Consider the following 57671-nt stretch of genomic DNA (forward strand, 5'->3'; position numbering starts at 1 on the left):
AATTACAGATGCCAGGGTTGGCGACGGGTTTTTGAAAACGGAATCAACCATTAGTCGTATTGATTTCAAAAAGATAGTTATTGGTCCTAACGCTGGGGTGGTTATTGAAATCAAACCTTTTAAGTAAAATATATAATATGATATCCAAACTGCGTTTTCTTTTTGTTTTACTTTTCGCATTTTCTTCAGAGGGTTACGCGCAGCTAAATGCACAATCGCTTTCGGGTGGATGGTCTTTTGCGCTCGATCCCTTAAAGATTGGTGTAAGTGAGGGTTGGACTGATTCAGCTTTTCCGGACAGTAAGTTAGATAAGGTTATCGTGCCACATTCTTTTTCTGTTGATAAAAGGTATTTCTTTTATACTGGCACAGCATGGTATTTTAAAAAGTTTGACACCAAGCCAGTCCGATCTGGTAATAAAGCCTTTATAAAGTTTGATGCTGTGTTTTACAAATGTGAGGTATGGCTAAATGGCAAGAAAGTAGGTTCGCACGAAGGCGGTTATACTCCTTTTGAGCTGGATGTTACTTCTGTGCTAAAAGAAAAGAATGTATTGTCTGTGATGGTCGACAATTCCTGGGACAGGACAACTATTCCCGGAGCAAGGGCTGTCGATTCAAATTATAACGCGAGTGCTGCCCAGGTTTATCCCTGGATGAATTACGGTGGGATCACTAAGCCTGTTGAACTGAAGATCCGGCCTGAGGTTTACCTGAGTCATGTTAAAATTCATACCGATCCGGATTTGAAAAAAGGTACCGCTAATATTGGCGTTACTGGGTTTATTAAAAACACATCTGCTTCTGCGACTACAGTAACATTGACTATTCATGTTCAGGATGAATCTGGTAAATTTTTATCATTATTTAAGCCGTTTAAAATTAGCATTCGCGCAAATGCTTCAAAAGAAGTAGTTGTTAATGGTAATATGAATGCGGGGCAGGTAAAGCTTTGGAACCAGGATCATCCATACTTGTATACCTTGAAGGCGTTTACTGGTAAGGATACGTTAAGCCATAATTTTGGGATCAGGAAGATTGAAATAAAAAACGCGAAGTTTCTTCTGAACGGAGAGCCTATAAGGATGGCAGGTGGAAACAGGCCTGCGGATTATCCCGGTTATGGTTCTATAGATCCCGACAGCATACTAAAGAAAGATCTTGTACTGATGAAATCGGCAGGAATGGAACTTTCCAGAATTGGTCATCATGCGGTATCTAACGACTTGCTTGATTGGGCGGATAAACATGGAATGCTCATCATCACTGAAGCGGGGAACTGGCAACTGGCGTCTTCACAAATGGCTGATACGATGATGCGAAGGAAATTTCAGTCGCAAATGAGAGAGATGGTGGAGCGGGATTGGAACCACCCATCGGTAATTGCTTATTCTTTAGGAAATGAGTTTTACTCACACAAACCAGAGGGACAAGCATGGGTAAGGGACATGAGTAAATTTACAAAGGAGCTTGATGCTACCAGGTTGATTACATTCGCTACCAATATTGTTTTCAGGGATTATATAAAGAAGTCGGAAGACGAGGCGTCACAATATGTTGATTTTATAAGTGCCAATGTTTATGCGAACCATGATAAATGGGTGTCGCGGATTCATGAGCTATATCCGTCAAAACCAGTTTACATTAGTGAATTCGGGATGATGAGCACACCAAATAAGACGGAAAAAGACCGCATTGATCATCTGAAGAAGGCTATAGCAGCATTTAGAAATAAAGATTATGTGGTTGGGGCATCCATTTGGGCCTTCAATGACTATCTGAGCCGTTTCCCTTTGTCAAACGCCGATGGCTACAGGTCGTGGGGAGTTGTTACACCAGAACGTGAGCCACGAGACAGTTACAGGTTCTTACAAGAAGAATTTTCGCCTGCATTGATAACTGTGTTAAGCGCTAAAGCTGGAAAACTAACCATAAATATAAAAGCCCGGGCAGATTTCCCTTCTTACATCTTAAAAGGCTACCAGGTAAAAGCGGGAGATGAAAGTGTGCAGCTTAAAACTTTAAAACCTGGTGAATCACAGGAACTGAGTCTGGACATTTCATCCCTTGATAAAGTTAGACAGATAGAATTGATAAAACCAGGTGGTTTTGTAGTCCTAAGGCAAGCATTTTAATTAAAGAACAACATAGATATGATTTTGAAGTATACCAGGGTCTTCGCATTGCTAATCACATTTGTTTGTGTAGCATCCTTCTCAAAAGGGGGCGGAATTGTGAGGTTATCGAACTTGTTTAGTGAGAACATGGTTCTGCAAAGGAATAAACCAATTAAGTTTTTTGGTACAGCCAATAAAAAAACATCTTTTGAGCTAGAGTTTGCCGGAAAAAAACAAAAGGTCAATACCAATGATGACGGTAAATGGGAAATTTCATTCGCGGCTATGGAGGCGGGCGGCCCATATAAACTAAAAGTAGTGTCTGATAGTTTATTTACTTGGAAGAATATTCTGATAGGTGACGTTTGGATTTGTTCAGGCCAATCTAATATGGAATGGGTATTACGACGTACGCTCAATGCGCCGTATGAATTGCGCAAAGCCAATCATGAGGGAATTCGATTCTTCACTGTCCCTAAGCATGCAAGTTCTTTTCCTTTAGAAGAAACAAAAAATGCAAGCTGGAAAACCTGTAGCACAGAGAATGCCTGGGAGTTTTCGGCAGTAGCCTATTTCTTCGCAAGATCATTGAATGAACGTTATCAGGTGCCTATAGGTATCATTCATACATCCTGGGGCGGTACACCTGCTGAATCCTGGATCAGTAATGCCGCGCTAGTTACGCATCCTGATTTTAAAGTCAAAGCAGACAGCCTGTTGCTGAGCTATAAAAATGGAGCTACCATAGACGTGATCCAAAAACAGATGTACATGAACAGCAGTTTCCCATATGCGAAAAAACTGTTGGAAAAGGACAAGGGTTTTATCGAGAAATGGAACAAGAATGAATACAGTGATGCAAATTGGAAAACATTCGTTGTGCCAGGAACGCTTGATGAGCAGGGGCCTGTTAACTATAAAGGAAGTATATGGCTACGTAAGCACATTACTGTTCCTCCATCAATGAACGGTCAGGATCTTACGTTGATCATGGAAAAACTGAATGAACGTGACATTACCTATTTTAACGGCACAGAAGTAGGTAGAGTTGCTGGGTTTGGCGGCAAAAGGGTATACCGTATTCCAAAAGAAATGCTGCTTAAAGGTGAAAATATCATCACCATCAGGTTAGAAACATTTGACAGACCTGCGGGATTTGAAGCTAAAGACGCAGCTGTTATTAGGTTAGAGCAAATGGTTGAGTCAGCTTCACCAACGACTATACCACTAGCAGGGGAATGGAAATATGCCTTGGGTTTACCTGCGACAGCATATCCAGAACAGCCAAAGGGGCTGATCAATGTAGCTTCGTTGCCTTCGGTATTATACAATGGTATGATCGCTCCACTTGAAAAATTGCCGGTAAAAGGCTTCTTGTGGTATCAGGGAGAGAATAATGCAGGTAAGGCTTTTCAATATAAAACACTTTTTCCGCTCCTGATCAACGACTGGAGGAAGCAATTTAATCAAGGAGATCTACCTTTTATTTTTACCCAGCTGTCAGGTTATGGCCCAATTACAAGCGAGCCAGTCGATCATTTCTGGGCGGAACTAAGGGAGGCGCAGACGGAAGCCATTTCATTGAACAATACAGGCATGGCCGTTACCATTGATGTTGGTGATCCATACGATATCCATCCGCTTAATAAGCAGGTGGTTGGTAAACGATTGGCGATTCAGGCCATGAAAACAGTGTATGGCGAAAATAAACTCAATACTTCTCCATTGTACCAATCGATGAAATTAAGCGGTGACAGCATTCGCATCAAATTCAGTAATTCAACAAAAGGATTGATTACTAAAGATGGTACGGTTCCCAAAGGCTTCGCAATTGCGGGTGCCGATAAAAAATTTGTATGGGCAAACGCAAAGATTGATGGAGATGAAATTGTTGTCTGGCTCTGGAAAATAAAACCGGTCGCTGTCAGATATGCCTGGACAGGTAGTCCTGTAGAAAGTAACGGTGCTAATGTCTTTAATCAGGAGGGCTTGCCATTGTCGCCATTTAGAACAGACACTTGGAAGGGTATTACAGAAGGTAAGAAATAATACAAAATATAGTTTATGATAATTAGTCAAGGAGGCGAAAAGCGGGTTTTACAATCGGCCGGATTGCAGGTGGATCTTGCGGTAATTGGTGGAGGTGTTTCTGGAACATGTGCTGCGATTACTGCTGCGAGAGAAGGATTAAAAGTTGTTTTGGTCCAGGACCGACCAGTGCTTGGCGGAAACGCAAGTAGTGAAGTACGCTTATGGATGTTGGGTGCAACATCTCACATGGGAAATAACAATCGTTGGGCAAGAGAGGGAGGGGTGGTAGATGAGCTCATGGTTGAGAATGTGTACAGAAATCCAGAAGGCAACCCTTTGATATTTGATATGGTTTTGTTAGATAAAGTCGTTGCTGAGCCTAATATTACCCTGCTTTTAAATACTGCTGTCTATGATGTTGAAAAATCATCAGCGGATGAAATAAGCAGTGTAAAGGCATTTTGCAGTCAGAACTCTACGGAATATATCATCACAGCGCCACTGTTTTGCGATGCCTCCGGCGATGGTATCGTCGCTTTTTTGGCAGGGGCGGCATTTAGAATGGGGGCCGAAAGCAAGGAGGAATTTGGAGAACTGTTTGCACCGACAAAGGAATATGGTGAGCTACTCGGGCATAGTCTATATTTTTATAGCAAAGACACTGGTAAGCCAGTGAAATTTGTAGCACCATCGTATGCGCTGGATGACATTACAAAAGTGCCCAGGTTTAGAAATTTTAACGCTAAAGAATACGGTTGTAAACTTTGGTGGCTTGAATATGGCGGCAGATTGGATACTGTGCACGATACGGAGAAAATTAAGTGGGAACTGTGGAAGGTGGCCTATGGGGCATGGAATTATATAAAAAACTCAGGCAATTTTCCTGAAGCCGAGAATTTAACATTGGAATGGATCGGTACCATCCCGGGGAAAAGAGAAAGCCGCCGTTTTGAAGGTGAATATATCATTAAACAACAAGATGTTGTTCAACAGCACTTGCACGATGATGCCGTAGCTTTTGGTGGCTGGAGCATTGATCTGCATCCTGCTGATGGGGTGTTTAGTGAAAAACCTGGTTGTAACCAATGGCATGGCAAAGGCATTTATCAGATTCCTTATCGTTCGTTGTACAGCCGTAATATTAAAAACCTTTTCCTTGCGGGCAGAATCATTAGTGCAACACATGTCGCATTTGGTTCTACGAGGGTTATGGCCACTGCCGCACATGCTGCGCAGGCGGTAGCTATGGCGGCAAAAATTTGTAAGGATAGGAAGATTCTACCTGCTGATGTCTACCATCAGGGTTTTATTACTGAATTACAGATCGCCTTGCTTCGTACCGGGCATCACATTCCTAATGTAGTGTTGGACGATCCTGAGGACCTTGTTGGTACTGCTGTAGTTACGGCCTCATCAGAGCTGCTGTTGGATGAACTCCCGGAAGCCGGACTGCTAAGGCCATTGGAATTTTCTATCGCGCAAATGATACCACTAAAGAAGGGGAAATGTGGAACATTCAGCTTTCATGCGGAAAGTGAGGAGGCAACAGAACTGGAAGTACAGTTTAGGGTAAGTGAGAAAAGTACCAATCATACCCCTGAAATAATATTGGATAAAATCATTCTGCCTGTGAACGCAGGACGCAACGAATTACGCTTGCAGTTTGATGTAGAGATGAAAGATGAAGCATATGCGTTTGTCACTTTCATGAAAAACCCGAAAATCAAATTGCATTTTTCTAATAAAAGAGTGACAGGAATTTTGTCGGTATTCAATTCGATCAATAAGGCTGTATCTAATTTTGGAAAACAAACACCACCTGCGGATATAGGTGTGGATGAGTTTGAATTCTGGTGTCCTAAGCGCAGACCTGAGGGGCAGAATGTTGCTTTTAAATATGAGCCTGGTATTGATGCTTTTCAAGCTTCAAATATTACAAATGGGATTGATAGGCCTGCCGCGGCTACGAATGCATGGGTAGCAGATTGGAACGATGAAAATCCAACAATAACCATTGACTGGAAGGAAACCAAAACGATAAAAAGAATAGAGATTTTGTTCGATACAGATTATGATCATCCAATGGAGTCTGTATTAATGGGACATCCGGAGCATGTAATGCCATTTTGTGTAAGAGATTATGTGATTAAGGATGGAGAGGGGAAAGTTATTTTCAGCAAAACTGATAATTATCAAACAAGGAATATAATTGAACTGGACCAGCCGGTAAATACTAAAAGCCTTGCGATATCTCTGGTACATCCATCGGCAGATGTCCCAGCGGCCTTATTCTCAGTACGCTGTTATTAAAATAATTAACTCTACAAAACTAAATGGGACAATTAGACTTCGTTGTAATGGCAGTTTTTGCCTTACTTATATTTTGCATAGGGCTAACCTTTACTAGGGTCGGCAGTAAAAGTGGACAAGCATTTTTTGAGGCCGGAGGGGAAACTCCCTGGTGGATAAACGGATTGTCTTTGTTTATCAGTTACTTTTCTGCCGGGACCTTTGTGGTTTGGGGATCTATAGCCTATAAACATGGTTTGGTTGCCAATGCCATACAGTTAACGATGGCTATTAGTGGGTTAATTGTAACCTTTTTTATTGCCGCAAAGTGGAAAAAAACAGGGGTGGCAACCGCTGCTGAATACATTGGTAAGCGTTTTGGAGCTGGCGAAAAGCAGTTCTATACCTATATGACATTGCTGCTAAGTCTTTTTACAACTGCGGCAGTATTATATCCGGTGGGAAAAATGGTACATGTGGCCACACCTTATTCTCTGGAAACCTGTATCATTGTGATCGGCTTAATCATTGTCGTTTATACAGCTGCAGGTGGTTTGTGGGCTGTTTTAGTTACAGATGTAGTGCAGTTCGTGATTTTAACAGCTGCGGTACTTATCGTAATTCCAATCGCCTTTGCTCAAATTGGTGGTCCCGCAAATCTGATTGTTAAAGCTCCGCCACATTTCTTTGAGCCCTTTAACGAGGACTATACTTTCGGCTTTATGTTGGCTTTTGTGGTTTATCAAACCTTTTATATCGGCGGAAACTGGTCCTATGTACAACGTTATACCAGTGTCTCCAGTCAAAAAGAATCTAAAAAAGTAGCCGGTATTTTTACAATACTCTACTTTATCAGCCCTTTTATCTGGATGATTCCACCTATGATTTATCGGGTGATCAATCCTAATCTTCAGGGTTTGGAAACAGAAGATGCTTATATGATGCTCATCCAGCGGGTAATGCCGGCGGGATTAATCGGGCTTGTACTCGCAGGTATGGTTTCAGCAACTTCAAGTAAGGCCAATACCACAATTAACATGGCCGCTACAGTTTTTGCGCAGGATATTTATAAAAACTTATTGCGGCCAAATGCTTCAGAAGTGGAAGTGATCTGGATGGCCAGGTTTTTTACCTTACTTTTTGGTGCATTAACCATCGTAGTGGCGATTTGGATCCCAAGTGCAGGAGGAATTGTTGAGGTTGTTTTAAGCACAGCATCTATCGCAGGTGGGGCATTATTCGCTCCTATCATCTGGACACTTTTTTCGAGGCGGCAAAGGGGATTGTCAGTAGTTACAGCAACAGTTTTATCCTTGCTGATCAACCTGTTTTTCAAGGTGATCGCCCCAGGGATTTGGGGATTAAAACTTGACCGTACCATGGAAACATGCATGGGAATGGGGATTCCTATAGCTATTCTTTTATGCTTCGAAATATATTATGCCGCCAAATGCATGGTTTCTGCAAAAGCGGTAGAGATGGAAAAGGAAAAGCTTGTTACAGCGGTAAAGCCAATAGATCCGATTGTGCATGCGGATGCAGCAAAGCAAAATAAGTTCGGAATAAAAGTTATAGCACTTTCTATGGGAGTGGTTGGTGTGGGCATTGGTATCCTCGGTTATGTTGCGAAGGATTTTTCGGCAACAGTGATGACCGTCGGGGGACTAATTATTATATCGGCTATATTCCTTTGGCGGATCGCTGTTAAAAAAGTATAAAAATAATTGTAAATCCAGTTTGAAGAGTCATTTTATTGATTACATTTGGTTCACCAATAATTGGTTTACCAATTATTGGTGAACCAAATGTAATCACTGACCAAATAAAAAGTATGAGGTTTAACCACCCCGTATTTTAAAACCAAACTGTATGAATAGACTAGCATTATGCCTTTGCATAATACTGGGGCTAGTTGTAGTTGATAAAACTAAAGCCCAGGTAGCATTGCAAACTTCGTTTGAAACCATAGATGGGTATGTTTCAGGAAACCTAAATGATCAGAACAATTGGAAAGTAAAGGCTGGAAATGCGGTCGTCTCGGCAACTAGTACCGTTAAAGCCGGCTCTCAATCTGTGAGTTTGAATGCAGGTAACGCTGCTTTGTTGGTGGATTTTATTCCTTACTCGGGCATTGTGGCAGGCTTAACGGGTGATATTTATGCAGATGTTTGGTTAAATCCGGTTTCATTTGCAACAAAAGGAATCGCTATCAATGCCTATGATCTGTTTGGGAACAGTGCTAAACGGATATTTGTAATTGAGTTTGGTACTGACAATAAAATAAAAGCCTATAACGGTTCCGCCGCAGTTAATATTGGGGTATGGACCAGCAAAGACTGGGTTAGGATCAGCGTTAAAGTTGATTTAGCTACAGAAAAATATAAGGTGGCCATCAACGGGGTGCTTGTTGATGCTGAATTTAACATCAGGGAAAGTTATACGCCTACCGCCAGCGGCGCGCGTGTTGCAAGTGTTAAGCAATTTCACTCATTGCGCTTTAATCATACTTCGGATACTCAGGTTGCCAGCTCTGAATTTTTTATAGATCAAATGTACATTGGGACAAATCCAATACATGACGTCTCCTTTGGCGCCTCTGCCACTTCAAGAACCATTACGCTTAGTCAGCCCGATTATGGAACGATCACATTAAATCCTGCAGCTGCATCCTATGAGCTTGGTCAGCAGGTTACAGCAACGCTTACGCTGCCACAAGGATATAAGAATAGTGGTTGGACAGGGGATCTTAGCGGTACAGAACTTGTGAAAAGTTTTGCAGTAACCGGAAATATGACCATTGGTGCAATTACTGGGGTTGATCTCGGGAATCCACCACCACAATATGTGATCAGTATAAATCAACCTGTAAATGGGCAAATCACCTTGTCGCCTGTAGCAACGGACAACAAGTATTATAAAGAGACAAAGCTAACCGCTACCATCGTTTATGATGCCTGTTCTCAGTTCAACGGATGGACAGGTGGACTTACAGGAAATGAATTATCGAAATCAATCACAGTGAGCGGAAACTTAACGATTGGCGCTAATATCAGCGAAATTACGACCCCCGCAATTAAAAGACTTGTAACCACTGTTGCCGAATTTAAAACTGCTTTGAGTGCTATGAATCCGGGGGATGTCATTGAAGTGGAAGATGGGAGTTACAACCTTAGTGCTTTAACGATAACACGTTCTGGTTGTCCGGCTAAACCTATCATGATTATAGCAAAAAATCCGGGTAAGGCTATTTTTAATGGCAATACGGCATTAACTCTTGAGAGTTTAAAGTATGTGACCATTAAAGGCTTTTCTTTTCAAAGTGCTTCAATAGGTACAGGGATTAAAATACAGAACTGCAGTAGGGTACGGATCACCGGAAATACTTTTGAAATTAAAGAAACCAGCTCATGTAACTGGATCTATATAGGTGATACTTTTGCCAGTCCGCTGCCGTTGCGCTCTGGTCACAATCTGATTGATCATAACAGCTTTGATGGTAAAACGCAATCCGGTAAGTATATCGTGCTGGATGGAAATTATAATCAACAGTCACAGCATGATACCATTAGTTATAATGTGTTTAAAAATAATGGCCCAAGGGCTGCCAATGAGAAAGAAAGCATTAGAGTGGGCGTAAGCCCATTGTCTAAAAGCAGTGGATTTACAGTGATAGAATACAATCTTTTTCAGGATTGTGATGGAGATCCTGAAATCGTATCGATAAAATCATGCGATAATACGGTAAGGTTCAATACTTTTCAGCGCTGCCTTGGGACGCTATGTCTGCGCCAGGGGACTGGTACTATTGCCGAAGGAAATTATTTCTTTGGTGAGGGTAAGACTGCAGTGTATACCGATCCTGAATCTGGGGCCAGCAATACCATTGGCTGTGGTGGGGTTAGGGCTTATGGGAAAGGCCATAAAATTCTTAATAACTATTTTCAGGGACTTACGGGCTCAAAGTGGGATGCAGCAATTACCTTAACGAATGGGGATGTGACAAATAGTTCCAGTAGTCTTTCAGATCATTACTTGCCAGAGGATATTACTGTAGCCTTTAACACATTTGTTAACAATAAATCGAATATTGAGATTGGGTTTGATAACAATGGTAAGTATCCTAAATATCCGATAAACTGCTCCATTTCAAATAACATTGTTGTCGATAATACAGCTCCTATTGTAAAATCATTTAGTACCGCTGCGCTTGCAGGGCTAAGTTTTACCAACAATATTATGTATCCAACAGGTTTGTCCTCGATTGGAATCAGTGCTACCCCAGATCAGATCAGGAACATCGATCCTAAGTTGGTACAGCCCAAATGCAAAGACTTAAATGGGGCTTGCGCAGATCATTTGGCCTACAAGGTTTTAAGACTCGATCAGTGGAGTCCGGCTATAGACGCTGCAAAGGGAGATTTTAATGAGGTTTCCGTTGATTTTGAAAGACAACCGAGGACAGGGGCCAAAGATATTGGCGCAGATGAATACAAAGGCAATAGCCCGATTTTTATCAGTGCGCTCGAGCCGAAATTTGTAGGGCCTTCGGCTGTACCATTTGCATATGAAGTTGTATACGACGAAAAACCAAAACCTGAGGAGCCAAAGCCTGAGCAGCCTGTTGAAAAACTTTACCCTATGGACGCCGCAAATCTGCTCACTCCAGATGGAGATGGGGTAAACGACAGATGGATCATACAAAATATTAAAATGTATCCGAATAATGAGGTCAGCGTATTTGATAAGGCCGGGAGATTGGTTTATGCTAAAAAGGGCTACGATAATGAATGGGATGGAATGTGGAATGGAAATCTCCTGAATGAAGGCACCTACTATTATATGTTAAGTACAGGTACGTCGGAAACGAAGATTAAAGGCTTCATTACTATCATCAGAAATAAATAGATTTTAAATTCAAGCGAATTAATATGAAAAAAAAGAGCTCATTCATCGTTCTGTTCTCATTTGTATTTATGCTTCATGCAAATGCTCAACTCAAGCCGCTGGCTGCAACTTTTTATCAGAATCAGTATTTAATTAATCCCGCTATGGCTGGCTTAGAAGGAGGGCTAGCTCTTGATTTAAGTTATCGTAAACAACTCAATTCTGTACCCGGTGCGTTGACAGAGCAGGCTTTAACCGGGACATATGGATTTGACAAAGCAGCGATTGGGCTTAATGTATATAATGAAAAGGCTGGCCTGTTAAGACGGACAAGGGTCTTGGGGAGTTACGCCTATCACTTAAAGCTGAATGAGAAAGATAAGTTGCATTTCGGACTTTCTGTTGGGGTATTGAACGAAAAAGCTGATGAGAGTTTAATAAAAGGTGATGCTACTGATGTAAATCTAGGTCGTTTTAATGAGCGTGGTGCTGTTGTGGATGGCGATTTTGGTGCCGCTTATACCGGTCATGGCATAACTGCTCAGGGAGCAATTCTTAACCTTAATAACTTTATGAATAAGGATAAAGGGAATCAGGTCAATTACGCTACTTTTTTTACAGCCCTCAGTTATAAGTTCAATATGGGTAAAGAATATGGGGATATTGGTCTGGAGCCTAAGGTTGGTTATCGTGGAATTAAAGAAGCCGATGGTGTTGTGGATGCGGGGATGAATGTCACTTTTGCTCAGGATAGGTTTAATGTCTTTGGCCTGTACCACAGTTCTGAAAATGCCACATTCGGTTTCGGGATAAAATATAAGACCTTAAGTCTATCTGGTATCTACTCTTCTGTGCCTAATGCTTTTAGCGGGTATACGAATGGTGATTTTGAATTGGGGCTTGGCATAAGGTTGTAGCTTTAAAGCAATCACAAATCTTACATTTCTCTGTTTATACTATTTTGTATAAACAAGCAAAAGGGGGTATCTTTGGGGTATAGTCTAACGTTTCAAAAAATATTTGAATATGAAAGAGAACCAAGATCCCCTGGAGCAAGCCGTATCAAATGATTATAAATACGGATTTGTAACAGACATAGATACCGACACGATTGCCAAAGGCCTTAATGAGGATGTCATCCGGCTAATTTCCCATAAAAAGAATGAACCGGAATGGATGCTCGAGTGGCGACTAAAAGCCTATGCCTATTGGCTGACAATGGTAGAGCCTGAATGGGCAAATATTAAATATCCAACTATTGATTATCAGGATATCATTTATTACGCAGCTCCAAAGCCGAAAAAGCAATTAAACAGTTTGGATGAAGTAGATCCAGAGTTGTTGAGCACTTTTGAAAAGCTGGGTATTTCTTTAAGCGAGCAAAAGCGTTTAAGTGGTGTTGCTGTAGATGTGGTGATGGATAGTGTTTCTATCGCTACTTCTTTTAAGGAGCAACTGGCGGAGATAGGTGTTATCTTTTGTTCTATTAGCGAGGCGATACAGTTGCATCCGGAATTGGTGAAAAAGCACCTGGGTTCGATCGTACCTATGACTGATAATTATTTTGCAGCTTTAAACTCAGCAGTATTCACCGATGGGTCTTTTTGCTATATTCCTAAGGGGGTACGCTGTCCAATGGAACTATCCACCTACTTCCGTATCAATACAGAAAATGCAGGTCAGTTTGAGCGTACGCTAATCGTAGCCGAAGATGAAAGCTATGTGAGTTACCTTGAAGGCTGTACTGCGCCAATGCGCGATGAAAATCAGTTGCACGCAGCGGTGGTGGAATTGATTGCTATGGAGAAGGCTGAAATTAAATACTCAACGGTTCAGAACTGGTACCCGGGCGACAAAGAGGGGAAAGGTGGTATTTACAATTTCGTTACTAAAAGGGGGATATGTAAGGGCGACCATTCAAAAATCTCCTGGACCCAGGTCGAAACTGGATCGGCTATCACCTGGAAATACCCTAGCGTAATTTTAAAAGGCGATTATTCTATTGGGGAGTTTTATTCTGTAGCTTTTACTAACAACCACCAACAGGCTGATACGGGTACTAAAATGACGCATCTTGGAAAAAATACCAGGAGTAGGATTGTAGCTAAAGGTATTTCTGCAGGTCATAGTCAGAATAGTTATCGTGGCTTGGTAAGGGCTAGTAAGCAGGCAATCAATGCGCGTAATTATTCGCAATGTGACTCTTTACTGTTGGGCGATAAATGTGGTGCGCATACTTTCCCTTATATAGAAGTAAAAAACAAAACTGCAATTGTAGAGCATGAGGCTACAACCTCAAAAATTGGTGAAGACCAACTTTTTTATTGCAGACAAAGAGGTATTGATCCAGAAGCCGCAGTTGCACTGATTGTAAATGGATTTGCTAAAGAAGTAATGAACCAGCTACCTATGGAGTTTGCCATAGAAGCACAAAAACTGCTGACCATTAGTATGGAAGGTAGTGTAGGGTAAACCGAAAAATATAAGCATATGTTGTCAATTAAAAATATACACGCAAACGTAGAAGGTAAAGAGATATTAAAAGGGATCAACCTGGAAATAAAAGCCGGAGAAGTACATGCCATTATGGGGCCAAATGGTTCTGGTAAAAGTACACTGGCTTCGGTTTTAGCAGGTAGAGAACAATATGAAGTGACGGCAGGTGAAGTAAGCTTTCTAGATAAAAATCTATTGGAACTTTCACCTGAAGATAGAGCTCGTGAAGGGCTATTTCTAGCTTTTCAATACCCTGTTGAAATACCGGGAGTAAGCACCACTAATTTTATTAAAGCTGCCGTAAATGAGAAAAGGAAGTATCATGGATTGGAGCCTCTTGATTCAGTTTCTTTTTTAAAGATCATGAAAGAGAAAATGAAGTTGGTAGAAATTGATCAGTCGTTACTGAGTCGTTCTATCAATGAAGGTTTTTCGGGTGGTGAAAAGAAACGCAACGAGATTTTTCAGATGGCCATGCTGGAGCCCAAACTGGCCATACTTGATGAAACGGATTCTGGTTTGGATATCGATGCTCTACGTATTGTAGCCAATGGTATCAATAAACTGCATAGTCCAGAAAGGGCGGTGTTGGTGATCACCCACTATCAGCGTTTATTGGATTATATCCAGCCTGATTATGTTCATGTGTTGTACAATGGACGAATTGTGAAATCGGGAACTAAAGAACTAGCGCTGGAATTAGAAGAAAAGGGCTACGATTTTATTACTGAAGGAGTTGATTTAAATGCTTAACGGCAGGTTTTAAAGCAATAGACAATGATTGATTTAACTTATTTAAACGACCGGTTCGAACACTTACAGCAAGTAAGTGCTGATGATGGTATTGCTGGAGTTCGAAAAAATAGCTTTGATAGCTTTAGTAAGACCGGTCTGCCTACCTATCGTACGGAGGATTGGAAATACACCAGTATCGGCAACCTGTTTGATCAAAGCTTTGAGCAGGCTGGGCATACCGTTTCGCTTGCCGATTTGGAAGCTTTGCGTATGCCGGGACATCATAAAGCCAACGAGTTGGTATTTGTGAATGGTCGCTTTGATGCTGCCCTTTCTAATTTTCTTTCTACTGATGACGAGTTGATTGTTTTATCATTAAAGGATGCAGCAAAAGGTGAATACAAGGATTTAGTGGCTCGCTATTTAAATAAAAGTAGTGAATACATGAAGGATGGGGTTCATGCATTGAATGGCGCTTTTATTGAGGAAGGTGTCTTTGTGCATATCCATAAAGGGAAAACACCTCAGCATCCGTTATATATATATCATATTTTGGATGGCAGAGCTCATCCTGTGATGGCACAGCCCCGTGGGTTAATCTATATTGATAAAAACAGCAGATTGCAATTAACCGAGACTTATGTAACCTTAGGGGTGTCTGATAGTTTTTGCAATGGGGTTTTAGAGGTGGTAGTTGACCAAAATGCTTATGTAGAGTATTATAAAATACAAAATGATGCAAGCAATGCCAGTCAGGTAAGCACCACCCACATTACGCAGATTGGACGTAGTTACGTTCATACGGTAACTGTAACCTTAAATGGAGGGGTGGTACGGAATAACATGAACCTGGTACTTGATGCGGATGGTAATGAAACTCATTTATATGGTCTTTACCTGTTAAAAGGTAAAACACACGCAGATAACCATACCATGATTGACAATAGACAACCAAATTGTTTTAGTAATCAATTGTATAAAGGCATTGCCGATGATTTCTCGACTGCTGTATTTAATGGTAAGATTATGGTGCAGCCTGATGCGCAGAAAACCAATTCTTTTCAATCCAATAAAAACATTCTGTTATCAGATAATGCAACGATAAATACCAAACCACAGCTTGAAATTTTTGCTGATGACGTGAAATGTTCACACGGTTGTACCGTAGGGCAGCTTGATGAAGAAGCATTGTTTTATTTAAGAGCAAGAGGAATCCCTAAAGAGAAAGCCGAAGTATTGCTTTTACAGGCTTATGCAGCAGATGTTTTGACTCATATTAAACCGATGGCTATTCGTGCTTATGTCGAAAAACTGATTTACGAACACTTATCTATTGTGTAACATGAGGGTATCAGAAATAAGGGAGCAATTCCCAATTTTAAGTAGAACGGTAAAAGGTAAACCCCTGGTTTATTTTGATAATGCAGCGACTTCGCAAAAGCCACAAAGTGTGATCGATGCTTTGAGTCATTATTATTCGCACTATAATGCCAATATACATCGGGGTATACACACCTTGGCAGAAGAGGCTACGTTAGCTTATGAAGCTACACGTTTTGCTGTACAGGAGTTTATTGGGGCTGCTTTTGTAGAAGAGATTATTTTTACCCGGGGGACTACCGAATCGATTAATCTGGTGGCTAATACCTGGGGTAGACAAAATATTGATGCTGGTGATGAGATTATTATTTCAGGGATGGAGCATCATTCTAATATTGTGCCCTGGCAGATCCTCTGTGAAGAAAAGGGTGCTGTTTTAAAAGTAATTCCTGTAAAAGATAACGGCGAATTGGCCATGGGCGTTTATCAGGAGTTACTGAGTAGCAAGACCAAACTGGTATCCATTGTGCAAGTATCTAACTCGTTAGGTACAGTAAATCCTGTTAAGGAAATGATCGCGGCAGCACATAAAGTTGGTGCTAAAGTATTGGTTGATGGGGCACAGTCAGCCGTTCACCTTGATATTGATGTGCAGGATATGGATTGCGATTTCTTTGCCTTTTCGGGGCATAAAGTATATGGACCTACAGGTGTAGGTGCTTTATATGGTAAAAAGGAATTGCTGGAGAACATGCCTGTTTTTCAGGGAGGCGGAGAGATGATTAAAGAGGTGACCTTCGAAAGAACTACCTATAATGATTTGCCTTATAAATATGAAGCCGGTACACCAAATATTGCGGATACCATTGCTTTAAAAACAGCATTAGACTTTATTAAAAGTATAGGGAAAGATCAGATCAGAGCACACGAAGCCGAGTTACTTGCTTATGCGACAGCTCAATTGGAAGCGATTCCAGGCCTTAAAATTATCGGCAATGCGCAGGATAAAGTTAGTCTGGTATCTTTTGTAATTGAGGGGGTACACCCACAGGATATCGGTGTATTGCTGGATAATATGGGGATTGCTGTTAGAACAGGTCACCATTGTACGCAGCCTTTAATGAAACGGTTTGGTATTCCAGGTACAGTAAGGGCCTCTTTTGCATTGTACAATCAGAAAGAGGAAATAGATGTGCTGGTTGCTGGTTTACATAAGGCTTTAAAAATGTTATTGTAATGAATGTGAAGCGGATTGCTGAAATAGAAAAGGAAATTGTTGAAGATTTTGCCTTGTTTGACAGCTGGGAAGATAAGTATGAATACATTATCGACCTAGGTAAAAAACTGGATGTGTTGGAAGATCAGTATAAGATAGAAGAGAATAAGATTAAAGGGTGTCAGTCTACCGTTTGGCTTACCGCCTCGTATGAAGATGGTGCGGTGGTTTTTAAGGCCGATAGTGATGCTGTTATCGTTAAAGGTTTAATTAGTATGTTGATCAAAGTGTTATCGGGACATAGCCCGGAAGATATATTAACGGCCAAAATGGACTTCATAGCTGAAATTGGCATGATGACACATCTGGCTCAGACCCGTTCCAATGGTTTGCTGGCTATGATTAAACAGATGAAAAACTACGCACTTGCTTATAAAATGATGCAGGTGGACGAAAAAAATAAATAGATCATGGATAAGGAAGAATTAAAACAGAAAGTTATTGATTGTTTGCAGACCATATATGATCCAGAAATACCGGTCAGCATATATGAGCTTGGGTTGATCTACGAAACGGAGATTTTTCCCCCGCTAAATAATGTGCAGATTGTGATGACACTTACTGCACCTGGTTGTCCTGCTGCACAGATCATCCCCCAAGAGGTAGAACAGAAGGTCAAAGAGATTGAAGGGGTTAATGAAGTCACGGTTATTGTAACCTGGGAGCCGCCATGGAATAGGGATATGATGTCTGAAACTGCCCGGTTTGAATTGGGAATGATGTAATTAAAGATTTTAAAGAAAATGAAAATTACTGCACAAGAGGAATATGGGCTAAGGATTTTACTTCGTATTGCAAGACATGATCAAAATGAGGGGATTAGTATCCCAGCTATAAGTGAAAGCGAGGGGATTTCTACAGCTTATGTAGCCAAGCTTACACGTATTTTACGTATTGCTGGTTATATCAATAGTACCCCAGGTTATAAGGGTGGTTATGTATTGGCGCGACCGGCTGTAGAGGTTAATATCAATCAGGTGATGAAAGTTCTGGGCGGGGCACTGTTTAGCAAGGAATTTTGTCAGGATTATCCTGGTGCTTTAAAGCTGTGCACTAATTCTGTTGATTGCTCCATACGCTCTTTATGGCAAATGATACAGCTTACGGTTGATCAGTTGTTGGATCGGGTTACTTTACAGGATTTGATTAGCCCGGAGCAAGAATCAAGTGCTTTGCTGGAGTCTATTTTGCATCAACATGCTTAGTAAATTAAGCGTAGAATTTGAATAGTATATATTTTTAAAAATATAATTTAAAATAGTTCTGGTTTATAAAAAATAGGAAGCATAAGCTTAATTTTGCCGAATGAGCATTTCCCCTTATACAATTAATCACATTGCAGATTTATTAAACATTGCGTCTTTTAAAAAAGCACAAGACGCAGTAATTAGGAAATTGGTGATTGACAGCAGGACGGTGATAGATCCAGATGGTTCCTTGTTTTTTGCCTTAAGTGGCAAAAGGGATGGTCATGAATACCTTGCGGACGCTTATGCTAATGGTATTCGTAGCTTTGTGATTAGCGATGCTAGATATGCCGAGCGGTATCCCGACGCAAACATCTTGCTGGTTAAGGATGTGTTGTTTGCCTTGCAAACGCTCGCAAAATATAACCGTAAGCTATACGATTTAGAGGTGTTGGGGATAACAGGTAGTAATGGTAAAACTATTGTTAAGGAATGGCTGTACCAGTTGTTGGCTGCCGATTTCAATATTATAAGAAGCCCAAAAAGTTTTAATTCTCAAATTGGTGTGCCGCTTTCAGTTTGGGAGATAGGTGCTGATCATACCTTAGGTATTTTCGAAGCGGGCATCTCAAAAAATAATGAAATGGATGTGTTGGCTGATATTATTCAGCCCACAATAGGCATTCTGACAAACGTTGGTGAAGCACATGCCGAAGGTTTCTCTTCGCAAACCGAAAAGTTGCATGAAAAACTTAAACTATTTAAAAATACGGCCTTATTTATTTATGCTCCCGAATATACTGAGGGGGTACATAAAAATGATTTACCCGGACAGCAGCATTTTTCCTGGAGCTTTAAAGAGAAAGCTGACCTTCAAATATTATTTATTGAGCCTATCGATGGACGAAATTACGTTAGGGCAAAGTTTAAAGGGCATGAAATAGAATGTCTGATTCCATTTAGTGATAAGGCTTCTGTTGAAAATGGGATCATTTGCTGGGCAACTTTATTGGCGCTTGGCTACACACCAGAGGAAGCTGATGAACGTCTGGAAAAACTAACCAGGGTAAGTATGCGGTTAGAATTGAAAAATGGTATTAATAATTGCTCCATAATTGATGATTCCTATAGTGCTGACATCTCCTCGCTTGCTATTGCACTAGATTTTCTGAACATTCAGAATCAACATCCTAAAAGAACCTTAATCTTATCTGATATTTCTGAAACAGGTAAAAGTAATGAAGTTCTTTACACCGAAATTGCCTCCCTTTTAAAACAAAAGGAGGTAGATCGGTTAATTGGTGTCGGCCCACATATTATGGCATCGGCCGCGTTATTTGATCTTGAAACTACTTTTTTCGAAAACACGCAAGGCTTTATCGAAAGCTTCCCTGCTATGCATTTTAGCAATGAGACCATTTTGGTAAAAGGAGCAAGGAAATTTGAGTTTGAGCGTATCAGTAAATTGATTGCCCAAAAAGTGCATGACACGGTTTTGGAAGTCGATTTGAATGCATTGGCTGGTAATCTACAGTTTTATCGGAGTAAGCTAGCGCCTGGTGTTAAAGTGATGGCTATGGTTAAGGCTTTTTCTTATGGTAGTGGCAGCTTTGAAATTGCAAATTTATTGCAATATCATAAAGTAGATTATCTGGCTGTTGCGTATGCTGATGAAGGAATTGCGTTAAGAAAAGCAGGCATAAAAATGCCAATCCTAGTTATGAGTCCTGAGCCATCGGCCTTTGATGCGATTGTTCGTTTTAAGCTCGAACCAGAATTGTATAATTTAGAGATTTTAAAAAGCTTTATCAGTTTCGTGCCAGAGTTTGATTATCCTGTTCATTTAAAAATTGATACTGGAATGCATCGTCTTGGTTTTGAAGAACCAGATTTACCAGCGCTTTTAAAAGCATTAAGCGAAACAAAAAAGGTAAAAGTAGCATCTGTATTTTCGCATTTGGTTGGAAGTGAAGAAGGGATGCATGATGAGTTCACGAAATACCAGATCACACTGTTTAATACTGTCGCAAATGCAATTGGCAATGTACTCGACTATAAATTTATCAAACACATTTCCAATACTTCAGGGGTTTCCCGCCATCCCGATGCACAGTTGGATATGGTAAGAATTGGAATTGGTTTGTATGGTTTTGATGCTGGATTAAAAAACAATAAAGGTTTGCAAACTGTGGCTGTTTTAAAAACAACCATTACTCAAGTTAAACAAATTAAACCCAATGAAACCGTTGGTTATGGTCGCAAGGGGTGGTTGCCTGATGGTGGGACTATTGCTACTGTGAAAATTGGGTATGCCGATGGGTACAGCCGTGCGTTTGGCAATGGAGTAGGTAATATGTTGATTAAAGGAAAGCTGGTTCCAACAGTTGGCGTAATCTGTATGGATATGTGTATGTTGGATGTGACTGGGCTAGATGTGAAAACAGGGGATGAGGTTATTGTATTTAATGATCAACTAACCATTTCCAGATTGGCCGAGCAGATTGGTACAATTCCTTATGAGATACTGACTAATGTTTCTCAGCGAGTTAAGCGAGTATATTTTTACGAATAGAGTTGTTGCACGTGGTTATAAAGTTTTTATCTAAGTTTGCATTATGAATAGAGTTGGCAGGGCGTTATTGAATTATCTGATCAAAGGATTGTTAATCGTACTCCCTATTGCGTTAAGTATTTTTATTGTAATCTGGGCTGTAACAACAGTAGACAGCTGGTTAAATGTAAATAATATTCTGGGTGTTGATCCTAAAACAGGAGCAAGTCGGAATATCCCCGGTTTAGGACTTGCGCTTGTCATCTCGTTAATATTATTGGCCGGTATTTTTGTAACGTATTTCGTTACCGAACCCATGTACAACTGGTTTCAGCGTTTACTGGATAAAGTGCCTCTTTTAAAGTTTATTTATTCCTCCATAAAAGACCTTACCGAGGCTTTTGTGGGTGATGAAAAGAAGTTCAATAATCCTGTTTTGGTAGAAGTGGAAGGGGATTTAAAACGTATTGGTTTTCTTACGCAGGGCGATTTGAAATCTATTAATCTACCTGGAGAGTCGATCGTATACTTCCCGTTCTCTTACTCGTTTGCCGGACAGGTATACATTGTGAAGCATGAGAAAATAAAACCATTAAATATGAGTGCTGCCGACGCCATGAAATTGGTAGTGTCTGGTGGTGTTAGCCATTTTGGGTAAAAAAATTGATTATTGTTCACCTCCTCAAACTTTTTGCTGAAGGGCAAAAATTTTGCATGTCGTCTCACAACAATCAATTTTTTTCTGGAATGACTAACACCCGGCAAGAGTGATAGGTAAGCTGACAAATAAAATAGGTGTTTAATCAGATTTTAATTTTATCAAAATGATAAAGATTTATCATAATAACAGATGCAGTAAAAGCAGGTGTGCTTTGGCTGTTTTAGAAGAAAGCGGTGAAGAGTTTGAAATTGTAAACTACCTGGAAACTGCGCCAAGTGCAGAGGAATTACGTTCTATTATTAGTAAGCTTGGCATTAGGGCTCATGAGCTGGTTCGTAAAATAGAACCGATTTATAAAGAGAAGTATAAAGGAAAGGAGCTTTCTGATGAAGAATGGATTGCTGCGATGGTCATAAATCCGATCTTAATCGAACGCCCAATATTAGTCTCTGGTGATAGGGCTGTGATTGCAAGACCTACAGAAAAAATCAACGATATTTTAGGTTAAGTAAGCCTCTACACCATACAAACCGAATCTTTTAGCGGGTTTGTATGTTTGTTAGACGATTTCAAATAAAAAGATCAAATGTTGTGAGTCGACATGCGTAGCTTTGCCCTTCTTCAGGGCCTAAGGTACGAGGAGACGAACAATATTTGACCTTTTTATAGTAAAATACTAAACGCTAAAAATTCGGTTTCAATACATATTTTTCATAGAACCTGAAGATATGTTCAGCCGCTTCTTCAGCGGTATCAACCAATCTAAAAAGGTTTAAATCTTCAGCATGGATATTGTGTTCTTGTTGTAACATCGTACCACTAATCCATTCTATTAAACCGCCCCAGTATTCCTTTCCAATCAGTACAATAGGGAATCGTGCAACCTTGCCGGTTTGTATTAGCGTAATGGCTTCAAACAACTCATCCATGGTGCCCATTCCGCCAGGTAATACAATAAAGCCTTGAGAATACTTCATAAACATTACTTTCCTGATAAAAAAGTAGTCAAATTCCAGGAGTTTATTGTGGTCGATATATTTGTTGTGAAACTGTTCAAAAGGTAAATCTATGTTTAATCCTACCGATTTACCACCATTCATGTGGGCACCTTTATTTCCCGCTTCCATGATACCTGGACCACCGCCAGTAATCACACCATATCCGCGTTCAGTTAATAACCTGCCACATTCAACAGCTATTTCATAGTATTTATTTGTTTCTGCAGTTCTTGCTGATCCAAAGATGGATACGCATGGGCCTATTTTAGCTAATTTCTCAAAGCCATCAACAAATTCGGCCATTATTTTAAAGATCTGCCAGGAGTCCGTAACTTTTATTTCCTGCCAGTTTTTATTTTCGAAAGCGCTTCTAATTTTCTCTTCACTAGTCATACACAGATGTAATTTAAAATTTAGTTTGCTGATCAGTTTTTTTGCTGATCAATAATAATCCTATAAAAGTGATTAATCCGTTTACCAGGATCAATTCAACACTGAATTGATATCCACCCAATAATTGAGCCGAGTAATCATTTAGCAAGTAACAAATTGCCGGTGAGATTATACATATAAAAGGAACTAATTTGTCGTGTAATCCACGTTTTTTTACAAAAAGTCCAAAACTATAGAGCCCTAACAGTGGGCCATAGGTATAAGATGCTACTCTAAAAATTCCGTTTACCACAGATTGGTCATTCAGGGCGTTAAATACAATGATGACAATAAACATCAACAATGAAAAGGAAACGTGAACAATATGACGTTTGCGTACAGCTCCTGCAGAGTTGCCATTGTCGCCTTTATCCATCTGTAGAAAATCCACACAGAAAGACGTGGTTAATGCAGTTAAAGCAGAGTCTGTAGTTGCAAAAGTAGCTGCGGTTAAGCCCAGCATAAATACAATTCCGGGGATGAGTGCTAAATGGTTGAAAGCAATCTCAGGGAATAAAAAGTCAGTCCTTGGTTTACCTGTAATATGATCTAAAGGGATTTCTATACCATTTTTCGCGGCATAAATGTAAAGTAAAGCACCAACGCTTAAGAAGAAGATGTTTAAAACAACAAATACCCCAGTGAAGGTGAACATGTTCTTTTGGGCTTCACCTATGGTTTTCATACTTAGGTTTTTTTGCATCAAATCCTGATCAAGGCCTGTCATTGCAATGGTCACAAATATTCCACCAAGCAATTGTTTACTGAAATGGAACTTGCTGGTTAGGAAGTCTTCATAAAAGAAGATCTTAGAATAGCCACTGTTTTTGATGGTTTCAAAGGCTTCTGGAATATTCATATCCAGTTTGCTGCATATAAAATAAATGGTCAGGAAAACCGACAGCACCAGGAAAAACGTTTGCAACGTGTCGGTAATGATAATGGTTTTTAAACCACCTTTAAAGGTGTATGACCAGATCAGCGCCAAGGATATCAATACGGTAAGCCAGAAAGGAACGCCATAACTGTCGAATATAAACCGTTGCAATACGATTACAACCAGGTATAAACGGAAAGCAGATCCAATGGTGCGACTGATCAAAAAGATAGAAGCAGCTGTTTTATAGCTGTAATGCCCCAATCTTTGCTCAATATAACTGTAAATAGAGGTCAGCCTCATTCGGTAATAAAGCGGGAGTAGAACCGTGGCTATGATGATGAAGCCGATCGCATTGCCGAGGATAAATTGAAAATATTGAAATTGATTACCTGCTGGCGAGCCAACTTCTCCGGGAACGGAGATGAAAGTTACACCGGATAATGCCGTGCCAATCATTCCAAAAGCTACTAAATACCATTTAGAGTTTCTGTTGGCAATAAAAAAAGTGGAGTTATCAGACGATTTTTTTGAAGTTGCAAATGCAATGATAATTAAAATCAGAAAGTACCCAATTAAAAAAGACAAAAGTATAGCTGGAGTCATATTATGTTTTTAGCAAATAAATGTAAGAAACCATCATGAGTTTACACAGATAAAATATAAATTTGTACCATGAATTTTTCTTCTAAGCTGCTTGAAGACGCTGTTAATGAATTTTCTAAGTTGCCGGGTGTGGGACAAAAAACGGCACTGAGGCTGGTATTGCATCTTTTGAATAAGGAACAGGAAGAAGTTGATCATTTTGGAAATTCAGTAATAAGGCTTAGAAAAGAAATAAAGCACTGCGGTGTGTGTCATAATATTTCCGACCATAACATTTGCGACATCTGTACGGCCAATAAAAGGGATAAAGATGTCATTTGTGTGGTCGAGGATACACGAGATGTAATGGCTGTGGAGAATACCGGTCAGTATTTTGGGGTTTATCATGTGCTGGGTGGATTGATATCGCCTATGGATGGTGTAGGGCCTTCTGATCTTTTTATCGACTCTTTGGTGCAACGTGTGGCTACAACTCCCGTAAAGGAGGTTATTCTGGCCCTAAGCGCAACAATGGAAGGCGATACAACCCTCTTTTACTTATATAAAAGACTTAAGGATTTTCAAATTCCAATAACAACTATCGCCAAGGGAATTGCTTTTGGTGGTGAGTTGGAGTATGCTGATGAGATTACACTAGGGCGGTCTATTGTTACCCGTGTGCCTTATCACAACTCATTAATTAAATAACCCGTATGGATTTTAAGAATAAAGTAATTATAGTTACCGGTGCGTCATCGGGTATAGGTAAAGCTTGTGCAGAAGAGTTTGCAAAACGAGGAGCTAATCTGGTACTGGCAGCCAGACAATACGTAACACTCTGTGAAATTACTTCCGATCTGGAGAAAAGGTATGACATAAAAGCTGTAGCTGTGCAAACAGATGTGAGTAAGGAAGAGGATTGTAAGTTGTTGATAAAACAAGCTTTAATCACATTTGATAGGATTGATATTTTGATCAATAACGCGGGCTTATCGATGCGTGCGCTGTTTAATGAACTGGATCTTTCAGTATTGAAAAATCTGATGGATGTGAATTTTTGGGGTACAGTATATTGTACTAAATACGCCTTGCCGGAAATTCTGAAAGTAAAAGGAAGTATCGTAGGTGTATCTTCAATAGCAGGTTATCGTGGTTTACCTGGTCGTACTGGATATTCTGCTTCAAAATTCGCTATGAATGGATTTATGGAATCTTTGCGGACAGAGTTGTTAAAGACTGGTGTGCACGTAATGGTCGCCTGTCCAGGTTTTACGGCTTCTAACATTCGGGTAACGGCTTTGGCTAAAGACGGAGCATCGCATGGAGAGACCAGCATGGAGGAAGGAAAGATGATGAGTGCCGATACTGTAGCGCATACTATTGTTGATGGTATTGCTGCACGTAAACGTACATTGATTATGACTGGACAAGGAAAATTGACGGTTTGGATCAATAAATTATTGCCTGCATTGGCTGATAAGCTGGTTTTCAACCATTTTACCAAAGAGAAAAACGCACTCATCAAATAATTTTTTTTAAGAAACATTTGTTCCTTTGCAAAAGGAATTCCATATTTGCCTTAATGATACTAACAAACGGACTTAATAACTGGTGGTGGCACAACGCAAATGCGTAGTGTAACCCTGTATTGAACGTTTTTATTTTATATAATAATATTTGAGGGTTGCTTTAAGGCAACCTTTTTTGTTTTACAACCTTTTTTACAAAATCGTTTTTGAAGTCATACCATGAAGAAAATACTTAATCACCTGTTTGAAAACAAGACCTTTAGCAGAGCAGAAGCGCAAAGAATTTTAACAGCTATTGCAATGGGAGAGTTTAATACTTCGCAGATTGCTGCATTCATTACGGCCTATGGTATGCGTAATATTACCGTTGAAGAATTGCAGGGATTTAGAGATGCAATGCTTGATTTGTGTATAAAATTAGATTTTTCTGATTTTGAACTGGTAGATCTTTGTGGTACTGGGGGTGATGGTAAAGATACTTTTAACATTTCTACCTTAGCCTCGTTTATTACAGCTGGAGCTGGTTATAAAGTGGCCAAACATGGTAATTACGGCGTATCATCGGGTTGTGGCTCATCCAATGTGATGGAATACCTCGGATATTCGTTTACCAATGATCAGGATGTGTTAAAAAGAAGTCTGGATCAGGCTGGTATCTGCTTTATTCACGCGCCTTTGTTTAATCCAGCAATGAAAACTGTTGCACCTATCCGCAAGGAATTGGGCGTAAAAACGTTTTTCAATATGCTAGGGCCAATGGTTAATCCCGCTCAACCTAAAAACCAAATTGTAGGCGTTTTTAGTCTGGAGTTAGCACGATTATATGCTTATTTATATCAGGACACAGATAAAAATTATACCATATTACATGCTGTTGATGGTTTTGATGAGGTTTCTTTAACCTGTGATATCAAAACTTTCAGCAAAAAAGGCGAAGCCCTGCTGAAAGTAACTGATTTGGGATTTGATCAAATCTCGGAAGATCGGATTAAAGGCGGGGATACTGTTGAGTCATCTGCCAAGATATTTATGAATGTGTTAAATGGTAAGGGGACTGATGAACAGAACAGTGTAGTGCTGTGTAATGCTGCTTTGGCCATACAGACCATTGATGATACCAAGACTTTTGCAGATTGCTTTTATGAAGCCGAGGGTTCTTTGATGGGGAAAAAAGCATTGAATAGCTTTAAAAAACTAACAGGAAGATAAACCAATTCAAGTATAACGAAGGCATAAATTAAACAAATGGACGTTAAACTAAAAATATGCGGAATGAGACTGCCTGATAATATACAGGCTGTTACCACCTTGCAACCCGATTATTTAGGCTTTATCTTTTATAGAGGGTCTAAACGCTTTGTGGATGGTTTAACACCTTCCTTTGTTAAAAATTTACCCGCTGGTATCAGGCGGACAGGTGTTTTCGTAAATGAAGAGTTGGATAGGGTGGCTCAGCTGGCAGTTTTGTATGGGTTAAATGCTGTTCAGTTGCATGGGCAAGAACCTGTAAAATATTGTATCGCCCTAAAGGGACTGCTTGTGGATACGGGTATTGCGCTGATAAAAGCATTTGGTGTGGATGAGCAATTCGATTTCGATACTTTAAACGCCTATGCAAATGTGGCCGATTACTTTTTGTTTGATACACAAACTCCGGATCATGGTGGTTCTGGTAAAGTGTTTAACTGGTCGCTCCTTGAAAACTATAAATTAAGTAAACCTTATTTTTTAAGTGGAGGCATAGGACCGGATAGTATAGAGCAATTGAAACAAATAAATGATTCCCGTTTGTATGCCATCGATATCAACAGCAGGTTTGAGCTGGCACCGGGATTAAAGGATATAGATAAATTGAATGATTTTAAGCATAAACTAGCAATATGAGTTATTTTGTAAATGATAAAGGTTATTATGGAGATTTTGGTGGAGCGTATATCCCCGAAATGCTTTATCCCAATGTAGAAGAGCTGAGACAGAATTACCTTAAAATAATTGGTGATGAATCCTTTCAGCAGGAATTTCATCAGCTGCTTAAAGATTACGTTGGCCGGCCTTCTCCTTTGTATTTGGCTAAACGGTTGTCTGAAAAATACAATGCCAATATTTTTCTGAAAAGAGAGGATTTGAATCATACAGGTGCGCACAAGATTAACAATACCATTGGACAGATCCTATTGGCTGAACGTCTTGGAAAAAAACGCATCATTGCTGAAACTGGAGCAGGACAACATGGTGTCGCTACAGCCACAGTATGTGCTTTAAGAGGATTAGAGTGCGTGGTTTACATGGGCGAGATTGATATTGCACGCCAGGCTCCCAATGTAGCCAGAATGAAAATGTTGGGCGCAAAAGTGGTGCCTGCAACTTCAGGAAGCAAAACTTTAAAAGATGCAACCAATGAGGCGATGCGTGACTGGATCAACAATCCGGTAGATACGCATTATATCATCGGATCGGTGGTTGGTCCACATCCTTATCCTGATATGGTGGCCATTTTTCAGTCTATTATCTCTGAAGAAACAAAGAAACAATTGATAGAACAAACCGGAAATGATCAGCCTGATTATGTGTTGGCTTGTGTAGGCGGCGGTAGCAATGCAATGGGCATGTTTTTTCATTTTATTGAAGATGAAAAAGTAAAGCTGATTGCTATTGAAGCTGGCGGTAAAGGGGTGGATACCGGCTTTTCTGCTGCGACAACATTTTTAGGTAAAGAAGGGGTGTTGCATGGAAGCAGAAGTATTTTGATGCAAACTGAGGATGGACAAGTGGTAGAACCCCATTCTGTATCTGCAGGATTGGACTATCCTGGCATTGGCCCTCAGCATGCTCATTTGTTTAAAACAGGTCGCGCAGAATATGTTTCAATCACTGATGATGAAGCCTTGCAGGCGGGTTTGCTGCTCACACAAATGGAAGGGATCATTCCTGCAATTGAGAGTGCACATGCATTGGCTTACCTGGAGAAAATGACCTTTACAGGAAAAGAAAATGTAGTGGTTTGTCTTTCGGGCAGAGGAGATAAGGATATGGATACTTACATGAAGTACTTTAATTTATAATAGTAATGAGCAGAATAAAAGAACTTTTTCAGAACAAGAAAAACATACTATCAATATACTATACAGCTGGTTATCCAGGTTTAAATGATACGATAAATATAGCGGAAGCTTTGGAGCAAGCAGGAGCCGACCTATTAGAGATTGGGTTCCCCTATTCTGATCCTGTAGCCGATGGGCCAACCATTCAGGCCAGCAGTAAGCAATCATTAGATCAGGGGATGACTTTAAAGTTGTTGTTTGAGCAACTTAAAGACCTACGTAAAAGAGTAAGCATTCCTGTTTTGTTGATGGGCTATGTAAATCCTGTCTTGCAATTTGGTGTCGAGAATTTTTGTAAAGCCTGCGTGGAAGTAGGGGTGGATGGTTGCATTGTGCCCGATCTACCCATGGTAGAGTATGAAGAATTGTATCAAACTGTATTTGAAGAAAATGGTTTGAGTAATATCTTTCTGGTTACCCCACAAACTTCGCCAGAGCGGATCCGCAAAATTGATGGCTTGACTAATGGCTTTGTTTACTTAATTTCTACTTCAGCCACCACAGGTCAGCAGCTGCAGGTATCAGGTAATACAGAGGATTATTTCTCCAGAATTGTAGACATGAAACTCAATAATCCAACGATGATCGGTTTTGGAATCAATAGTAAAGAAACCTTTGATAAGGCTTGTCAGTATGCCAATGGTGGAATTATAGGTAGCGCCTTTGTTAAGGCGCTTGATCCAAATGATTTAAATGGCAGCATCAAAACTTTTATGCAGAAGTTTAAGCAATAACCTCTGGACCCTTTTTACGGATTGATTTTAAAAAGATAAAACCAACAAGGCCTGATATTACAGAAGCGCAAAGTACTGCAAACTTAGCTTCTGTAATATGAAGCTCATCACTAAACGATAGCAGTGAAATAAAGATAGACATGGTAAAGCCAATTCCGGCAAGCATGCCTAATCCTATAATGTGTTTCCAGCCCGATCTGGTAGGTAGGCTCCCTAGTTTAAGTTTCACTCCTACCCAGGAGAATAACGTTACTCCGATAGTTTTACCAACAAATAGCCCAATGATAATACCCAAGCCAAGTGGAGATGCGAGACCATCGATCATCTCTTTCTGAAAGGTGATATTGGTATTGGCCAACGCAAAAATAGGCATGATAAAGTAGTTTACCGGACCGTTTAGTAAATGCTCCAGCTTTTCTAATGGAGACTCTACATTGGTTTTATTGGTTGGAATTGTTAAGGCTAGCAATACACCGGCTATAGTAGCATGTATACCTGAGTGATGAATGAAATACCATAAGAATATACCAGGTATAAGATAAAAGTAGAGTGGTTTTATGTTAAAGAAGTTGAATGCTATTAATAATGCCATTACTCCGCCAGCCATTAACAGATAGTCAAAATGAACCTCATTGGTGTAAAATACGGCAATTACTAAAATAGCGCCCAGGTCGTCTACAATGGCCAAAGCGGCTAAAAATACCTTTAATGAAGTAGGTACACTTTTACCAAGCATGGATATAATGGCTAGTGCAAAAGCTATATCGGTAGCCATTGGAATACCCCAGCCAGAGGCCGTAGACTCTCCTTTGTTGAATATAAAATAAATGAATGCAGGAACCAACATTCCGCCTAAAGCAGCTATTACAGGTAGCGAGGCTTTTTTTATGGAAGAGAGTTCCCCTTCTATCATTTCGCGTTTAATCTCTAAGCCGACCAGTAGAAAGAATACAGCCATTAAGGCATCATTTATCCAGGCAGATACACTGAAAGAATACACTTGTGTGCCAAAGGTTATGCCTAAGTCTGTAGCCAATAAAGCCGAAAATGCCGGGGCATAAGATGAGTTGGCAATGAATAGGGAAACTGCTACGCAAACAAGTAGAATTACACCACCAATTTGACCAGAGCGAAAGAAGTCTTTAAAAGCTTGTACGTTTAATAGTTTAGCCATGCAGGTAAATCTAATTATTTTGAATAAAACTATAGGAAGCTACTTAGGTCTCCTTTTCCTTCACGGATAATCTCAAAGTCGCCAGAGGTGCAATCTACCACGGTAGATGCCTCATTGTCACCATATCCACCATCAATTACCAGATCTACCAGTTCCTCATATTTTTCATGGATCAATTCAGGGTCGGTTGAATATTCAATAACTTCATCATCATCGCGTATAGAGGTTGAAAGTATCGGGTTCCCCAATTGTCTTACTATTTCTTGTGCAATTGCATTGTCGGGTACCCTTATACCTACAGTTTTTTTATTGGAGCTAAGTAGTTTGGGTACATTGTTGTTTGCATTTAAAATAAAGGTAAAAGGACCGGGTAATGCCTTTTTGAGTACTCTGAAAGTTGCTGTATCAATTGGTTTGATGAAATCAGAAATATGTCTAAGGTCAGAGCAGATAAAAGAAAAATTTGCCTTTTCAGGTTTAATGCCTCTTATCCTACATATCTTTTCAATGGCCTTATGGTTGGTGATGTCGCAACCTAAACCATACACAGTATCAGTAGGGTAAATGATTAAACCACCCTTTTTTAACACTTCAACAATTTGTTCTATTGCTTTAGGATTTGGGTTCTCAGGATAGATTTTGATAAGCATATGTAAAATTACACAAATCTTAGGCCGAAATTAGATTATTATTGGTCAATTTGCAGGTCATTTACTAAATTGATAAGTATGAGAAAAGCATTTATCGCAATTGCTGCATTTTTAGTAGCACTAACTATTATGTTGGGACTTACTTATCCACCCTTATGGTGGATAGCCATTTTTACCGGTCCGGTTGTTTTATTAGGTATCTATGATCTTTATCAGCCTAAACATAGTATTGTAAGGAATTATCCTGTGATAGGTAGGTTAAGGTATTTGGCAGAGGATCTCAGACCTAAAGTTTATCAGTATTTTGTAGAGAGTGATACCAACGGAAAACCTTTCAGTCGTTTAAGTCGGTCTTTGATTTATCAAAGGGCTAAAATGGACAATGATACCATACCTTTTGGAACGCAGTTGGATGTATATGAGAATGGCTACGAGTGGTTAAGCCATAGTATTTCTGCCATTAGCCATCACGAATTGAGTTCTGATCCACGTGTATTGGTTGGTGGACCTGCTTGTTTAAAGCCTTATTCTGCCAGTATATATAATATTTCAGCTATGAGCTTCGGTTCATTAAGTCAGAACGCTATTTTGGCCTTAAATGGAGGCGCTAAGTTGGGTGGCTTTGCGCACAATACAGGTGAAGGTGGGATCAGTGATTATCATGCCAATCCAGGTGGTGATTTGATCTGGCAGATTGGAACAGGCTATTTCGGTTGCCGTAACCACGATGGTACTTTTAATCCTGAAGCATTTGGTGAGCGTGCCAAATCTGATCAGGTTAAAATGATCGAAATTAAGCTTTCGCAAGGTGCTAAACCTGGTCATGGCGGAATATTGCCAGCGCGTAAAGTTACGCCCGAAATTGCAAGGATCAGGTTGGTAAAAGAAGGATTTGATGTGATTTCTCCCCCAGGACACGCTGCTTTTAAAACGCCAATTGAATTGTTGGGTTTCGTAAAACAGCTTCGTGAGTTATCAGGAGGTAAACCTATCGGTATAAAGTTGTGTATTGGTCGTAGAAGTGAGTTTTTTGCCATTTGCAAAGCGATGGTGGAGACCGGCATCTATGTAGATTTTATTACTGTGGATGGGGGTGAGGGTGGTACCGGAGCTTCTCCACAAGAGTTCTCGAATGCTGTGGGTATGCCTTTGCGAGAAGCAGTAGCTTTTGTATATGATGTACTTGTGGGCTTTAATTTAAAACAACACATTAAAATTATATCCTCTGGTAAAGTGGCGTCAGGATTTGACCTGGTTAAAAATATTGCACTTGGTGCAGATATGTGTAATTCTGCTAGAGGGATGATGTTTGCCTTAGGTTGTATACAAGCATTGGAATGCAATAGTAATACTTGTCCAACAGGTGTTGCTACGCAAGATCCAAGTTTAATGAAAGGCTTGGTTGTAGAAGATAAGAAGGTTCGGGTATTTAACTTCCATAGGCTTACTGTGGCAAGTGCAGTTGAGTTGTTGGGTGCGGCGGGTTTACACCATACGCATCAGCTTACGCGTGCTTATATTAACCGTAGAGTAGCTCCAAATCTAATGCAATCTTATATCGAGAGTTTCCCTTATATACCAGAAGGTAGTTTGTTGCAGACGCCTTATCCGTTAAGGTTTGAATTGGGGATGGCATTGAGTACTTCTTCGAGTTTTGTGCCTACAGACTATAAGGTGTCTCTTGTAGACTATGCACATGCAAATTCTTATTCAGATCAGCTGGATGAAGGGAAGAGTAAGCCTTAAAAGAATAGCTTTATAAACAAAAATGCCCTGAGCTAAATATTAGTTCAGGGCATTTTTATTATGGTTTATTGAGCTTAAAACTCTGCGTTTTTTGGGAAACGTGGGAAAGCAATTACATCTCTGATGTTCGTCATACCACTTACAAATAGAACCAGTCTTTCAAAGCCTAATCCAAAACCGGAGTGTGGGGCTGAACCAAAACGTCTGGTATCTAGAAACCACCATAATTCTTCGGTAGGAATATTTAGCTCTTCCATTCGTTGAGTCAGTTTGTCCAGGCGTTCTTCTCTTTGCGAACCACCAATCATTTCACCGATTCCTGGGAAAAGAATGTCCATGGCGGCAACTGTTTTTCTACCCTGAGCGTCCGGCTCATTCTGACGCATGTAGAATGATTTTATATCTGCAGGATAATCGGTTAATATTACCGGTTTTTTGAAATGTTTTTCTACCAGGTAGCGCTCGTGCTCTGACTGTAGATCTGCTCCCCATTCATCAATAAGATATTTGAATTGTTTCTTTTGATTAGGTTTTGAAGATTTTAAAATCGCGATTGCTTCTGTGTAGGTTAAGCGTTCAAACTCGTTGTCTAAACAGAAATTTAGCTTCTCAATCAGCGATAATTCACTGCGCTCATTTTGAGGTTTTGTTTTCTCTTCTTCCAGTAGACGGTTGTTTAAGAAATCAATTTCTTCTCTACAATTTTTTAGCGCATAACTGATGATATACTTCATCATGTCTTCTGCCAGTTGCATGTTGTCTTCAAGGTCAGCAAAAGCAACCTCTGGTTCAACCATCCAAAACTCAGCAAGGTGACGAGTAGTATTTGAGTTTTCGGCTCTAAAGGTAGGTCCGAAAGTGTAAATCTGTCCAAATGCCATTGCAGCTAACTCACCTTCAAGCTGTCCAGATACGGTTAGGTTAGCCGAACGTGCAAAGAAATCTTCTGAATAGTCTACCTGACCATCTTCGGTGCGAGGTGGCTTATCAAGATCTAATGTTGTTACCTTAAACATTTCACCAGCTCCTTCAGCATCTGATGCTGTAATGATCGGGGTGTGCATGTATACAAAACCTCTTTCATTATAAAACTGATGTATGGCAAAGGCTAAAGCATGGCGTACTTTAAATACCGCGTTAAATGTATTGGTGCGGAAACGTAAATGTGCAATTTCCCTTAAAAACTCTAAGCTGTGTTTTTTTGGTTGTAATGGGAATTTTTCCGGGTCGCTATCGCCTAGTATTTCAATCGAATCAGCTTTGATATCTACTCTTTGTCCTTTTCCTGCAGATTCAACGATTGTACCTTTTACTGCGATCGCAGCACCGGTTGTAATGCGTTTAAGCAATGCCTCAGGAGTATTATTAAAATCAACAACGATTTGGATGTTTCCCATGCAGGAGCCATCATTTATAGCAATGAACTGGTTGTTACGGAAAGTACGTACCCAACCCATAACGGTTACTTCTCTGTTAAACTCTTCTGTCTCGAGCAGACTTTTTACTTTTTCTCTGTGTATCATGATTTTATTATGGAGAACGTCAAAAATAAGGAAAATCATGAATAAATAACAGCTTAATATTTTAGCGTATTGTTTTAAGTGTATTTGGATTTATTTTATTTATTTCTGTAGTTTTTGCCATTTTGTTACTGTGTTTTGTGTGGTTTTGTGTCTTTTGTTTTTGTTTTGATGGTATTTTTGATGTGTTTTTGTCTATTTGTATTGTTTTGTGTTATTTATTTATGATTTTATTTGTGTTTTGTTGGTGTGTTTTTGGTTTGTGTGTGTTTTTGTCTTGATTTTTATCAGTTTTTGTAGTTTTTGTTGTTATTTGTTGAAAATAATATTGAATTTTATTTATTTTATTGCTTGTTTTTAGAATATATCTCTATATTTGTAATGCTCGTTTAATTTATATTTGGTTAGAGAGGCCTACATCTGGATGGATGTAGGCCTCTTATTTTTTAGCCGCCAGATTTAACTCTTTTTTCTTCTGCTTCTGAACTGCTTGAGCGCTTAGTTGCAGCTTTAATGTCTTTACTTCCGAATCGATAAGTGCAGGATAAACGAAATATCCGGCTTTCCCACCTTTCTTTGATTACATAATGTTGAGAAGGTATGGCGCTGGTGATTTTAGTTCCTTGTGTTTTAAATACATCATTTACAGCTAGCTTGATGTCCATTTTCTTATCCATCAGCGATTTTTTAACTCCAAAATCTACATTGTATTGAGGATCTAATAATAGGGTTCCAGCGACTTGTTTAGATTCGTAGTTGCCAGAAAGTTCTACATTGGTAGTTGAGTTTAAAGTAATAGTTTGAGTCGTATTCAGGTGAAAGGCAATTTTCCCACTTTCATATGGGCTACCCAACAGATCTGGAGTTCTGTATTTATTGTAATACACATTCAGATTATTACTACTATTCCACCAATTGGTAATTTTTATTGGATAAGTGATATTCATGTTATATGAATCTTGAGTAGTGAGGTTTTCGTTGGATATAAAAATTGTTTTTTTGATTGTATCAGTTAATAAAACATTAGAAATTACATCTGTAGTGCGGCTGTAGCCAAATGTGATGTTTAAATTCTTTTTGTATGTGTAAGACACTTCGAAGGAATTGGTGTACTGAGGTTTTAAGAAAGGGTTTCCAAATCGGTAGGAGTATAAGTCAAGGTAATCCACAAATGGATTAAGAGATTCATAATCTGGTCTATCTATTCTTCTACTGTATGAAAAACCCATATCATGATCTTTAGAAAGTGTTTGGTTTATAAAAACACTAGGAAATAGGTTGATATAATGTCTGCTTACAATCTTATTGTCTGTGATAGAGTTTCCTTTTGAATTGGTTTGTTCAGCTCTAAGTCCTAATTGTACCGATGTCGTTTTAAATTTCCTGGTCAGATTGCTATATACAGCATTAATATTTTCATCATATAGAAATTGATTACTCCGCTTGTTGTCGTTTATCCACTCGTTGTTCTCAAAGTTCTCGAATATGAAATTGTTGTCTGTTTTTACAAAGCTGGATTTTATACCTGCTTCTAGTTTCATTTTTTTATTGATGGGGTAGATGTAATCCGCTTTTATTGCTTTAATATTTGTTTTGGTAGGTGTAGCATTTCTAAATAAATATGCAGGTTTTAGTGTTTGTCCCTGTGCGTCTAAGTACCGATTGTTGAAATTGTTATTTTCCATGCCTGTATAATTTGAGTAATCGGCATCGACGCTAATTTCTTGCCCCAGAGTATCAATTGTTCCTTTGTAATTCAGGTTGTAAGAGATACCAGTGTATTTGTAGTCATTTGGATTTTTTGCCACTACTGAGGAGTCTGTTTCTGAGGGCTGGTCGCCAATTAAGGTTAATACATCAGATGCGTTTTTACCATCGCTTTTATAGCCATTAAACGAAAAACCTATTGTGCTTTTGTCATTTATAAAGTAGTCAATGCCACCTTTATAGTTGATATTGTTTCTGATTCTTAAATTGTAATTGGTTTGATCAAAATATGTTTTGTTAGTCGCTGTATTGTTAGTTCGCATAATGTCAGTACCACTATATCTCTTGTTGCGCCCGTAATAAAAGTTCCCGAAAACATTAAATTTTTTCTCCCGATGATTTAAGGTTAATCCACCACTAGCCTTGTAATATTTACCATATCCTAAGCCGGCATCTACAGACCCGTTGGTGCCGTAGTTTTGGTTCTTTTTTAACTTGATGTTTATAATCCCTGAATTACCTGCAGCATCATATTTTGCCGAAGGGTTAGGAATCAATTCAATAGATTGGATAGCGCTTCCTTCTGTGGTGCGCAATAGATTGGCCAATTGCTCTGAGGATAGATAGGTAGGCTTGCCGTCAAGCATAATGTTTACCCCTTGCTTGCCTTTAAGACTAACCTTTCCGTCTTTATCCACAGTTACACCAGGTAGTTTCTCCAAGATGTCAAGTGCAGAGTTACCAGTGGTTAGGGTGCTGTTTTCCACATTAATTACAGTCTTATCGATCATGCGCTCTATTAATGGCTTTTGTCTCAGAATTTCAACACCTTTTAGTTGTTTGCTATCCTGATTTAGTTGTGTAGCATCAAGCTTATGTGATTGATTTGTGGCTGTGATGGCATAAGGACCTTTATAAGCTTTTTTGTAGCCAACTACATAAATAGCGATCAAATAAGCACCCTGTTTGATGTTTGTTAATAAATAGTTGCCGCTGTCATTGCTTAGTGTTCCTTTTACTAATGTCGAATCCTTGGCATTTAATAGGCTAACAGAAGCATATGGAAATGCGGCTTGCTTTTCATCCAGTACTTTGCCTGCTATTTCACCTGTAAGATTGATTCCTTGTGCATTTGCATTGCTTAAAGAAAAAAGAATAGTGAATAGGATGGTGAAGAGTATAATCGTTTTCATAACTAGCGGATTTGTGTTGTCGGATTGTCTTAATCAGACATTATTAAGACATAATTAATCCGAATACGTTGCAGTAGTTACAGGAAAATAGACAAACGTTAAGAAATGAACGACGAGCTAGCTCATTACTTCGACGAAATGGAGGGTATCGTGCCTAATTTTTGAGACAAAAAAAAGCTACCCCTTGTGGAGGTAGCTTTTTTAATATGATTATGGTAAAAAAGCGTTGTATTAGTTTGCTAATACTTTAGTTACTAAGTCAGAAGCATCTTGCAGTGCGATAGCTGAGTAAACTTTCAATCCTGATTCATCGATCAGTTTTTTAGCTTCTACAGCATTTGTGCCTTGTAGACGGCAGATGATAGGAACAGGAACATCACCGATTTCATTGTAAGCATCAATAACGCCTTGTGCAACACGGTCACAACGTACAATACCACCAAAGATGTTAATTAAGATGGCTTTTACATTTGGATCCTTAAGGATAATGTTAAAACCAGCTTTAACAGTTTGTGCATTTGCAGTTCCACCTACATCAAGGAAGTTAGCAGGCTCACCACCAGCAATTTTAATGATGTCCATAGTCGCCATAGCTAAACCAGCACCATTAACCATACAACCAACGTTACCGTCAAGTTTTACATAGTTAAGGTTTGATTCACTTGCTTCTACGTCAGTAGGATCTTCTTCCAATTTATCACGCATTGCTGCATAATTTGGGTGACGGAACAAAGCGTTCTCATCTAAATCTACTTTAGCATCAACAGCGATGATTTTATCATCAGATGTTTTTAATACAGGGTTGATTTCAAACATAGCAGAATCAGTGCTGTCGTATGCTTTATAAAGAGCGGTAACAAATTTCACCATTTCTTTATGTGCGCCACCGCTCAAACCTAAGTTGAAAGCGATTTTACGTGCCTGAAATCCTTGTAAACCAACTTTAGGGTCGATTTCTTCTTTGAAGATCAAGTGTGGAGTGTGTTCAGCAACCTCTTCAATGTCCATTCCACCTTCGGTAGAGTACATGATGATGTTTCTTCCGGTTGAACGGTTTAACAACACACTAACATAAAATTCTTTGGTTTCTGAAGCTCCTGGATAGTAAACATCCTGTGCAACTAAAATTTTGTTAACCTTCTTTCCTTCAGGACCGGTCTGTGGGGTTACCAATTGCATACCTAAAATAGCGGTAGCTCTTTCTCTAACCTCATCCAGGTTTTTGGCTAATTTTACGCCTCCACCTTTACCGCGTCCACCAGCGTGGATTTGAGCTTTAATCACAACCCAGTCAGAATTGTAATCGGTTTTCATTTTTTTAGCAGCTTCTACAGCCTGCTCTACCGTGTCGGCTACTACACCTTCTTGTACGGCTACTCCAAAACTTTTAAGTATTTCTTTACCTTGATATTCGTGGATATTCATTATGCTGAAAAAATTTGTTCAAATCTACAACTTCAAAAGCTTTATAACAAATGACTGTAGGTATTTTCAGTGTTTATATTTTCAGTTTCAGGTTTAAGTTTTTTAATGGTCTTTTTAAACTTGAGTTTCATCTTTAACCAATAATTGCTGAAATTGACCTGGCCTGCCTTAAATAACCTCTTGTGGGCAAACCAAACTACAAGGGTAGTCGAAAAATAGAAAACCGTGTAAAAGTAATAGGAGATTGTTCTCATAAATAGGTTTTTATGATTGTACCGTAGACTTAGACGCTCAATCTGAAAAGTAATATGTGCAGCTTCATCAATTAAGATGTCGGTGCATATCTGTTTAAGTAATCTACATTCTGTAGCATCTTTTAAGCATTGATAAAATATTTGTGCAGTACTTTCTACAGTAATTACGGCAATCGTCCAGAATTCCATGTGTGTATTTAGGCCCCTCATTTTTCTAAATAAGCTGTCACCCCAATCTTTCTTAATCCGCTGTTCACCTATAAGATCGATATACTGGCCCAGGTTATTGCCATGTTTTTGCTCCTCCTTGATGAATAACCTTATGGCATCAGTATAATGAGGGTCATTAAGTTCTTTTGCATGCTTTGTTGCTGCATTTATCAGGTTGGTTCCTTCTGATGTCTCACCGAGTTGCCAGGCTTGTAAAGATGCTAAGATGTTGTTTTTCTCTATTCTTGTTAAAGTTGGACTTATACTCCAATCTATCCTTTGTTTTTTAAGATTTTGAGTAAAATAATTTATCCAGTACATGGAATTATGCATAGCTCCAGGGTTTAAGGTTGTAACCGGTTTTTAATTAAGTATTGATGTGTTTGCCAATCGCGGTAGTTCCAGGAAAGCCAGGTCGTCTTCTGGTACCTTTCAGCGAAGTAACCGATTCGGCGATCAAGTCGTCTTTGAAATTTGTCATTTTGTGTAAGCAATACAGCCTTTGGACTTTTTAGATCCGGGATCGAAGTAGCGTATAGGTTAGACCTGTTTTTATCTAAAATTGGCAGTGTTTTATCTGATAATGAAAACAAGTAGTCAAGATCGATACCAGAAGAGCTTGTATGATTGATATTGTATTTTGCAATGAGTACATCCCAGTTTATAGTGCTAAAAACGAGTAACAAGGCAAACCATATGTGTCCATTGATCTTAAAGAGGTAGAAAAGTGTTTTTTGTTTGGCAACTTTAATGTAGACTGTGGTTAGTCCAATTATACAAAGTATAGCAAATACCAATACACCAATTCTTTTATGCGTTAAACCTTGATATTCGATATAATAACCATCACGGATAAATACGGAGATGATGAGGATGAAATTCTGGATCATCCAGGCGAAAGCCAGGACTTTTAAAGTTTTGCTTTTGCTGTAAAAATTTAGGTTTCCTCTAAAAAAATAAAGAATTACCGCCATTGCCATGATAATACTGAAAATTAACGCATTAGTTCCCTGATGTAAATCTGCAGAAAAGTTACCTGAAGGTTTATAACCGAGCCATAATGTGGTAATATCAATTAGGTTTACGGATAGCAATAAAAGATTTAAAGCTACAAATGAAATGATGCCCGTGATGTATTCAGTTTTAAGCGCTAGTTTTTTAGTTAACAAATTAGGGCTGAATATCTGAATCATTTCACGCCATATTGTATGACGATTGGGGTCTTTTCTGATCCTATCTAATTTTTCCGTGCATTTTGATTCGGCTTTTTCCAAATTATGATTGAAAAAAGTAAAGACTAAACCACCAGTTACTATCGCTCCAAGACAGAAGTGTAGAAAGCGAACTAGCGTGATGTCTTTGAAAAAGAAACTAAAGATGTTACCTAGGAAGTTGGATATATTTAAGACGAAGGTATCCACGTAATGTGCAAAAACTTCATTTGCCACCATGTAAATAACGGTGAAAAACGTGACTATTATTATTGGAATGAAAACATATTTGGCAAATTTTAAAATCGGTTTCAGATTAAATTTACCAATACTAACTGTCGCTAAACTTTGAATAAAGTTAAATGGTAGCGTAATAAATTGCAAAGCGGTCGCAATAACGGCGGTAAATACAGTTCTGATTTGGGGGTAGTGGCTAAAACCGACGAACAAAATTAAGCTGATGTAATAAGTGACAATTGTCAAATCAGAATTGTTAATAACCACTAAAATTGCCGCTAACAGATGTGCGGTTGCATAGATCTTAAACTTGTAGCTTTTGGTAATATCCTTATTGAAATAGGTGATGGTAAGGATGTAGAGGCTATAAATTAAAAGATTCAATGCTAATCTTTCTGTCCAAAACAGATAGTTGAACAGTAATCCCCCAAAAAAGGTTGATAGGACTAAGAAGTTAGATTTATTTTTCATCAGAATATAATTTGATTTTTAATGGTTATGAAGCTATCATGAGTAATATTTGTTGCTGTTTGCGAGAGTTTACTCATGATGGTTTCATTTTATTTAGTTATAGAAAGTGCTTTGTGTTTCAAAGTGTGAGTGTAAAAAAATTAGATGCCCTTAATCATTTTCTCTAAAGCATCTAAATGCGCTTTAAATGCATGTCTGCCAAGCTCTGTAATGATATATGTTGTGTTTGTTTTTTTTCCTATAAATGATTTTTGAACTTTTAAGTATTCCGCCTGCTCCAAGGTGTTCAAATGGGAGGCAAGGTTGCCATCAGTTAGCTCCAGTAATTGTTTTAGTTCATTAAAACTAATGCTGTCATTAACTATTAGTATCGACATTACGCCCAGTCTGATCCGGCTGTCGAATATCTTATTAAGCGCTTCTATAGGGTTTTTCATTAATTCCCCCTTTCATATTTAAAATACATCAACATACCGTAAAAGATATGAAGAACACCAAAACCAATAGCCCAGAAATAAAGGCCATAGCCGATATAAAACATAGCGATCAATCCAAGGATAATTTCACAGAAGCCTAAAAAACGAATATCCGTATAAGTGTATTTACTGGCGTTAATTAAGGCTAATCCGTAAAAAACTAAGCAAGAAGGTGCAATTAATCCGTAGGTACCAGGGTGAACAAGAAGTAAGGCGATAATAAACAGGCCGCCCGAAACTAAGGGGATAGCCAAGTTTAGCAATAGATTTTTTGTGGTTCTGTCCCAAAATGGGAGTTTCTTTTTTCTGCTCTGTCTAAAGGTGAGTAATAAACCACCGATCAATGCAACAAGTAAAACACCAAAGCCAATTTTAAGGAGGTTAAATTCCAGATCCAGTTCCGTATAACTATATTCATTAGTAGCGTTTATAAAATTCGCTATCTCCAGATGGGCAAGATAAGCACCAACTAAGGCTGTAAAACCAGCAAAAACACCTGATAATCCGCTTAAAGAAATAAATCTGGACGAACGATCCATCAACTTTTTGATATCGTTCAATGCACTGAGTTGTTCTTCCTGGTTGTTCATTTTAAAAGTACTTTGTAATTCAAAGTTAGTTTATATTGGTTATATTCCAAATAATATTTAAGATTATTTGTTCTGGCATATTTGTTTAACCTTGCGTGATGTTTTTGTAAGTTTGCATCTATGCTAAAAGCCACAGGTATAAAAAAAGCTTACGGAAACCTGCCTATATTAAAAGGTGTGGATTTTGAAGTGTCAAAAGGTGAGATTGTAAGTATTATAGGGGCCTCAGGAGCAGGTAAAAGCACGCTTTTACATATTCTTGGAACCTTAGATAAGCCTGATCATGGAGAAGTAGAGTTGAAAGGAACAACGGTGAGCAAGCTTTCGGGCGAGTTGCTTAGCGTTTTTCGGAATCGTAATATAGGTTTCGTCTTCCAGTTTCACCACTTGTTACCAGAGTTTACGGCGCTTGAAAATATCTGTATTCCGGCTTTTATAGCCAAAACAGCAAAGAAACAAGCCGAGCACCGCGCTATGGAATTGCTTGAGCTGTTGGGATTAAAAGATAGGGCAGATCATAAGCCAAATCAAATGTCTGGGGGCGAGCAGCAACGTATTGCAGTCGCAAGAGCATTAATCAATAACCCTGCTATCATCCTTGCCGATGAGCCTTCCGGCAATTTAGATTCTGCAAATGCTAACGCTTTGCATGAGTTCTTTATCACCCTTCGTGATAATTTTCAACAAACATTTGTTATAGTAACGCACAATGAAGACCTGGCAAAAATAAGCGACAGGGTTGTGACCATGAAAGATGGCTTAATTATATGAGGATATTAATCACAGGCGGGAAGTCGGCCCAAGCTTTAAAACAAGCTAAACAGTTTACTTCAGACACTATCATACTTGCCGATTATGGCGATATGCCAAGTTTTCCATCGGCAACTTATAAATTCCTTTCCCTTGGCGAACGGAATGACGACATCATTGCACATAACTTGTTAAATCATTGTTTAAATGAAGGCGCAGATGCCATATTGGCCTTGAATGATTTTGAAATAGAAGAATTACTAAAGTCAAGCGTGTTGTTTAAGGAATTTAATATCGATATCCTGAAGCTAACTGATACAAACAAATCGACAGCATTATAATGATTTTTGAAAAATACCTACAAGAAAAGGATTCCTTTTTCTTTGAATTAGACAATGTAATCTTCCCTGAGAAAGATTACTTCTTGCAAGTGTACTACCTCTTTGCTCAGTTTATGGAGTATGGAGAACAGCTTAATGCAGCAGATGTGCTTAAGTATATGCAGGAAACTTATGAGAAAGCTGGTGCTGATGATATTTTTGCCAAAACGGCGGAGAAGTTCAATATACCCGAAAAATACAAGATTAATTTTGATATGCTGTTGCATAGCGCACGCCTGCCGCTTAAATTATTGATCTACAATGAAGTTCTGAATTTCTTGCAATCTATCGTTTTAGAACGCAAACAAATATTTCTATTGGTAAGTGGAAATCCGGCTACTCAACTCAATAAAATTAAACAAACTGAGTGGAATGGGCTTGAAAAATATCTTACTGTTTTTTTTACAGAAGAATTTGAACCTGAGCAGGATGCACTGAAATTGATCATAGAAAAGCAGGAGTTAAAAAAAGAAAGGGTACTGTTAATCGGAAATTCCAAATTTGCAAAAAGTAGCGCTTTGAAGTATAAAATGGATTATTTGGATGTAAATGAACTATTTAAGGTTTAATTACGTTTGTAATAAGTCGTATATTTAACTAAAATATTTCAAATGAAATCCATCATATGGTCGAGGAAACCAAATTTCCTCATAATGCTGCTTGTTATTGTGTCTTTCGCAGCATGTAGAAAATCTAAAGTAGAGCCAGAACAGGCTCCCGCTGTTGTACCTCTAGTTCTTGGTCCAAATACTAAACAAACGCCTACAACAGATAGAACGTTCCTTACAAACGATTCATTGTTTCTGTATGCCCAGCAAATCTACTTCTGGAATGATGCATTGCCTTCTTATGATGCCTTTGATCCAAGAAGGTATAAAACATCGCCAGACATTAATGGGTATAATCAAGAGCTTTTTGACATTACCAGGTTTAAAATAAATCCATCAACAGGAAAACCTTACGAGTATAGTTCCACTAATCCGTCAAGTACAAAGTATTCCTATATAAATGATATTTTATCAAATAATCCACAGCCAATTAGCAGTACTCCAGGGGCCGAGGCTGCGGTAGATTTGGCAGGAAATGGAAATGATATTGGTATTCGTGCGGTTTTTTATTTAACAAGCAATGTTGCTCCCAGGCCTTACTTATTATTTGTTACGGCAGTATACCCGGGCTCTCCGGCAGATAAAGCAGGCGTAAAACGCGGCTGGGTAATTAAAACGGTGAATGGCGCTTCAATAGGCGCTAGTTACGACAGTGAGGCTAGTAACGTTCTGGCATCGATGGATGCGTCATCAGTAACGCTTACTGGTAATAATTACGCGGATAATGCGCCTTTTAATTTAGCATTAACTAAAGCATCCTATAAAAGTAGCCCTGTATATGCTTCAAAGGTGATCATTAAATCTGGAAGAAAAATAGGCTACTTGTCTTATGCAAGATTTTCTGCATTGACTAATTTTGATACGCCAAGTGATCTGAGCTTAGACCCTGTTTTTGCTGATTTTGCCACACAAGGTGTTACAGACTTAATTATTGATCTAAGGTATAACGGTGGGGGATATATAGAATCGGCGACTTATCTTGCCAATTTAATTTCACCTCCAAGTTTATCAGGAAAGAAAATGTATACCGAAATCTATAATTCTACCATGCAAAGTGGTAAGGCGACAATTCTGGCCAAACAACCATTGCTAGATGCTGCAGGAAAGATACGGTATAGGAATGGTGTAATGTTAACCTATGCAGATCTCGATTATTCTTCAACAGCAGCGGTTAATAACACCTATTTTAATAAAAAAGGAAGTGTGAATGGCGTAAATAATGTCGTGTTTATCGTTTCTGGAAGTACCGCATCAGCAAGTGAATTACTAATCAATTCGTTGAAGCCCTATCTTAATGTAAAGTTAGTAGGTACTACTACTTACGGAAAGCCGGTAGGCTTTTTTCCAATTGTTCTTCAGAATAGGTATGAAGTGTTTATGTCTCTTTTTGAGACCCGAAACTCGAATAATGAAGGCGGCTATTATAGCGGGATGGTTCCTGATGTGACAAGTACTAATGATACGCCTACTTATCCATTTGGCGATGAACGGGATAGTTACACGGCTTTGGCGCTTAATGTACTTGTGCCAGGAGCGGCAACAGTAGCTTCTAATAAAACGAGCTCAGTGGACGCTAGAGGTGTGACTGTGCAAAGTGTACCATTTAACAGTGCAAATTTTATACCCTTAGATCCAAATAGCGAATTTGTAGGGATGATTGAAACACGAAAAGGTTTAAAATAATCTCTTCTGAAATATTATTGACACAATTGCATAAATCGCTTTGAAGTGTGATGTTTTTTTGTTTTATTGTATTTTAATAGATTAAAAGCACGTTTAGTTAAGATTTTAGCCAATATTATTATGTTAGGGGAATTAATAGAGAAAGAAGCGATAGACATCAGCCAAATCATTCATGCTGATCAGAATCATACCGAAGAATTAAGAGATAAATTAAATGCTGCCCAACGATTGGGAAATGAGTTTAAATCTAAGGCAGACATTACATTCAATACCAAAGAAGGACCGAGGACTGTTTCAACAACAGTATGGTCGGTTACAGCAGACTATCTTCAATTGAAAAGCGGAATACATATTCCACTAAACAGTTTGTTGGATATAGAATTTTAAGTCTTATTGTTTTTTCATTTGCAGCTTTTCGCGAAATAGCTGTTGTATATCACGTTCTTTATCGATGTTGTTAATGATCTCTAGAATAGAGTTGCTGGCATCGATAAAGAACGTTTTATTAATATTCTGATATTCATCACTTGCCTTGTGATAATCTTTATGGTCTTCAACACCAAAATAAATAAAAGGAATATTCTTGTCATTAAAAGCCGAATGATCACTCTGGTTGGTCCAATCGTTATGCCCAAGTTTTGGGTCATCATGTCCAAATAACACCTTCAATTTAGGGTTGGTAGTATAGAAGTAATTTTTCAATGAGGGGTACTTAAAAGTGCCACAAGCATAAAGCTCTCCTTTATCGTTGTGACTGATCATGTCCATATTGATGTTCATGATAATTTTATCCAGTTTTACAGGTGGGTTAGCAACAAATGCTTTAGAACCTTGCAAGCCCATTTCCTCAGCATCAAAAGCAGCGAAAATTAAAGTATGATTGGGTTTGTGATCTTTATAATAAGCAGCAAACTTTAGCAACGCAGCAACACCTGAGGCGTTGTCGTCAGCTCCGTTGTAGATTTGGTTGTTGATGATTCCTATATGGTCATAATGCGCAGAAATGACAATCACCTGGTCACTTTTACCTTCAATATAACCAATCATGTTTTTTCCATTAATAAGGCCTTTATTGCCATTTTTAAAAGAAAAAGGCTGTTCATAACCAGCTAGCTGAGGGAAGGGTGTTAGGCCTATTGACTTAAGTCTATCAGCGAGATAAACTCTTGCCATTTCAGCTCCCTTGGTATTCGTTTTACGCCCCTCATAACTGTCAGAAGATAGGATTTCCACATCTTTTAGCAATTGTTGGTCCATAGCAGTTGTGCCAGTGTTTTTTACTGTACCACAACTCAATAACAACCCTAAGGATATCAGTAGGTAAGTATTCATAGGAGTAAACTTCAGCATCATATAAAGGTAAATATAGTTACTGAGAAACAGGTCATCCTTTTTTTGTGAAAACTTAAACTCAACATTGCTGTTTTACATTAGTTCGTTTATAGGGGACGCATTATTGACCATAAAACAATTTAAAATGGAATATAGGCATTTAGGGAAATCTGGATTGCAGGTAAGTGCATTGTCTTTAGGTAGTTGGCTTACTTTTGGGCATCAGATTAGTGATAAAACTGCAGACGACCTCATGGGGATCGCTTATGATGCTGGGGTTAACTTCTTCGATAATGCAGAGGGATATGCTGCCGGAAAGTCGGAAATCGTAATGGGGAAGATATTAAAAGCACACAAATGGGAGCGTGAGTCTTTCGTACTTTCCAGTAAAGTCTTTTTTGGAACCGTAGATAAAGGACCAAATAGGGTAGGACTGTCCCGTAAACACGTCATTGAAGCTTGTAATGGAGCCTTGTCAAGATTACAGGTTGATTACCTGGATCTCTATTTTTGCCACCGTCCGGACAGAAACACACCTATAGAGGAAACTGTGTGGGCGATGAATATGCTTTTGCAGCAAGGTAAGATCCTTTATTGGGGAACATCGGAGTGGGATGCCGCTGAGATTATGGAAGCCATACGGGTAGCCAAACAGTACAACCTGATTGGGCCTACCATGGAACAACCACAGTATAATTTGATGGAGCGTAATAAACTCGAAAACGAATACTTGTTGTTGTTTAAAGAATACGGATTGGGAGCTACCGTTTGGTCACCATTGGCTTCTGGATTGCTCTCCGGTAAGTATACAGCTAAGAAAACGAAGGATACCCGGTTGGAACTGAAAGGGATGGAGTGGTTAAAAGATGCGGTTTTGAATGAAGAAAAGTTAAAGAAGGCAGAACAATTGCAAACTTTAGCTGATGCGCTAGATGTGTCCTTAGCTAAACTTTCCCTGGCATGGTGCCTTAAAAATCCGCATGTAAGTACTGTTATTTTGGGCGCTTCAAAAACAGAACAGTTGGACGAAAACTTAACCGCTTTAGAAGTGTTACCCTTGCTTACCGATGAAGTCATGGATCGTATAGAAGCTATCGTGCAGACCAAACCTAAAATTATACAGTTTTAACCTCAAAAATATGAACAACAGATTATTCATACTGGTACTTGGCTTAACGCTAAGCAGTTTGGCCTTCCAGCTAAAAGCACAATTACGTGATGAAATGGGGTTTGGTGTTAGGGCCGGTGTCAATTTAATGAATATGCATCAGATAACATTTGGAAGTCAGGGTTATAAGACAAATGCTGAACTCGGCTTCCAGGTTGGGGTATACGGAGATTTGCCAATAGCAAAAAGCCTTACCTTTCTTCCAGAACTGTACTATATTCAGAAAAATGCCAAATTTCAGCAAAATGCAGCTGATAAAGTTAATATGAAGTTTTCCTATCTGGAGCTTCCTGTGTTAATTGGCTACAAACCTATATCCGACTTAACGTTTTTTATTGGTCCCGAACTTTCATTGCTATTAGCGCAGAAAACGACTTTTACGGTGGATGCAGAACAAGTTAATGAGGATACCAGTCTTAAAAATTACCGTAAATTTATTGCTGGAGCAGCAGTAGGGATCGGTTATAACATTACCCCTGATGTCAATGTAACTGTAAGGTATTCGACAGATTTTCAAGAAGCACTTACAGATGGGGCGACTAACCTCAAGAATAAAGGCTTTGCCTTATCTATGGGGTATACTTTTTAAGCGGGTGATCCTGATCACCCGCCTATATGCTTAATAATAAGTCAGCCTTACTACTCCTGCCATTTTCTTAGCCAGGCGGATCACCTGTCTAGTGTAGCCATATTCATTGTCATACCATGCATAAAGCACGATAGACTTATTATCTTTTGCAATAATTGTAGCAGGACCGTCGATAATAGAAGCATGACTGTTTCCAATTAAATCAGTGCTCACCAACTCATTCGAGATCGAATATTCAATCTGCTCAGTTAAGTCACCAAATAAAGATGCCTGTTTCAATATCTCCGAAACCTCCTCTTTTGAGGTTACCTTGTTTAAAGATAGGTTTAATATGGCAAGCGATACATTAGGTGTAGGAACGCGTACTGCATTTCCTGTTAATTTGCCACCTAAATGCGGGATCACTTTAGCTACAGCTTTATCTGCACCAGTTTCAGTAATCACCAGGTTTAGCGCTGCCGATCGGCCTCTACGATATTTTTTATGGTAGTTGTCCAGTAAATTCTGGTCATTCGTATAAGAATGTACCGTTTCAATATGTCCTTTTTCAATACCAAAAGCATCGTCCACTATTTTAAGCACAGGAACAATGGCATTTGTAGTACAAGAAGCATTTGATAGAATGGTTTCTTTTTTGAAATCAATGTCACGGTCATTAATACCTGCAACCACGTTAGGGATATCGCCTTTAGCAGGTGCGGTCAATAAAACTTTACTGATGCCCTTAGATTTTAAGTGCTTACCTAAGCCCTCTCGGTCGCGATAAATTCCAGTATTGTCTATTAGAAGCGCGTCCTTAATATCATAAGCAGTGTAGTCTACCGATTCCGGTGATTCTGCCTGTATGAAATAAATAGTCTGGCCATTGATGATTAAAGCTTTGTTCGCAAAATCTTCAACGATGGTACCAGTAAAAGGACCGTGGATGGAATCCGTACGTAATAATTCACCTCTTTTTATCAATTCCTCATCGCTATAACTACGGGTTACAATTGCTCTTAAGCGTAGTTGCTCCCCTTTACCAGCTTGCAAGATCAGCTCGCGAGCGGCAATTCTGCCAATACGACCAAAGCCAAATAAAACCACATCTTTAGGTTTTAAGCTGATTTTATCTTTACCGATGTGTTTGCTTAATTTGTGGACTACAAAGTCATTAATAGAAGGGTAGTTGTTATTGTCTTCCAGCCATTCCGAAGCCAGTCGGCCAACGTCCACTCTCGAAGGAGCTAAGTTGCATTTGGCAATAGTAGTGGCTAATTCTAAAGTTTCGTAAATGCTGATGTCTTTTCCACTTACTTCTTTTGCATACTGGTGGTGTGCAAGAATCTCGCTGCTGCCTACATCAAATAAAGGTTTTCGGAATAATACCAGTTCAACAGATCTGTCGAACCAAAGCTGGCCCACGATATTGATTAATTCAATAGCTTTCTTTTCTTTTTCAATCCAGTTTTGGAACTCGGATTGGTACTTCTTTAACATACTAGGAAATTTTGGTTAGAATGCTGCAAAAGTAAAAAAGATTGAGTGAGTACCCAATCTTTTTTACTTATATATTTCTTAAATCTTTTTTACCTATTATCCAAGGTATGATTTTAATATTTTGCTTCTTGAAGTATGACGTAGACGTTGTAATGCTTTATCTTTAATCTGACGAACACGTTCGCGGGTCAAGTTAAATTTCTCACCAATCTCTTCTAATGATAATGGGTGGTTTGTACTTAATCCAAAGAATAAAACGATGATTTCACGCTCACGTTCAGTTAAAGTAGACAATGAACGTTTAATTTCTTCAGAAAGTGACTCATTAATTAAGCTACTATCTGTATTTGGCTCATGATTCTCTAATACATCCAACAAAGTGTTTTCTTCACCTTGTACAAAAGGAGCATCCATAGATACGTGGCGACCAGAGTTACTTAAAGTATCAGAGATTTTATCAACTGTAGTCTCTAGGATGTCTGCTAATTCTTCAGGAGAAGGCTCACGCTCAAATTCTTGTTCTAATTTTGAGAATGCCTTACTGATTTTACTTAAAGAGCCTACCTGATTTAATGGTAAACGTACAATACGACTTTGTTCAGCGATAGCTTGCAAAATAGACTGACGAATCCACCAAACAGCATATGATATAAATTTGAAACCTTTAGTCTCATCAAAACGCTTAGCGGCTTTAATTAAACCCAGGTTACCTTCATTAATTAAATCTCCTAATGTTAAACCCTGATTTTGATATTGCTTAGCAACTGAAACCACAAAACGTAAGTTAGTCTTTGTTAAGCGTTCTAATGCAGCTTGATCTCCCTCTCGTATCTTCCTTGCTAATATTACTTCTTCTTCTGCGGTGATTAAATCCACTTTACCAATCTCGTGAAGGTATTTGTCTAATGATTGACTTTCGCGATTGGTAATTGATTGCGTGATTTTGAGTTGTCTCATTTATATGTTTTGGTACTCGTTATGTGTTTTGAACGTGCAAAAGTAAGAATTTTTAGGGGTTTTTAAAAGATAAATTCCTGAAAATGTTACACTTTACACTAGTAATTTCTATAATATTTATGCAGCAAAAATTATTCCAAAATACTTTTGTCAGTGTTTTATTTTTGTCACCTTAAATATGGAAAAATTGGTGATATACAGTACTGTGCATGGATTGATAATTATATGCGGCCGAATAATTTATGTAACGTTATTGATGGAGTCTATAAAATGAGGAAATACTTGATGAAAAAAAGAGATTGTACAATTTTGGTACAGTCTCTTAAATTCTATCGATTGGGCTATTAGGTTAAATCTGAAACTTCAGCCTCCGGCGCATTTTTCTTGACAGATTCAATACCATTTTCACGGCTTGATTCATTTTCATACATCTCACTGGTTCCAATAACTTGTCCATTACTAGCCTTTAGGTTGAAATAAGGCTTGTCGTTGGTTGAAGTTTTTCTTTCGAATTTACTGTCATCCTTTGAGTTTCTTTTAACTGACTCTATGCCATTCTGACAAGCGCCTTTACTGGTATAGCCTTCGCTGGTTAAAATAACCTGACCATTACCAGCTTTTAGATCGAACTGGAAATCCCCATTTTTTCTTGTCTTGATTTCAAATTTACCCATAATTTTTTCTTTCTTAGTTTTTATTTAGGTTGACTTTATAACCTAATTTATGAAAAACAAATATTAAAGAGAAAAGATTTGGTTAAATGCTATTTAAATCAAAAGTGCGGTCAAGCCTGATGCCTTTTTCTGTATGCTGTAAAGTACAACATTCATTAACTGGATCATGCTCCAGGTATAAAATGTATTGTTTGTCAGTCGCTTCCTGTAAGAAAGCCTTTTTCTCCTTCAGTGTTTGTAAAGGAAACATGTCATAGGCCATTACATAGGGTAGGGGTATATGTCCAACCGAAGGTAAAAGGTCGGCCATGTAAACAATAGTCTTATCTTTATACTGTATTTGCGGCAGCATCATCGCATCGGTATGTCCATAAGCAAAACGGATATTTATCCCTTCGTGAAATTCTACGCCGTCTTTATCGGCAACAAATCTAAGCTGTCCACTTTCCTGTATCGGTAAAATATTCTCTCTTAAAAACGAAGCTTTCTCTCTGTCATTCGGATTTAGAGCCCAATCCCAATGTTGAGCATTGCTCCAATAAAAAGCATTTTTAAAAGCAGGACGAAGTCTGTTGTCAATTCTAACTATTGAACCACCGCAATGGTCAAAATGTAAGTGTGTTAAAAATACATCCGTAATGTCATCCCTGCTAAAACCTTTTGCAGCTAATGATTTATCTAGTGTATCATCACCATGCAAATAATAATGCCCTAAAAACTTCTCATCCTGTTTGTCACCAATTCCATTGTCAATCAATATCAATCGGTCACCGTCCTCAATTAACAAGCAACGCATGGCCCAGGTGCATAAATTATTAGCATCTGCTGGATTACTACGTTGCCATATAGATTTTGGTACTACGCCAAACATAGCGCCACCATCCAATTTAAACAAGCCAGTATTTATTGTATGTAAATTCATGTTTTAGGATTAAAGATTAAGGAACAAAGAGTAAGGATTAAAAGAATAAAGATAAAAAGAAAAGGAGCAAAGATTTGAACATTTAGTCCTTAATCTTTGCTCCTTTATCCTTATTCAATATAAGCTTCTTTGCTTAACTACAAGTGAATCACTTCACCATAAGCATCAGCAGTTGCTTCCATAATGGCTTCGCTCATTGTTGGATGCGGGTGTACTGATTTTAACATCTCATGACCAGTAGTTTCTAATTTACGGGCGACAACAATTTCTGCAATCATTTCCGTAACGTTAGCACCAATCATGTGAGCGCCTAGTAATTCGCCATATTTAGCGTCATAGATCACTTTTACAAAACCATCTTTTACACCAGCAGCACTAGCTTTACCTGAAGCAGAGAATGGGAATTTACCAATCTTCACTTCATAACCAGCGGCTTTAGCAGCTTTCTCAGTATAACCTACAGAAGCAATCTCTGGACTGCAGTAAGTACATCCAGGGATGTTGTTATAATCTAAAGGCTCAGGTTTATGACCAGCAATTTTCTCTACACAGATGATACCTTCAGCAGAAGCAACGTGCGCAAGCGCTTGTCCTGCAACGATATCACCAATTGCATAATAACCTTTTACCGAAGTGTTGTAAAATTCGTCAACTACAACTTTACCTTTTTCTGTTTTAATACCTGTTTCTTCTAAACCAATGTTTTCAATATTTGCAACAACACCAGCGGCAGAAAGTACGATATCACACTCTAAAGTTTGCATACCTGAAGCTGTTTTAACCTGAACTTTACAGCCAGCACCACTTGTGTCCACAGATTCAACACTTGACGAAGTCATGATGTCAATACCTGCTTTTTTGAAGCTGCGCAACAATTGTTTAGAGATATCTTCATCCTCAACAGGAACTACATTGTCCATAAACTCAACAATGGTAACTTTAGTTCCAAGCGTAGCGTAGAAATAAGCAAACTCAACACCAATAGCACCAGAACCAACAACAACCATTGATTTTGGTTGCTCAGGCAATACCATTGCTTGTCTGTAGCCGATCACTTTTTTACCGTCTTGTTTAAGGTTAGGTAATTCTCTTGATCTTCCTCCAGTAGCTAATATAATACTGGTTGCTGTATATTCTTTCTGAGAACCGTCAGCAGCTTTAACCTCTACTTTATTTCCAGGTTTAGCTTTTCCGGTGCCCATGATCACATCAATTTTGTTCTTCTTCATTAAGAATTGAACACCTTTGCTCATGCCATCAGCAACACCACGACTGCGTTTAATAACAGCAGCAAAGTCTGCTTCAGCTTCAGCGGTTTTAATACCGTAATCAGCAGCATGGTTAATATATTCAAATACTTGAGCACTTTTTAATAATGCTTTAGTAGGTATACAGCCCCAGTTAAGGCATATTCCACCCAAAGATTCGCGTTCAACTACTGCAGTTTTTAAACCCAACTGAGAAGCTCTGATCGCAGCCACATATCCACCAGGACCGCTGCCTATTACTATTACATCGTAGTTCATATCTTTAATAAAGGAATTTAACTTAGTAAAGCGCCAAAATTAAAAAAAAATGTTCATTAAATCTGCGTTCCTAGATTTCGATTGTGCGATTTCTTTGTTAAGTATAGTTTATGTACTTATTTCAGATTTTGTGTTTATGTAGAATTGTTACAAATAATTGACAAACCGTTAGTTATATATTTAAGCTATATGTTAAATGTTGAAAAGTATTGGTGTTATTAATAATTATTTAACATTGAAAATGAAATGCGTGCATAATAAATATTTAATTTTGCAACATATTTTTAGTTATATCATTTAAAAGAAACATTATTAACTAACGCAAAGAAAAGAATGAAGAAATCTTTACTATTTAAAATTGTAGCAATTGTTTTTGCTTTCGTTGGAATTATTTCCACAGCAAATGCACAGGTTACCACGTCCGGTTTAAATGGAACCATTACTGATGCAAAGGGGGCGATGCCTGGAGCCACAGTAATCGCTATCCATAATCCAACTGGAACAAAGTATGTAGCTACATCTAATACAGATGGTCGTTATAACTTTGTGAACATTAACACAGGTGGCCCTTACACCGTAACTGCTAGTTATGTTGGTTACAAAGCAGAGAAAATTGAAGGTATTTATCTTAAGTTAGGTGAGACTTTCACGCTTAGACTTAAGTTGACAGAAGGCGGTCAGGATTTACAGGAAGTACAGGTTATTGGTAAAAACAGCACTGTATTGAATAGTAAAAGAACTGGAGCAACGACAACAGTGACTGAAAAGCAATTAGAGACTATGCCTACAATAAGCAGAAGTCTTTCTGATTTCACACGTTTAACGCCGCAAGCCAACGGAAACTCTTTTGCCGGATCTAATAATCGTTATAATAACATTACGATTGATGGTGCTGTAAATAATGACGTTTTTGGTTTATCTTCAAATGGTACTCCAGGTGGTCCGGCAGGTACTCAGCCAATTTCACTGGATGCGATTCAGGAAATTCAGGTATTAGTTGCTCCTTATGATGTTACTCAAGGTAACTTTACAGGTGGTGGTGTGAATGCTATTACTCGTTCAGGAACAAATGAAATTGAAGGATCTGCTTATTTTTTCGGCAGAAATCAGAATACTATTGGTAAAAGTGTTGATGGTTTAAATACCAAAGCAACTCAATTCTATAACAGAACTTATGGTGTGCGTGTTGGATTGCCAATTGTTAAAAACAAATTGTTTTTCTTCGTAAGTGGAGAAATGACCCGTGTTCAACAACCTACTACTTTTAATGCAGGTGATGTAGGATCGGTTATCAACCCCACTGATGCGCAAAAAATCGCGGATTTCATGAAGAAAGAGTATAGCTATGATGTAGGAGGTTTTGGTGAGGTTCAAACTCAAACACAAAGCAATAAAATATTGGCGCGTTTAGATTGGAATATCAGTGATAAACACCAATTGACACTACGTCATAACTATATCGACGCTTTTGATGATAACTTAACAAGAAGTGGTTCAGGATTCCGTTTTGGTAATAATGGTTACAAATTCAGTAACAATCAAAACGTATCTGTATTAGAATTAAGAAGTCGTTTCAATCAAAACCTATCGAATAACTTAATTGTTGGTTATTCAAGAATCAGAGATAGCAGAGATCCATTAGGTGTATTGTTCCCTCAAATTCAAATCAATAACTTTAATAACGTTTCCACACAGTCTGTAACTTTTGGTACTGAGAGAAGTTCTGCAGCGAATCAGTTAGATCAGGATGTATTCGAATTTACAGATAACCTTAAGTTATTCGCAGGTAAACATACTTTTACTTTAGGTACGCATAACGAATTTTTTAAATTCAGAAATCTATTTATTAATAATGTAAATGGATCATGGCAGTATAATAATATTGATGATTTCTTGGGTAAAAAACCTAACAGAGTTCAGGCTGCTTATTCAATTGTTCCTGGTGATGATCGTCCTGCAGCTGAGTTCTCTGCAGCTCAATTGGGATTCTATTTCCAGGATGAAATTGAAGTTGATGAGACGTTCAAGTTAACGGCTGGTTTAAGAGTAGATGTACCATTATTTTTTGATAAGCCATTGGCCAATCCTTTGGTAGCTTCAACATTCCAGGGAATGGCAACAGATAAATTGCCTAGCGGACAGTTGCTTGTTTCACCAAGAGTGGGCTTTAACTGGGATTTACTTGGCAACAGAAGTGTACAAGTTAGAGGTGGTATCGGTTTATTTACCGGTCGTGTTCCATTTGTATGGATGGCTAACCAGTTTACTAATAGTGGTCTACTATATGGTAGTGTTGACCGGACTAATTCAATCCCTAGTCCACTTGCTTTTGTTCCAGACCCTAATAAACAAAATACAGCAGGTGCTGCTGGTACGAATTATGAGGTAAATCTTTTGGCTAATAATTTCAGAATTCCTCAAACACTTCGTTATAGTTTAGGAGCAGATATTAAATTGCCTGGTGGTGTATTGGCTACTGTTGATGGAATCTACTCTAAGACCGTAAATAATGTGGTTTATAAGAACATCAATATTCTAGGAACTACAGGTGCTATCGCTTCAGATCTTTCAGGTGGTCAGGATAAAAGACCCGCTTATGCTTCTGGAAAAGTAAATTCAACTTTTACAAATGTTCTTTTACTTGAGAACTCAAGCAAAGGATCATCATATAGCTTAACAGGTCAGTTGTCTAAATCATTTGATTTTGGTTTAAGTGCAATGGTTGCCTATACTTATGGTAAATCGGAAGATGTTAACAGTGGTTTAAATAGTACGGCTTTCTCTAACTGGCAGTTCAACCAAATCGTTGCTGATGCAAATAACCCAGAACTTTCGTACTCTAATTTCGATCTTAGACATCGTATAATCGGTAACTTGTCTTATGGTGTTAGCTACGGGAAAAACAAAACTTTCGGTACTTCAATTTCGATGTTCTA

At 38.7% G+C, this 57671-nt stretch carries 49 protein-coding genes (2 of these 49 running past the window's edge); 32 read left to right on the top strand and 17 right to left on the bottom strand.

Translation table 11 applies throughout. The features are described 5' to 3' along the window. From EZ444_RS13585 to arsC, 17 genes are all read left to right on the top strand, one after another. Positions 1 to 127, top strand: the 3' portion of a protein-coding gene (locus EZ444_RS13585) for a glycoside hydrolase family 97 protein (protein ID WP_131609682.1). It extends 1736 nt beyond the left edge of the window; 127 of the gene's 1863 nt are visible here — the last part of the coding sequence; the start codon falls outside the window, past its left edge; its stop codon occupies positions 125 to 127. A 10-nt stretch (positions 128 to 137) separates the two neighbouring features. Continuing rightward, positions 138 to 2135 (top strand): glycoside hydrolase family 2 protein, encoded by a 1998-nt coding sequence (locus EZ444_RS13590; RefSeq protein WP_131609684.1) that lies wholly within the window; start codon positions 138 to 140, stop codon positions 2133 to 2135. Positions 2136 to 2153: 18 nt separating this feature from the next. Continuing rightward, positions 2154 to 4166, top strand: a complete 2013-nt coding sequence (locus tag EZ444_RS13595; protein WP_131609686.1) for a sialate O-acetylesterase — start codon at positions 2154 to 2156, stop codon at positions 4164 to 4166. Positions 4167 to 4181: 15 nt separating this feature from the next. After that, a complete protein-coding gene (locus EZ444_RS13600; RefSeq protein WP_131609688.1) occupies positions 4182 to 6458 on the top strand; it encodes an FAD-dependent oxidoreductase in 2277 nt (758 codons plus the stop codon). Between the two features lie 23 nt (positions 6459 to 6481). Next, complete coding sequence (locus EZ444_RS13605; RefSeq protein WP_225874729.1) at positions 6482 to 8155, top strand: sodium:solute symporter family protein; 1674 nt, start codon at positions 6482 to 6484, stop codon at positions 8153 to 8155. A gap of 151 nt (positions 8156 to 8306) precedes the next feature. After that, entirely contained in the window at positions 8307 to 11342 is a 3036-nt protein-coding gene (locus EZ444_RS13610) for a chondroitinase-B domain-containing protein (RefSeq protein WP_131609690.1), read from the top strand. Between the two features lie 23 nt (positions 11343 to 11365). Beyond that, positions 11366 to 12238 carry a PorP/SprF family type IX secretion system membrane protein gene (locus tag EZ444_RS13615; protein ID WP_131609692.1) on the top strand — a complete coding sequence of 291 codons (873 nt, stop codon included), beginning with the start codon at positions 11366 to 11368 and terminating at the stop codon, positions 12236 to 12238. A 109-nt stretch (positions 12239 to 12347) separates the two neighbouring features. Beyond that, a complete protein-coding gene (sufB, locus tag EZ444_RS13620; RefSeq protein ID WP_131609694.1) occupies positions 12348 to 13793 on the top strand; it encodes a Fe-S cluster assembly protein SufB in 1446 nt (481 codons plus the stop codon). 18 nt (positions 13794 to 13811) lie between these two features. After that, on the top strand, positions 13812 to 14570 hold the full coding sequence (sufC, locus tag EZ444_RS13625; RefSeq protein WP_131609696.1) for a Fe-S cluster assembly ATPase SufC: 759 nt from the start codon (positions 13812 to 13814) through the stop codon (positions 14568 to 14570). Between the two features lie 24 nt (positions 14571 to 14594). Further along, on the top strand, positions 14595 to 15893 hold the full coding sequence (sufD, locus tag EZ444_RS13630; protein WP_131609698.1) for a Fe-S cluster assembly protein SufD: 1299 nt from the start codon (positions 14595 to 14597) through the stop codon (positions 15891 to 15893). 1 nt (position 15894) lies between these two features. Then, the gene (locus EZ444_RS13635) at positions 15895 to 17109 is read left to right on the top strand and encodes a cysteine desulfurase (RefSeq protein WP_131609700.1); all 1215 of its coding nucleotides are present in this window, start codon (positions 15895 to 15897) and stop codon (positions 17107 to 17109) included. Further along, positions 17109 to 17555 carry a SufE family protein gene (locus EZ444_RS13640; protein WP_131609702.1) on the top strand — a complete coding sequence of 149 codons (447 nt, stop codon included), beginning with the start codon at positions 17109 to 17111 and terminating at the stop codon, positions 17553 to 17555. Before EZ444_RS13635 ends, EZ444_RS13640 begins: the two co-directional genes overlap by 1 nt. A gap of 3 nt (positions 17556 to 17558) precedes the next feature. Continuing rightward, the gene (locus EZ444_RS13645; protein ID WP_131609704.1) at positions 17559 to 17873 is read left to right on the top strand and encodes an iron-sulfur cluster assembly protein; all 315 of its coding nucleotides are present in this window, start codon (positions 17559 to 17561) and stop codon (positions 17871 to 17873) included. 18 nt (positions 17874 to 17891) lie between these two features. Further along, complete coding sequence (locus EZ444_RS13650) at positions 17892 to 18353, top strand: RrF2 family transcriptional regulator (RefSeq protein ID WP_131609706.1); 462 nt, start codon at positions 17892 to 17894, stop codon at positions 18351 to 18353. Positions 18354 to 18453: 100 nt separating this feature from the next. Further along, a complete protein-coding gene (locus tag EZ444_RS13655; protein ID WP_131609708.1) occupies positions 18454 to 20907 on the top strand; it encodes a bifunctional UDP-N-acetylmuramoyl-tripeptide:D-alanyl-D-alanine ligase/alanine racemase in 2454 nt (817 codons plus the stop codon). 43 nt (positions 20908 to 20950) lie between these two features. Next, the gene (locus EZ444_RS13660; protein WP_131609710.1) at positions 20951 to 21544 is read left to right on the top strand and encodes a DUF502 domain-containing protein; all 594 of its coding nucleotides are present in this window, start codon (positions 20951 to 20953) and stop codon (positions 21542 to 21544) included. A 166-nt stretch (positions 21545 to 21710) separates the two neighbouring features. Continuing rightward, complete coding sequence (arsC, locus tag EZ444_RS13665; RefSeq protein WP_131609712.1) at positions 21711 to 22055, top strand: arsenate reductase (glutaredoxin); 345 nt, start codon at positions 21711 to 21713, stop codon at positions 22053 to 22055. 175 nt (positions 22056 to 22230) lie between these two features. On the opposite strand, the gene EZ444_RS13670 is transcribed toward arsC, so the two are convergent. After that, a complete protein-coding gene (locus EZ444_RS13670) occupies positions 22231 to 22938 on the bottom strand; it encodes an LOG family protein (protein WP_131609714.1) in 708 nt (235 codons plus the stop codon). Between the two features lie 13 nt (positions 22939 to 22951). Next, on the bottom strand, positions 22952 to 24460 hold the full coding sequence (locus EZ444_RS13675; RefSeq protein WP_131609716.1) for a sodium:solute symporter: 1509 nt from the start codon (positions 24458 to 24460) through the stop codon (positions 22952 to 22954). Positions 24461 to 24529: 69 nt separating this feature from the next. On the opposite strand from EZ444_RS13675, the gene recR reads away from it, so the two are divergent. From recR to trpA, 6 genes are all read left to right on the top strand, one after another. Then, entirely contained in the window at positions 24530 to 25147 is a 618-nt protein-coding gene (recR, locus tag EZ444_RS13680; protein WP_131609718.1) for a recombination mediator RecR, read from the top strand. 5 nt (positions 25148 to 25152) lie between these two features. Next, on the top strand, positions 25153 to 25968 hold the full coding sequence (locus EZ444_RS13685; protein WP_131609720.1) for an SDR family oxidoreductase: 816 nt from the start codon (positions 25153 to 25155) through the stop codon (positions 25966 to 25968). Positions 25969 to 26187: 219 nt separating this feature from the next. After that, the gene (gene trpD, locus EZ444_RS13690; protein WP_131609722.1) at positions 26188 to 27177 is read left to right on the top strand and encodes an anthranilate phosphoribosyltransferase; all 990 of its coding nucleotides are present in this window, start codon (positions 26188 to 26190) and stop codon (positions 27175 to 27177) included. Between the two features lie 36 nt (positions 27178 to 27213). Next, a complete protein-coding gene (locus EZ444_RS13695) occupies positions 27214 to 27852 on the top strand; it encodes a phosphoribosylanthranilate isomerase (protein WP_131609724.1) in 639 nt (212 codons plus the stop codon). Continuing rightward, the gene (trpB, locus tag EZ444_RS13700; protein WP_131609726.1) at positions 27849 to 29030 is read left to right on the top strand and encodes a tryptophan synthase subunit beta; all 1182 of its coding nucleotides are present in this window, start codon (positions 27849 to 27851) and stop codon (positions 29028 to 29030) included. The genes EZ444_RS13695 and trpB overlap by 4 nt, the downstream gene beginning before the upstream one ends. A gap of 5 nt (positions 29031 to 29035) precedes the next feature. Beyond that, positions 29036 to 29803 (top strand): tryptophan synthase subunit alpha, encoded by a 768-nt coding sequence (gene trpA / locus EZ444_RS13705; RefSeq protein ID WP_131609727.1) that lies wholly within the window; start codon positions 29036 to 29038, stop codon positions 29801 to 29803. On the opposite strand, the gene nhaA is transcribed toward trpA, so the two are convergent. Continuing rightward, complete coding sequence (gene nhaA, locus EZ444_RS13710; protein ID WP_131609729.1) at positions 29793 to 30977, bottom strand: Na+/H+ antiporter NhaA; 1185 nt, start codon at positions 30975 to 30977, stop codon at positions 29793 to 29795. The two genes, trpA and nhaA, sit on opposite strands and share 11 nt — an antisense overlap. A 29-nt stretch (positions 30978 to 31006) precedes the next feature. Next, on the bottom strand, positions 31007 to 31627 hold the full coding sequence (locus EZ444_RS13715; RefSeq protein WP_131609732.1) for an L-threonylcarbamoyladenylate synthase: 621 nt from the start codon (positions 31625 to 31627) through the stop codon (positions 31007 to 31009). Positions 31628 to 31705: 78 nt separating this feature from the next. Between EZ444_RS13715 and EZ444_RS13720 the strand changes: the two genes are divergently transcribed. After that, positions 31706 to 33373: an FMN-binding glutamate synthase family protein gene (locus tag EZ444_RS13720; protein WP_131609734.1), complete on the top strand. Its 1668-nt coding sequence runs from the start codon at positions 31706 to 31708 to the stop codon at positions 33371 to 33373. 74 nt (positions 33374 to 33447) lie between these two features. On the opposite strand, the gene asnS is transcribed toward EZ444_RS13720, so the two are convergent. The 7 genes from asnS to EZ444_RS13755 form a co-directional block, all read right to left on the bottom strand. Then, complete coding sequence (gene asnS / locus EZ444_RS13725; RefSeq protein WP_131609736.1) at positions 33448 to 34896, bottom strand: asparagine--tRNA ligase; 1449 nt, start codon at positions 34894 to 34896, stop codon at positions 33448 to 33450. Positions 34897 to 35339: 443 nt separating this feature from the next. After that, a complete protein-coding gene (locus EZ444_RS13730) occupies positions 35340 to 37793 on the bottom strand; it encodes an outer membrane beta-barrel family protein (protein WP_131609738.1) in 2454 nt (817 codons plus the stop codon). 231 nt (positions 37794 to 38024) lie between these two features. Beyond that, complete coding sequence (gene sucC / locus EZ444_RS13735; protein ID WP_131609740.1) at positions 38025 to 39218, bottom strand: ADP-forming succinate--CoA ligase subunit beta; 1194 nt, start codon at positions 39216 to 39218, stop codon at positions 38025 to 38027. 41 nt (positions 39219 to 39259) lie between these two features. After that, on the bottom strand, positions 39260 to 40015 hold the full coding sequence (locus EZ444_RS13740; RefSeq protein WP_131609742.1) for a ferritin-like domain-containing protein: 756 nt from the start codon (positions 40013 to 40015) through the stop codon (positions 39260 to 39262). A gap of 11 nt (positions 40016 to 40026) precedes the next feature. Next, positions 40027 to 41601 (bottom strand): DUF4153 domain-containing protein, encoded by a 1575-nt coding sequence (locus EZ444_RS13745; protein WP_131609744.1) that lies wholly within the window; start codon positions 41599 to 41601, stop codon positions 40027 to 40029. A 140-nt stretch (positions 41602 to 41741) separates the two neighbouring features. Then, on the bottom strand, positions 41742 to 42038 hold the full coding sequence (locus tag EZ444_RS13750) for a winged helix-turn-helix domain-containing protein (protein WP_131609746.1): 297 nt from the start codon (positions 42036 to 42038) through the stop codon (positions 41742 to 41744). Then, positions 42038 to 42667: a hypothetical protein gene (locus EZ444_RS13755; protein WP_131609748.1), complete on the bottom strand. Its 630-nt coding sequence runs from the start codon at positions 42665 to 42667 to the stop codon at positions 42038 to 42040. The genes EZ444_RS13750 and EZ444_RS13755 overlap by 1 nt, the downstream gene beginning before the upstream one ends. A 120-nt stretch (positions 42668 to 42787) precedes the next feature. Between EZ444_RS13755 and EZ444_RS13760 the strand changes: the two genes are divergently transcribed. The 5 genes from EZ444_RS13760 (at position 42788) to EZ444_RS13780 (ending at position 46475) form a co-directional block, all read left to right on the top strand. After that, positions 42788 to 43438: an ABC transporter ATP-binding protein gene (locus EZ444_RS13760; RefSeq protein ID WP_131609750.1), complete on the top strand. Its 651-nt coding sequence runs from the start codon at positions 42788 to 42790 to the stop codon at positions 43436 to 43438. Further along, positions 43435 to 43758 carry a hypothetical protein gene (locus EZ444_RS13765; protein WP_131609752.1) on the top strand — a complete coding sequence of 108 codons (324 nt, stop codon included), beginning with the start codon at positions 43435 to 43437 and terminating at the stop codon, positions 43756 to 43758. The genes EZ444_RS13760 and EZ444_RS13765 overlap by 4 nt, the downstream gene beginning before the upstream one ends. Continuing rightward, on the top strand, positions 43758 to 44366 hold the full coding sequence (locus tag EZ444_RS13770; protein WP_131609754.1) for an HAD hydrolase-like protein: 609 nt from the start codon (positions 43758 to 43760) through the stop codon (positions 44364 to 44366). The genes EZ444_RS13765 and EZ444_RS13770 overlap by 1 nt, the downstream gene beginning before the upstream one ends. 42 nt (positions 44367 to 44408) lie before the next feature. Further along, positions 44409 to 46088: a S41 family peptidase gene (locus tag EZ444_RS13775; RefSeq protein WP_131609755.1), complete on the top strand. Its 1680-nt coding sequence runs from the start codon at positions 44409 to 44411 to the stop codon at positions 46086 to 46088. Between the two features lie 120 nt (positions 46089 to 46208). After that, on the top strand, positions 46209 to 46475 hold the full coding sequence (locus EZ444_RS13780; RefSeq protein ID WP_169472200.1) for a hypothetical protein: 267 nt from the start codon (positions 46209 to 46211) through the stop codon (positions 46473 to 46475). 3 nt (positions 46476 to 46478) lie between these two features. On the opposite strand, the gene EZ444_RS13785 is transcribed toward EZ444_RS13780, so the two are convergent. After that, the gene (locus EZ444_RS13785) at positions 46479 to 47441 is read right to left on the bottom strand and encodes a M28 family peptidase (RefSeq protein WP_225874730.1); all 963 of its coding nucleotides are present in this window, start codon (positions 47439 to 47441) and stop codon (positions 46479 to 46481) included. A 124-nt stretch (positions 47442 to 47565) separates the two neighbouring features. Between EZ444_RS13785 and EZ444_RS13790 the strand changes: the two genes are divergently transcribed. Together EZ444_RS13790 and EZ444_RS13795 are read left to right on the top strand one after the other, a co-directional pair. Beyond that, the gene (locus tag EZ444_RS13790) at positions 47566 to 48549 is read left to right on the top strand and encodes a potassium channel beta subunit family protein (RefSeq protein ID WP_131609757.1); all 984 of its coding nucleotides are present in this window, start codon (positions 47566 to 47568) and stop codon (positions 48547 to 48549) included. A 10-nt stretch (positions 48550 to 48559) separates the two neighbouring features. Continuing rightward, positions 48560 to 49177 carry a porin family protein gene (locus EZ444_RS13795; RefSeq protein WP_131609758.1) on the top strand — a complete coding sequence of 206 codons (618 nt, stop codon included), beginning with the start codon at positions 48560 to 48562 and terminating at the stop codon, positions 49175 to 49177. A gap of 30 nt (positions 49178 to 49207) precedes the next feature. Here EZ444_RS13795 and EZ444_RS13800 read toward each other — a convergent pair whose 3' ends face one another. The 5 genes from EZ444_RS13800 to lpdA form a co-directional block, all read right to left on the bottom strand. Further along, positions 49208 to 50656 (bottom strand): glyceraldehyde-3-phosphate dehydrogenase, encoded by a 1449-nt coding sequence (locus EZ444_RS13800; protein ID WP_131609759.1) that lies wholly within the window; start codon positions 50654 to 50656, stop codon positions 49208 to 49210. A gap of 96 nt (positions 50657 to 50752) precedes the next feature. Continuing rightward, entirely contained in the window at positions 50753 to 51613 is an 861-nt protein-coding gene (locus EZ444_RS13805; RefSeq protein WP_062547391.1) for a sigma-70 family RNA polymerase sigma factor, read from the bottom strand. 344 nt (positions 51614 to 51957) lie between these two features. Further along, entirely contained in the window at positions 51958 to 52287 is a 330-nt protein-coding gene (locus EZ444_RS13810; RefSeq protein WP_131609760.1) for a YegP family protein, read from the bottom strand. An 82-nt stretch (positions 52288 to 52369) separates the two neighbouring features. Continuing rightward, positions 52370 to 53209 carry an MBL fold metallo-hydrolase gene (locus EZ444_RS13815; protein ID WP_131609761.1) on the bottom strand — a complete coding sequence of 280 codons (840 nt, stop codon included), beginning with the start codon at positions 53207 to 53209 and terminating at the stop codon, positions 52370 to 52372. A gap of 137 nt (positions 53210 to 53346) precedes the next feature. Further along, positions 53347 to 54735: a dihydrolipoyl dehydrogenase gene (gene lpdA, locus EZ444_RS13820; protein WP_131609762.1), complete on the bottom strand. Its 1389-nt coding sequence runs from the start codon at positions 54733 to 54735 to the stop codon at positions 53347 to 53349. 333 nt (positions 54736 to 55068) lie between these two features. Between lpdA and EZ444_RS13825 the strand changes: the two genes are divergently transcribed. Then, a protein-coding gene (locus tag EZ444_RS13825) for a TonB-dependent receptor (RefSeq protein WP_131609763.1) crosses the window boundary here: on the top strand, positions 55069 to 57671 show its 5' portion. The gene runs 574 nt beyond the window's last position; only the first 2603 of its 3177 coding nucleotides appear in the window; the start codon lies at positions 55069 to 55071; its stop codon lies beyond the right edge, outside the window.

Source organism: Pedobacter hiemivivus (genome assembly GCF_004331685.1).
Lineage (GTDB): Bacteria > Bacteroidota > Bacteroidia > Sphingobacteriales > Sphingobacteriaceae > Pedobacter > Pedobacter hiemivivus.

Excerpts from the sequence above, each read along its gene's own strand:
- EZ444_RS13590 (WP_131609684.1), top strand. The coding sequence starts at position 138 with ATGATATCCAAACTGCGTTTTCTTTTTGTTTTACTTTTCGCATTTTCT.
- EZ444_RS13595 (WP_131609686.1), top strand. The coding sequence starts at position 2,154 with ATGATTTTGAAGTATACCAGGGTCTTCGCATTGCTAATCACATTTGTT.
- EZ444_RS13600 (WP_131609688.1), top strand. The coding sequence starts at position 4,182 with ATGATAATTAGTCAAGGAGGCGAAAAGCGGGTTTTACAATCGGCCGGA.
- EZ444_RS13605 (WP_225874729.1), top strand. The coding sequence starts at position 6,482 with ATGGGACAATTAGACTTCGTTGTAATGGCAGTTTTTGCCTTACTTATA.
- EZ444_RS13610 (WP_131609690.1), top strand. The coding sequence starts at position 8,307 with ATGAATAGACTAGCATTATGCCTTTGCATAATACTGGGGCTAGTTGTA.
- EZ444_RS13615 (WP_131609692.1), top strand. The coding sequence starts at position 11,366 with ATGAAAAAAAAGAGCTCATTCATCGTTCTGTTCTCATTTGTATTTATG.
- sufB (WP_131609694.1), top strand. The coding sequence starts at position 12,348 with ATGAAAGAGAACCAAGATCCCCTGGAGCAAGCCGTATCAAATGATTAT.
- sufC (WP_131609696.1), top strand. The coding sequence starts at position 13,812 with ATGTTGTCAATTAAAAATATACACGCAAACGTAGAAGGTAAAGAGATA.
- sufD (WP_131609698.1), top strand. The coding sequence starts at position 14,595 with ATGATTGATTTAACTTATTTAAACGACCGGTTCGAACACTTACAGCAA.
- EZ444_RS13635 (WP_131609700.1), top strand. The coding sequence starts at position 15,895 with ATGAGGGTATCAGAAATAAGGGAGCAATTCCCAATTTTAAGTAGAACG.
- EZ444_RS13640 (WP_131609702.1), top strand. The coding sequence starts at position 17,109 with ATGAATGTGAAGCGGATTGCTGAAATAGAAAAGGAAATTGTTGAAGAT.
- EZ444_RS13645 (WP_131609704.1), top strand. The coding sequence starts at position 17,559 with ATGGATAAGGAAGAATTAAAACAGAAAGTTATTGATTGTTTGCAGACC.
- EZ444_RS13650 (WP_131609706.1), top strand. The coding sequence starts at position 17,892 with ATGAAAATTACTGCACAAGAGGAATATGGGCTAAGGATTTTACTTCGT.
- EZ444_RS13655 (WP_131609708.1), top strand. The coding sequence starts at position 18,454 with ATGAGCATTTCCCCTTATACAATTAATCACATTGCAGATTTATTAAAC.
- EZ444_RS13660 (WP_131609710.1), top strand. The coding sequence starts at position 20,951 with ATGAATAGAGTTGGCAGGGCGTTATTGAATTATCTGATCAAAGGATTG.
- arsC (WP_131609712.1), top strand. The coding sequence starts at position 21,711 with ATGATAAAGATTTATCATAATAACAGATGCAGTAAAAGCAGGTGTGCT.
- EZ444_RS13670 (WP_131609714.1), bottom strand. The coding sequence starts at position 22,938 with ATGACTAGTGAAGAGAAAATTAGAAGCGCTTTCGAAAATAAAAACTGG.
- EZ444_RS13675 (WP_131609716.1), bottom strand. The coding sequence starts at position 24,460 with ATGACTCCAGCTATACTTTTGTCTTTTTTAATTGGGTACTTTCTGATT.
- recR (WP_131609718.1), top strand. The coding sequence starts at position 24,530 with ATGAATTTTTCTTCTAAGCTGCTTGAAGACGCTGTTAATGAATTTTCT.
- EZ444_RS13685 (WP_131609720.1), top strand. The coding sequence starts at position 25,153 with ATGGATTTTAAGAATAAAGTAATTATAGTTACCGGTGCGTCATCGGGT.
- trpD (WP_131609722.1), top strand. The coding sequence starts at position 26,188 with ATGAAGAAAATACTTAATCACCTGTTTGAAAACAAGACCTTTAGCAGA.
- EZ444_RS13695 (WP_131609724.1), top strand. The coding sequence starts at position 27,214 with ATGGACGTTAAACTAAAAATATGCGGAATGAGACTGCCTGATAATATA.
- trpB (WP_131609726.1), top strand. The coding sequence starts at position 27,849 with ATGAGTTATTTTGTAAATGATAAAGGTTATTATGGAGATTTTGGTGGA.
- trpA (WP_131609727.1), top strand. The coding sequence starts at position 29,036 with ATGAGCAGAATAAAAGAACTTTTTCAGAACAAGAAAAACATACTATCA.
- nhaA (WP_131609729.1), bottom strand. The coding sequence starts at position 30,977 with ATGGCTAAACTATTAAACGTACAAGCTTTTAAAGACTTCTTTCGCTCT.
- EZ444_RS13715 (WP_131609732.1), bottom strand. The coding sequence starts at position 31,627 with ATGCTTATCAAAATCTATCCTGAGAACCCAAATCCTAAAGCAATAGAA.
- EZ444_RS13720 (WP_131609734.1), top strand. The coding sequence starts at position 31,706 with ATGAGAAAAGCATTTATCGCAATTGCTGCATTTTTAGTAGCACTAACT.
- asnS (WP_131609736.1), bottom strand. The coding sequence starts at position 34,896 with ATGATACACAGAGAAAAAGTAAAAAGTCTGCTCGAGACAGAAGAGTTT.
- EZ444_RS13730 (WP_131609738.1), bottom strand. The coding sequence starts at position 37,793 with ATGAAAACGATTATACTCTTCACCATCCTATTCACTATTCTTTTTTCT.
- sucC (WP_131609740.1), bottom strand. The coding sequence starts at position 39,218 with ATGAATATCCACGAATATCAAGGTAAAGAAATACTTAAAAGTTTTGGA.
- EZ444_RS13740 (WP_131609742.1), bottom strand. The coding sequence starts at position 40,015 with ATGCATAATTCCATGTACTGGATAAATTATTTTACTCAAAATCTTAAA.
- EZ444_RS13745 (WP_131609744.1), bottom strand. The coding sequence starts at position 41,601 with ATGAAAAATAAATCTAACTTCTTAGTCCTATCAACCTTTTTTGGGGGA.
- EZ444_RS13750 (WP_131609746.1), bottom strand. The coding sequence starts at position 42,038 with ATGAAAAACCCTATAGAAGCGCTTAATAAGATATTCGACAGCCGGATC.
- EZ444_RS13755 (WP_131609748.1), bottom strand. The coding sequence starts at position 42,667 with ATGAACAACCAGGAAGAACAACTCAGTGCATTGAACGATATCAAAAAG.
- EZ444_RS13760 (WP_131609750.1), top strand. The coding sequence starts at position 42,788 with ATGCTAAAAGCCACAGGTATAAAAAAAGCTTACGGAAACCTGCCTATA.
- EZ444_RS13765 (WP_131609752.1), top strand. The coding sequence starts at position 43,435 with ATGAGGATATTAATCACAGGCGGGAAGTCGGCCCAAGCTTTAAAACAA.
- EZ444_RS13770 (WP_131609754.1), top strand. The coding sequence starts at position 43,758 with ATGATTTTTGAAAAATACCTACAAGAAAAGGATTCCTTTTTCTTTGAA.
- EZ444_RS13775 (WP_131609755.1), top strand. The coding sequence starts at position 44,409 with ATGAAATCCATCATATGGTCGAGGAAACCAAATTTCCTCATAATGCTG.
- EZ444_RS13780 (WP_169472200.1), top strand. The coding sequence starts at position 46,209 with ATGTTAGGGGAATTAATAGAGAAAGAAGCGATAGACATCAGCCAAATC.
- EZ444_RS13785 (WP_225874730.1), bottom strand. The coding sequence starts at position 47,441 with ATGATGCTGAAGTTTACTCCTATGAATACTTACCTACTGATATCCTTA.
- EZ444_RS13790 (WP_131609757.1), top strand. The coding sequence starts at position 47,566 with ATGGAATATAGGCATTTAGGGAAATCTGGATTGCAGGTAAGTGCATTG.
- EZ444_RS13795 (WP_131609758.1), top strand. The coding sequence starts at position 48,560 with ATGAACAACAGATTATTCATACTGGTACTTGGCTTAACGCTAAGCAGT.
- EZ444_RS13800 (WP_131609759.1), bottom strand. The coding sequence starts at position 50,656 with ATGTTAAAGAAGTACCAATCCGAGTTCCAAAACTGGATTGAAAAAGAA.
- EZ444_RS13805 (WP_062547391.1), bottom strand. The coding sequence starts at position 51,613 with ATGAGACAACTCAAAATCACGCAATCAATTACCAATCGCGAAAGTCAA.
- EZ444_RS13810 (WP_131609760.1), bottom strand. The coding sequence starts at position 52,287 with ATGGGTAAATTTGAAATCAAGACAAGAAAAAATGGGGATTTCCAGTTC.
- EZ444_RS13815 (WP_131609761.1), bottom strand. The coding sequence starts at position 53,209 with ATGAATTTACATACAATAAATACTGGCTTGTTTAAATTGGATGGTGGC.
- lpdA (WP_131609762.1), bottom strand. The coding sequence starts at position 54,735 with ATGAACTACGATGTAATAGTAATAGGCAGCGGTCCTGGTGGATATGTG.